The sequence below is a fragment of the Actinomyces faecalis genome, from assembly GCF_013184985.2.
GTDB classification, from domain to species: Bacteria; Actinomycetota; Actinomycetes; order Actinomycetales; family Actinomycetaceae; genus Actinomyces; species Actinomyces faecalis.
On sequence record NZ_CP063418.1, the window covers coordinates 1,611,848 to 1,669,285 of the forward strand.

Annotated in this window: 55 protein-coding genes, 1 tRNA gene and 3 rRNA genes (1 of these 59 running past the window's edge); 4 read left to right on the forward strand and 55 right to left on the reverse strand. The window is 67.8% G+C overall.

Going from position 1 to position 57,438, the window contains the following annotated elements; translation table 11 throughout:
• The 16 genes from HRL51_RS06880 to HRL51_RS06955 form a co-directional block, all read right to left on the reverse strand.
• Positions 1–176, reverse strand: partial view of a hypothetical protein gene (locus tag HRL51_RS06880; RefSeq protein WP_172121297.1) — the 5' portion only. It extends 34 nt beyond the left edge of the window; 176 of the gene's 210 nt are visible here — the first part of the coding sequence; it begins with the start codon at positions 174–176; its stop codon lies off the left edge, out of view.
• Positions 173–778 carry a single-stranded DNA-binding protein gene (locus tag HRL51_RS06885; RefSeq protein ID WP_172193440.1) on the reverse strand — a complete coding sequence of 202 codons (606 nt, stop codon included), beginning with the start codon at positions 776–778 and terminating at the stop codon, positions 173–175. The genes HRL51_RS06880 and HRL51_RS06885 overlap by 4 nt, the downstream gene beginning before the upstream one ends.
• A complete protein-coding gene (locus HRL51_RS06890; protein ID WP_172193438.1) occupies positions 778–1,077 on the reverse strand; it encodes a hypothetical protein in 300 nt (99 codons plus the stop codon). The genes HRL51_RS06885 and HRL51_RS06890 overlap by 1 nt, the downstream gene beginning before the upstream one ends.
• Positions 1,074–1,460, reverse strand: coding sequence for a hypothetical protein (locus HRL51_RS06895; RefSeq protein ID WP_172193437.1), 387 nt, complete (start codon positions 1,458–1,460; stop codon positions 1,074–1,076). Before HRL51_RS06895 ends, HRL51_RS06890 begins: the two co-directional genes overlap by 4 nt.
• 21 nt (positions 1,461–1,481) lie before the next feature.
• Complete coding sequence (locus HRL51_RS06900) at positions 1,482–1,802, reverse strand: hypothetical protein (protein WP_172193435.1); 321 nt, start codon at positions 1,800–1,802, stop codon at positions 1,482–1,484.
• A complete protein-coding gene (locus HRL51_RS06905; protein ID WP_172193434.1) occupies positions 1,799–2,218 on the reverse strand; it encodes a RusA family crossover junction endodeoxyribonuclease in 420 nt (139 codons plus the stop codon). Before HRL51_RS06905 ends, HRL51_RS06900 begins: the two co-directional genes overlap by 4 nt.
• Positions 2,215–2,556 carry a thioredoxin domain-containing protein gene (locus tag HRL51_RS06910; protein ID WP_172193432.1) on the reverse strand — a complete coding sequence of 114 codons (342 nt, stop codon included), beginning with the start codon at positions 2,554–2,556 and terminating at the stop codon, positions 2,215–2,217. Before HRL51_RS06910 ends, HRL51_RS06905 begins: the two co-directional genes overlap by 4 nt.
• Positions 2,553–2,768 carry a hypothetical protein gene (locus HRL51_RS06915; RefSeq protein ID WP_172193431.1) on the reverse strand — a complete coding sequence of 72 codons (216 nt, stop codon included), beginning with the start codon at positions 2,766–2,768 and terminating at the stop codon, positions 2,553–2,555. The genes HRL51_RS06910 and HRL51_RS06915 overlap by 4 nt, the downstream gene beginning before the upstream one ends.
• A gap of 312 nt (positions 2,769–3,080) precedes the next feature.
• A complete protein-coding gene (locus tag HRL51_RS06920) occupies positions 3,081–4,823 on the reverse strand; it encodes a ParB N-terminal domain-containing protein (RefSeq protein WP_172193429.1) in 1,743 nt (580 codons plus the stop codon).
• Positions 4,820–5,155 (reverse strand): hypothetical protein, encoded by a 336-nt coding sequence (locus HRL51_RS06925; RefSeq protein ID WP_172193427.1) that lies wholly within the window; start codon positions 5,153–5,155, stop codon positions 4,820–4,822. Before HRL51_RS06925 ends, HRL51_RS06920 begins: the two co-directional genes overlap by 4 nt.
• Positions 5,152–5,415, reverse strand: coding sequence for a WhiB family transcriptional regulator (locus HRL51_RS06930; protein ID WP_244960123.1), 264 nt, complete (start codon positions 5,413–5,415; stop codon positions 5,152–5,154). The genes HRL51_RS06925 and HRL51_RS06930 overlap by 4 nt, the downstream gene beginning before the upstream one ends.
• Positions 5,416–5,423: 8 nt before the next feature.
• The gene (locus tag HRL51_RS06935) at positions 5,424–5,645 is read right to left on the reverse strand and encodes a hypothetical protein (protein WP_172193426.1); all 222 of its coding nucleotides are present in this window, start codon (positions 5,643–5,645) and stop codon (positions 5,424–5,426) included.
• A gap of 10 nt (positions 5,646–5,655) precedes the next feature.
• Positions 5,656–5,823: a hypothetical protein gene (locus HRL51_RS06940; RefSeq protein ID WP_172193424.1), complete on the reverse strand. Its 168-nt coding sequence runs from the start codon at positions 5,821–5,823 to the stop codon at positions 5,656–5,658.
• 667 nt (positions 5,824–6,490) lie between these two features.
• Positions 6,491–6,703 carry a MerR family transcriptional regulator gene (locus tag HRL51_RS06945; RefSeq protein WP_172193422.1) on the reverse strand — a complete coding sequence of 71 codons (213 nt, stop codon included), beginning with the start codon at positions 6,701–6,703 and terminating at the stop codon, positions 6,491–6,493.
• A gap of 449 nt (positions 6,704–7,152) precedes the next feature.
• Positions 7,153–7,224, reverse strand: a tRNA-Asn gene (locus HRL51_RS06950).
• A 91-nt stretch (positions 7,225–7,315) separates the two neighbouring features.
• Positions 7,316–7,945, reverse strand: a complete 630-nt coding sequence (locus tag HRL51_RS06955; protein WP_172121283.1) for a hypothetical protein — start codon at positions 7,943–7,945, stop codon at positions 7,316–7,318.
• A 237-nt stretch (positions 7,946–8,182) separates the two neighbouring features.
• Between HRL51_RS06955 and HRL51_RS06960 the strand changes: the two genes are divergently transcribed.
• Positions 8,183–9,217 carry a LacI family DNA-binding transcriptional regulator gene (locus tag HRL51_RS06960; protein ID WP_172193421.1) on the forward strand — a complete coding sequence of 345 codons (1,035 nt, stop codon included), beginning with the start codon at positions 8,183–8,185 and terminating at the stop codon, positions 9,215–9,217.
• Here the strand turns inward: HRL51_RS06960 and HRL51_RS06965 are convergent.
• Both HRL51_RS06965 and HRL51_RS06970 read right to left on the reverse strand, forming a co-directional pair.
• Complete coding sequence (locus tag HRL51_RS06965) at positions 9,214–10,443, reverse strand: glycerate kinase (RefSeq protein WP_244960124.1); 1,230 nt, start codon at positions 10,441–10,443, stop codon at positions 9,214–9,216. The genes HRL51_RS06960 and HRL51_RS06965 overlap by 4 nt on opposite strands.
• A 4-nt stretch (positions 10,444–10,447) precedes the next feature.
• Positions 10,448–11,845 (reverse strand): dipeptidase, encoded by a 1,398-nt coding sequence (locus HRL51_RS06970; RefSeq protein ID WP_172193419.1) that lies wholly within the window; start codon positions 11,843–11,845, stop codon positions 10,448–10,450.
• A 40-nt stretch (positions 11,846–11,885) separates the two neighbouring features.
• Between HRL51_RS06970 and HRL51_RS06975 the strand changes: the two genes are divergently transcribed.
• The gene (locus tag HRL51_RS06975; protein WP_172193417.1) at positions 11,886–12,494 is read left to right on the forward strand and encodes a DUF3043 domain-containing protein; all 609 of its coding nucleotides are present in this window, start codon (positions 11,886–11,888) and stop codon (positions 12,492–12,494) included.
• 117 nt (positions 12,495–12,611) lie between these two features.
• Positions 12,612–13,631: an aldo/keto reductase family protein gene (locus HRL51_RS06980; RefSeq protein WP_172193416.1), complete on the forward strand. Its 1,020-nt coding sequence runs from the start codon at positions 12,612–12,614 to the stop codon at positions 13,629–13,631.
• Between the two features lie 51 nt (positions 13,632–13,682).
• Here HRL51_RS06980 and HRL51_RS06985 read toward each other — a convergent pair whose 3' ends face one another.
• Positions 13,683–14,969, reverse strand: a complete 1,287-nt coding sequence (locus HRL51_RS06985; RefSeq protein WP_244960125.1) for an MFS transporter — start codon at positions 14,967–14,969, stop codon at positions 13,683–13,685.
• Positions 14,970–15,069: 100 nt separating this feature from the next.
• Positions 15,070–16,116 (reverse strand): quinone-dependent dihydroorotate dehydrogenase, encoded by a 1,047-nt coding sequence (locus HRL51_RS06990; protein ID WP_172193414.1) that lies wholly within the window; start codon positions 16,114–16,116, stop codon positions 15,070–15,072.
• A gap of 89 nt (positions 16,117–16,205) precedes the next feature.
• On the opposite strand from HRL51_RS06990, the gene HRL51_RS06995 reads away from it, so the two are divergent.
• Entirely contained in the window at positions 16,206–16,568 is a 363-nt protein-coding gene (locus tag HRL51_RS06995; protein ID WP_172121277.1) for a DUF488 domain-containing protein, read from the forward strand.
• On the opposite strand, the gene HRL51_RS07000 is transcribed toward HRL51_RS06995, so the two are convergent.
• The 35 genes from HRL51_RS07000 to HRL51_RS07170 form a co-directional block, all read right to left on the reverse strand.
• Positions 16,558–16,992 carry a metal-sulfur cluster assembly factor gene (locus HRL51_RS07000; RefSeq protein WP_172121276.1) on the reverse strand — a complete coding sequence of 145 codons (435 nt, stop codon included), beginning with the start codon at positions 16,990–16,992 and terminating at the stop codon, positions 16,558–16,560. The genes HRL51_RS06995 and HRL51_RS07000 overlap by 11 nt on opposite strands.
• 62 nt (positions 16,993–17,054) lie before the next feature.
• The gene (gene sufU / locus HRL51_RS07005; protein ID WP_172193412.1) at positions 17,055–17,537 is read right to left on the reverse strand and encodes a Fe-S cluster assembly sulfur transfer protein SufU; all 483 of its coding nucleotides are present in this window, start codon (positions 17,535–17,537) and stop codon (positions 17,055–17,057) included.
• 2 nt (positions 17,538–17,539) lie between these two features.
• Entirely contained in the window at positions 17,540–18,901 is a 1,362-nt protein-coding gene (locus HRL51_RS07010; protein WP_172193411.1) for an aminotransferase class V-fold PLP-dependent enzyme, read from the reverse strand.
• A 9-nt stretch (positions 18,902–18,910) separates the two neighbouring features.
• Positions 18,911–19,660, reverse strand: a complete 750-nt coding sequence (gene sufC, locus HRL51_RS07015) for a Fe-S cluster assembly ATPase SufC (protein WP_172121273.1) — start codon at positions 19,658–19,660, stop codon at positions 18,911–18,913.
• A 45-nt stretch (positions 19,661–19,705) separates the two neighbouring features.
• A complete protein-coding gene (sufD, locus tag HRL51_RS07020) occupies positions 19,706–20,965 on the reverse strand; it encodes a Fe-S cluster assembly protein SufD (protein WP_172121272.1) in 1,260 nt (419 codons plus the stop codon).
• 74 nt (positions 20,966–21,039) lie between these two features.
• Entirely contained in the window at positions 21,040–22,479 is a 1,440-nt protein-coding gene (gene sufB / locus HRL51_RS07025) for a Fe-S cluster assembly protein SufB (RefSeq protein ID WP_172121271.1), read from the reverse strand.
• Positions 22,476–23,210 (reverse strand): helix-turn-helix transcriptional regulator, encoded by a 735-nt coding sequence (locus HRL51_RS07030; RefSeq protein ID WP_172193409.1) that lies wholly within the window; start codon positions 23,208–23,210, stop codon positions 22,476–22,478. The genes sufB and HRL51_RS07030 overlap by 4 nt, the downstream gene beginning before the upstream one ends.
• Positions 23,211–23,463: 253 nt before the next feature.
• The gene (locus tag HRL51_RS07035) at positions 23,464–24,387 is read right to left on the reverse strand and encodes a glycoside hydrolase family protein (protein WP_172121269.1); all 924 of its coding nucleotides are present in this window, start codon (positions 24,385–24,387) and stop codon (positions 23,464–23,466) included.
• 8 nt (positions 24,388–24,395) lie between these two features.
• Positions 24,396–25,073: a glycoside hydrolase family protein gene (locus HRL51_RS07040; protein ID WP_235954483.1), complete on the reverse strand. Its 678-nt coding sequence runs from the start codon at positions 25,071–25,073 to the stop codon at positions 24,396–24,398.
• A 197-nt stretch (positions 25,074–25,270) separates the two neighbouring features.
• Entirely contained in the window at positions 25,271–26,296 is a 1,026-nt protein-coding gene (locus tag HRL51_RS07045; RefSeq protein ID WP_235954482.1) for a LacI family DNA-binding transcriptional regulator, read from the reverse strand.
• 2 nt (positions 26,297–26,298) lie between these two features.
• Positions 26,299–27,195: a carbohydrate ABC transporter permease gene (locus HRL51_RS07050; RefSeq protein ID WP_172193408.1), complete on the reverse strand. Its 897-nt coding sequence runs from the start codon at positions 27,193–27,195 to the stop codon at positions 26,299–26,301.
• 2 nt (positions 27,196–27,197) lie between these two features.
• On the reverse strand, positions 27,198–28,079 hold the full coding sequence (locus HRL51_RS07055; protein ID WP_235954481.1) for a carbohydrate ABC transporter permease: 882 nt from the start codon (positions 28,077–28,079) through the stop codon (positions 27,198–27,200).
• A 65-nt stretch (positions 28,080–28,144) separates the two neighbouring features.
• Positions 28,145–29,500 carry an ABC transporter substrate-binding protein gene (locus tag HRL51_RS07060; protein WP_172193406.1) on the reverse strand — a complete coding sequence of 452 codons (1,356 nt, stop codon included), beginning with the start codon at positions 29,498–29,500 and terminating at the stop codon, positions 28,145–28,147.
• Positions 29,501–29,536: 36 nt separating this feature from the next.
• Positions 29,537–30,955: a glycoside hydrolase family protein gene (locus HRL51_RS07065; protein ID WP_172121264.1), complete on the reverse strand. Its 1,419-nt coding sequence runs from the start codon at positions 30,953–30,955 to the stop codon at positions 29,537–29,539.
• Between the two features lie 249 nt (positions 30,956–31,204).
• On the reverse strand, positions 31,205–32,128 hold the full coding sequence (locus tag HRL51_RS07070) for a glycoside hydrolase family protein (protein ID WP_172193404.1): 924 nt from the start codon (positions 32,126–32,128) through the stop codon (positions 31,205–31,207).
• A gap of 33 nt (positions 32,129–32,161) precedes the next feature.
• Entirely contained in the window at positions 32,162–33,124 is a 963-nt protein-coding gene (locus HRL51_RS07075; RefSeq protein WP_172193403.1) for a carbohydrate ABC transporter permease, read from the reverse strand.
• A gap of 1 nt (position 33,125) precedes the next feature.
• Positions 33,126–34,034 carry a carbohydrate ABC transporter permease gene (locus HRL51_RS07080; RefSeq protein ID WP_172121261.1) on the reverse strand — a complete coding sequence of 303 codons (909 nt, stop codon included), beginning with the start codon at positions 34,032–34,034 and terminating at the stop codon, positions 33,126–33,128.
• Between the two features lie 68 nt (positions 34,035–34,102).
• Complete coding sequence (locus HRL51_RS07085) at positions 34,103–35,407, reverse strand: sugar ABC transporter substrate-binding protein (protein WP_172121260.1); 1,305 nt, start codon at positions 35,405–35,407, stop codon at positions 34,103–34,105.
• Positions 35,404–36,528 (reverse strand): LacI family DNA-binding transcriptional regulator, encoded by a 1,125-nt coding sequence (locus tag HRL51_RS07090; RefSeq protein WP_172121259.1) that lies wholly within the window; start codon positions 36,526–36,528, stop codon positions 35,404–35,406. Before HRL51_RS07090 ends, HRL51_RS07085 begins: the two co-directional genes overlap by 4 nt.
• 207 nt (positions 36,529–36,735) lie before the next feature.
• A complete protein-coding gene (locus HRL51_RS07095; RefSeq protein WP_172193401.1) occupies positions 36,736–37,416 on the reverse strand; it encodes an NUDIX domain-containing protein in 681 nt (226 codons plus the stop codon).
• Positions 37,413–39,197, reverse strand: a complete 1,785-nt coding sequence (locus HRL51_RS07100) for a CTP synthase (RefSeq protein WP_172193400.1) — start codon at positions 39,195–39,197, stop codon at positions 37,413–37,415. The genes HRL51_RS07095 and HRL51_RS07100 overlap by 4 nt, the downstream gene beginning before the upstream one ends.
• A 61-nt stretch (positions 39,198–39,258) precedes the next feature.
• Positions 39,259–40,404, reverse strand: a complete 1,146-nt coding sequence (locus HRL51_RS07105; protein WP_218957617.1) for a glycosyltransferase family 4 protein — start codon at positions 40,402–40,404, stop codon at positions 39,259–39,261.
• Positions 40,401–42,074 (reverse strand): murein biosynthesis integral membrane protein MurJ, encoded by a 1,674-nt coding sequence (murJ, locus tag HRL51_RS07110; RefSeq protein WP_172193398.1) that lies wholly within the window; start codon positions 42,072–42,074, stop codon positions 40,401–40,403. The genes HRL51_RS07105 and murJ overlap by 4 nt, the downstream gene beginning before the upstream one ends.
• Before the next feature lies 1 nt (position 42,075).
• Entirely contained in the window at positions 42,076–42,975 is a 900-nt protein-coding gene (locus HRL51_RS07115; RefSeq protein ID WP_218957618.1) for a hypothetical protein, read from the reverse strand.
• Positions 42,972–43,946, reverse strand: a complete 975-nt coding sequence (locus tag HRL51_RS07120; RefSeq protein WP_172121255.1) for a copper transporter — start codon at positions 43,944–43,946, stop codon at positions 42,972–42,974. Before HRL51_RS07120 ends, HRL51_RS07115 begins: the two co-directional genes overlap by 4 nt.
• A 27-nt stretch (positions 43,947–43,973) precedes the next feature.
• The gene (gene steA, locus HRL51_RS07125) at positions 43,974–45,200 is read right to left on the reverse strand and encodes a putative cytokinetic ring protein SteA (RefSeq protein WP_172121254.1); all 1,227 of its coding nucleotides are present in this window, start codon (positions 45,198–45,200) and stop codon (positions 43,974–43,976) included.
• Positions 45,197–46,975, reverse strand: coding sequence for a DNA repair protein RecN (gene recN, locus HRL51_RS07130; RefSeq protein WP_172121253.1), 1,779 nt, complete (start codon positions 46,973–46,975; stop codon positions 45,197–45,199). Before recN ends, steA begins: the two co-directional genes overlap by 4 nt.
• Entirely contained in the window at positions 46,972–47,862 is an 891-nt protein-coding gene (locus HRL51_RS07135) for an NAD kinase (protein WP_172193447.1), read from the reverse strand. Before HRL51_RS07135 ends, recN begins: the two co-directional genes overlap by 4 nt.
• 20 nt (positions 47,863–47,882) lie before the next feature.
• Entirely contained in the window at positions 47,883–48,746 is an 864-nt protein-coding gene (locus tag HRL51_RS07140) for a TlyA family RNA methyltransferase (RefSeq protein ID WP_172193396.1), read from the reverse strand.
• A gap of 37 nt (positions 48,747–48,783) precedes the next feature.
• Complete coding sequence (locus HRL51_RS07145) at positions 48,784–48,987, reverse strand: hypothetical protein (RefSeq protein WP_218957619.1); 204 nt, start codon at positions 48,985–48,987, stop codon at positions 48,784–48,786.
• Positions 48,988–48,989: 2 nt separating this feature from the next.
• Positions 48,990–50,081 (reverse strand): HAD-IIA family hydrolase, encoded by a 1,092-nt coding sequence (locus tag HRL51_RS07150; protein ID WP_172193393.1) that lies wholly within the window; start codon positions 50,079–50,081, stop codon positions 48,990–48,992.
• Positions 50,078–51,397 (reverse strand): tetratricopeptide repeat protein, encoded by a 1,320-nt coding sequence (locus HRL51_RS11940; RefSeq protein WP_342355643.1) that lies wholly within the window; start codon positions 51,395–51,397, stop codon positions 50,078–50,080. Before HRL51_RS11940 ends, HRL51_RS07150 begins: the two co-directional genes overlap by 4 nt.
• Positions 51,398–51,689: 292 nt before the next feature.
• Positions 51,690–51,806 (reverse strand): 5S ribosomal RNA (gene rrf, locus HRL51_RS07160).
• Between the two features lie 138 nt (positions 51,807–51,944).
• Positions 51,945–55,097, reverse strand: a 23S ribosomal RNA gene (locus HRL51_RS07165).
• A 346-nt stretch (positions 55,098–55,443) separates the two neighbouring features.
• Positions 55,444–56,980 (reverse strand): 16S ribosomal RNA (locus HRL51_RS07170).
• Together the 16S, 23S and 5S rRNA genes form the textbook arrangement of a ribosomal RNA operon.
• Between the last annotated feature and the right edge of the window lie 458 nt (positions 56,981–57,438).

Genomic DNA, 57,438 nt, shown 5'->3' on the forward strand with positions numbered 1-57,438 from the left:
AGGACCCCCAGGGAGACGATGACGGAGCCGGCCACAGCCATCAGGAGGTAGCCGATGGCCGCACCCAGCACGGACCCGCCCGTACGGGTGGCGGGCTGCGGCGTCGGAGCGTCGTCGAGGGCGTCGAGGCGGTCGGCGATGGTGCGTAGGAGCTCGGCGTCGTCGTGCGTGCTCATGGGTGTGTCCTCTCGGGGTCTAGCAAGGGCGGCTCGTCGCCGAATGAGGTGGCTCCTGCGGTGGCCCAGGGGTCGTCCGGGGTGCCACCAGGCGGGGCCTGGTAGGAACCGGAACTCTGCTGCTGTGCTTGCGGCTGGCCGCCGGCACCTGGCTGAGTCGGCGGCTGTCCCCACGCCTGGGACGCGTCAGGACTGCGGTAGCCCTGGGTGGCGGCAGTGTGCCCGCCAGCCTGCGCACGGTCCGCCCGCTGGACCTCAGCCTTGGCGTACCGCAGTGAGGGACCAACCTCGTCAACCTGCATCTCCACCACCGTGCGGGACACCCCCTGACGGTCGGTGTAGGAACGCTGGGCCAGCCGCCCCTGCGCGATCACGCGCATACCCTTACGCAGCGACTCCGCCACGTGATCGGCAACGTCTCTCCATACCGTGCAGCGCATGAACAGCGCCTGCCCTTCCTGCCACTGGCCCGCCTGCCGGTCGAAGACCCGCGGCGTCGAGGCGATCGTGAACGCGGCCACCGCCACCCCAGACGCGGTGAAGCGCAGCTCAGGGTCCGCAGTCAGGTTCCCGATGATCGTGATAACGGTGTCCCCAGCCATCAGTCAGTCACCCCGATCGGGATGAGCTCGGCCCAGTGCGGCGAGCCCTGTCTCCTCCAGCGCAGGCCGTCACACGGCCTGCAGCGCGGGCAGAAGACCTCATAGGTGTGCCCGTAGCCGCTGCGGTGGCCCATACGCCGCCACCCCTCAGCCTCCAGGACCTGCCACCAGGCCTCCAGGTCCTCCCACCGGCGAACCGGGTCCACCCGCACCTCAACGCTGCTCGACGCGTCACAGGCCGCGCTACTGCAGTAGGCCGTGACAGTCGCGAGGGCCTCAACCAGGGCCATCTCCATCACGGCTGTCCCTCCGTCCCACCGATGACAGCGACAGGCACGCGCAGCGCGAGCAACTGGTTGATCAGTGCTGCCCCAAACAAAGGCTCGACATCCTTCATGGCTCCCGGGTGAGCCAGGACCTCCTGAAGCCGCCGGACGACGTCAACGGGCACCGCCACCACCTGCTCCCACTGGTCGATGCAGTCAGCGCCAGGTGCCATGTACAGCCCCATCGAGGGCACGTAGTAGCCGCCGTCGAGCTCGTCGCGGACCGCCAGCCTGTCGTGCACACAGGTCAGGGTGTTAGTCCACGCCCCGCAACGGATCACAATCATCTGCGCACCAGGCCACTGCTCGCGCGCAGTGGCCTCAGCGGGCATCTGCCCACACACATGCTCAGCCACAGTCATCTCCTTCGGTCATGGTTAGTCATTGCACCCGCAGGTCCCGTCCAGCGGGTCATAGCGCTTACCGCACGACTCGCAGATAGCCAGTGCCTCGGGCCGGTAGTCGAAGCGCCTGCGGGTCCGCCGCCGCGGCACCGGTGCCGGGGGTGGGGCTGGTTCCTGGGAACGTCCCTGCCCAGCCGGGTCAGGGTCCTGGCTGGCGGCGCACTGGACGCACTCACCCTCGGCCCCATAGACCACGGACCTTCTGGGCCAGCCGTCGATACGCTCAGTGGGCCGCATGAGCGCCCCGCAGGTACGGCAGCGCACCGGCCCGGCCCCGAACTTGATGGGCTTCACCGTCCATCACCACCGACCGGGTAGAGAGCGAGCTCGAAGCTGATCGTGGGCTGGCCCATCCACCGCCTGGAGCGCTCTGGCGACAGACGCCAGTCCGGGCCGGCCAGGTGGAAGGCGTCATCGTCAGGCAGCACCCCGGCGTCGACCAGACCGTCCACGATCGCCTTGATCGTGGGGGTGAAGTTGTGCAGGTCCCGGCGACGCCGGTCAGGCAGGGCCACCGTCACCACCAGGCGGGCGCGCTCCATCCTGGGTGCTCGCTGGAGCCTGGCCACAGCGCACGCCTGCTCACGCAGCTCACGCACCCGCCTCCACCGCCTCCGGTCCCGGGAGCAGCGACGGTCGTTCTCTCCCAGCACGTCGGCGGGCAGCATCCGAAACACCACCGAGTACACCGCCCCGCTCACCTCGCTCACGCGTCCACCTCCTGGAGGCCGTCGTGGACACCTGCCGGGCCTGCCCCGGCCGGATGGTCCTCAGCAGGCAGCACGGCAGGCACATGCCCCGCCTGGGGCTCCCACTGGGCGAGCAGTGGCGGGTTGAAACCTCCCCAGCAGTCGATAGTCAGGCCCAGGGAGGTGGTGACCACGACACCTGGTGCCCGCTCGTAGCCAGCCTCAGTGAGCATGGCCCGCACATCCTCGGTGAGCAGGTGGGTGGTGTAGCGGGCACGGCGCTTGTCCAGCCACCTCTTGGTGGCCCGGCACGCCTGGCACGGGCTGTCAGGCTCATAGATACTGATCCGCACACTCACCGCGTGCCACCTTTCATCACCTGTGGTCTGGTCATCTCATGCGCCAGCCTCCTCACAGCCCGCCAGGCGGTACGCCGGTCCCGCTCTATCGCGGCCACCACGTCGTCCCTCACCCCGGCGCCGTAGGTGCGTCCCAGACGCTCAGAGGGCACCCGGATGCTGTCCTCGACCACCCCGAGGGTGTCGCACTGGATACGGATCGTGACAATCACCAGAACCTCACCGCCGAGCGCCTGACCTGGCCCCTCATGCGTCGGTCCCCCAGCCCGCTCCGCTCCCGGTGACGCAGGAAGGCCAGAGCGCAGACATGCAGCAGGCACAGCCCCCACATGGCACCCGCGATACCCCACTCCCCCACAGTCGGCTGCGACTGCACGAACTTCACGACGAAGAGGCCGACAGCCACGCACGCCGCGCACAGGGACCACGCTGTCGACGCTCTGACACGGGTGATCGACTCATGACGCCACGCCTCAGTGATCCACATGCACGCCCAGGTAGCCGCGAACACGGCCAGGACCGCCTCACTCATCACCCTCACCACCCTGTGTGGCAGCGGCATCGATGACCTGACGCTCGATGTCGGAGGGCGTATACCCCCACGCCACCAGGTAGCGCAGGTGATGCCTGATGATCGACCTCAGCTGCGGCCCGTATGGCTTGTCCTGCCAGGAGTCCCGCTCGACCACGCCCTCCACGCACGCCAGGTGCAGACCGAGCAGGCCACGCTCGGCGGCCACAGTCGAGGCCGGAGCCAGCAGAGAGTCTGGCTCCACGCCCACACGCTCCATGCCCTTGCCTCTGGCGGAGGAGGAGACGTTGACAAGCGCCCACCGAGCCACACGAAGTTCATAGGCGGCAGCATCATTAGGCACCCGGCGCTGCTTGAGCAGCGTGTCCCTGACCCAGGCCCGCCGCACCGCGCACGCGGCGTCCCACTCGTCGTTGTTCTTACGGACCAGTGCCCGCTGGGCTGCCACCTCAGCAGGCTGAGGGCCAGAGGTCGCGCCGGAGGCGGGCGTGGCATACCGGTTGCGGTGCCCGTGGGCAGTCCAGTCCAGGCACACCGGGTAGCACTCCGCCACCTCCTGGTCGTCCCTCCAGGTGGTGTCGACGACGACGGCGTGCCCCGGGCACGTCACATGCTCCACCTCGTCCAGACGCTGGCCGTGCCTGTCCTCCAGGCTCGTTAGGTACCTCCACCTGCAGCCTGCGCCCGGGGCTGCCTTAGCGAGCGATATTGCCTTGATCCCACAGGCCTCCTGCTCACGGATCTTCTCAGCGATCAGCCGCTCACGACGCAGCACCCTGGCACGAGCCTCCAGGATGTGATCGATCTGGGCAGGGTCATCCTCGATCTCCTCAACCGCTCCAGCCAGGCTCATCTCGTCAGTAGCCTCGGCGGCCAGGTCCGCGACCTTGCCCAGGGCCAGCAGGTCCAGGCCCGGCACCCGCCGCCCCAGGTCCCGCACCACCTCCGGAGCCCCGGCGACCCTGCGCGCCGCCCTGATCTCCTCCAGGTGCGCGCCGGTACGGCGGTGGATGTCCTGACGGGGCACACCCATCAGCACCAGCTGCTCGATCGCCTCCGCACGCTCCACGCTCGTGACGTGCTCGGCCTCGTCATTCATCACCAGCTGCCGCTCAATCCGAGCCTGCTCGTCATCAACCGCCACCACCAGGCACGGCACCATCCCCAGCCCAGCCCTGAGCGCACCGACCAGGCGTCGGTGACCGTCATGGACCACCAGACCAGTCAGCGTCGGGTACACGTGCAGGTCACGCAGCACGCCCTGAGTCCGAATGGTCTCTACGAAGGCGTCAGACACCTTGAGGTTCCGGCGGATGTTCGACCCGCCGTCCAGCAGGGACGGGTCCACCAGGACACGCTCACCGGGGACGACCTCACCCAGCGGCGAGCGCGCCTCGGCCTCGGACAGCACCCGAGGGCCAGGAGAGTGCTGTGCGCCTGCGCCCATAACGGGGCTCCGACCGACGACACCAGCCTCCACCAGGAAGCCCACGTCATAGGTCGAGGGGCGGTTGTTGTCGCCCCGGTGGATAGTCACCCAGCCGGCTGCCTCCAGGCGCTCCAGCACACGCTGCAGCGTGCGAGACGACATCTCGGTGGCCGAGGCCAGCCGCGACAGGGACACACTCACCCGCGCGTCATCATCGGCCATTCCGGCGAGCACCTCAGCCACCAGCCGAGCCTGCTCATCATCCAGGCCGATCACCGTCACCGGCTCCGACGTCACTGTTGTCATGAGAACAGTCCTTCCTGCTCCTGTCCGGTCTCCTGCTGCTGGCGGCGCAGCCGTATGCCCTGTGTCAGGTAGCGGCTGATCTGCCGCTCCGGGTCCACCGTCAGCACCAGCTGCCCCGTCTGCTGGGCGGCAGCCCAGGTCACGTGCTCCTCCAGGCACGGGTTCACGCACCCCGCCTCAGCCAGTGCCGTGGCCACCGCTTGCGGCTGCGCGGCGGCAGCAGCGCTGAGAACATTGAGCACCAGCCGGGGAGCCTCACCGCGCTGGTGCTCGGTGAGCTGCATCCAGGCCTTTCGGCGCGGCCCTGCCGCCAAAATGTTGTCCGCGCTCACGACGCCACCACCCGGGCGCAGGCCAGACGCTCACGCTCATCCGGGGTCAGCCCACCCCACACGCCGAAGCGGCGCCGGTCGCGGGCCTCGCACTCCATGGCGTAGGACAGGCACTCATCGACCACCGGGCACCGGCAGCACACCGACACCGCAGCATCCGACGACCCACCACCCATACTCGACGGGAACCACAAATCCATGTCGATCTGCGCGCACAGCGCCTGCTCCTGCCACGACAGGGCACCACGCGACGCCCCCACCAGCCCCCTCAGCCCAGCCACGACACGACCCGCTCACCACTCACACGGCGCCCTGGCGTCGCACGGCACGCCGCGTGAGCCAGCCACACAGCCAGCACGGAGCAGGCCAGGGCAGCACGCTCCAGCGCCCAGCGGCGACGCGCCCACGCCCACGCAGCCGCCACAGCAAGCACCAGTACAGCGGCTACGACCAGCGCAAACTGCACCATGCCGTCAGTCACCACCATCACGTCACTACTCTCAGCGACCACTGGGCACCTCCTCGACCTCGCTGGGAACCAGCACATCCAGCACAGACACCACCTGTCCCCGCCCACGGGCCAGACCCAGGGCAGTGGCCACCACAGACAGCACACCCCTACGAGGGGCCCTGTGGCGGGGCACGTAGATAGACTTCACCCGAGGCATGTCTCGTTTTCCTTGTCTCACCGCCCGCCAGCCGTTACCCCCGGCTGGCGGGCACTTTTCTGTCAGTGGCCGGTGTTATGGGGTCGGCACTCTGCGATGCGTTTGTCGACGTCGGTATGTAGAGACGCAACCCTGCGTCGCATCTCGCACAGGCGTTGACGCAACTCATCGATCGAGCTGGCCGGCTCCGGGCCGGGTGCAGGTGATGGCACCGCACCTGCACCCGACCGGCAGCCCCCACCGCAGCCAGCACACCCCGAAGACACAGGCGCACCCACTGCGGGGACCTCCTCGGTAGGCTCCGAGGCACCACTACCTGTCGACGACGCCGGAGCACCCACGCCAGCGCCGTCACCGCCTACCGAGGAGGAGTCATTATGGAAACCGGCATCCTCGACGAGACGGAAGAGTGACGGCTCCACCACGAACCTCACGCGCTCAGCGTCAGCCTCTATGACGAGGTGGATACGGCGTTCCCTGCGTGCCGCCAGGCAGCCGCTGCACAAGACATCACCCCTGATGAGCCTGTCTAGGAGCTTGTCGGCATAGATGGGGACAGTCGTGCCGCACACCATGCAGGGCACACCCACACACCCGTCACCGAGCACCGGGTACGACGGACGAGAGACGGCCTGCCCTGCCTGATCGGCACATGAGCGTCGCTGCATCACGCCACCTCCCCGGCAGCCCGCGAGCGCATCTGAGGCCTCATACCGAGACTCTCAGTGACATCATCGGGGTCAAACCGGTAGTGGCCGCCAGGCGTGATGGCTGCGGGGACGAGCTGCTTCCTTTCGACCCAGCGGCGCACGGTCGAGGTGTCCACTCCTGCCAGGTCAGCCACCTCCGCAGTCGTGTATAGCGTGACTGATGTGCTCATGAGTGAGACTGAACCATACATGCATGATTCACGTCAAGCACGACTCGCGCGAATCTCACGCCTCCGACACCAAATCGATTCCCTCACCTCTTGCGCGTTTTCCACGTTATGCGCGATACTTCCTTCATGAGCACACAGCCTGTAGCCCACGGTTGGATCCCTAACGACCAAACCCTTGGCGCACGCCTTGCGCTTGTGCGCCAGCGTTTCGGCTGGAACATGAAGGAAGCGGCCCTGGCGTGCGCTATCCCACAAGGGTCGTGGCGTGAGTGGGAACTGAAGGACCGTGTACCGCGGGACTACCCCGGGATGATGGAGAAGATCTCTGCACGCACGAATGTCGATCTCATGTGGCTCATGACGGGCCGCACACCCTCCCCCGGGGACGACGGAGCCCCCACCGTTCCCGGCGGGGGCTCCCTGATCTTCTTCGACGACATCATCGAAAGCTCCTGCGGCTGGACTCGAACCAGCAACCGTCCGATTAACAGTCGGATGCTCTGCCATTGAGCTACGCAGGAATCGCGCTTGGCGCGGAAAGAACTTTAGCAACCGGCCACGGCCACGTCGAATCGACTTGGCGAATAACACCCGCGACATTCCACCGTTTTCTTAGTGTGTGGGCAGACCCACACCCTCACGGACTCGCCTGAGCAGGGCTCGAGCCTCCTCCTGCTGCCTAGCCAGCTCGGTGCTGTCCTCCGCAGGATCCAGTACGGAGTACAGGCCTCCGTCCGTCCGACGTCGGACCGAGGCCGTGACGCGTACACCGCTCGCCAGGGTCTGGCTGACGTAGTAGACGATGGCTCGCTCCACCTGCTGGCGCACGGCCAGGCTGAAGGCGGACTCGTCCACCCTCCGTTCCTCCGCGACCCCGTCACCCCGGTCCTGGCGCAGTGCCGCAGGCAGCACGACCACCCGCTCCTCATCCTCGTGCAAGATGTGAAAGACGAGGCTCCGTGTCTGGGCGTCCCACCGTGCGCGGGTCACGCGGTCCCAGCCCGTCACTCCCTGCCAGGCCGCCAGAGGCCCCGCACGGTCGTCTTCCCTCTCGCCTGCGCCCGCCCCCTCCCCTGGCAGCACACGAGCACCACGCACACCGTCCTCGCAGGCAAGCAGCCAGCAACGGCCGTCAGCGCACACGGGCACGGCCGCCAGCAGACGGGTCCCGTGCGGCACCTGCTCCACCACCTCGGGCGGAGGCGCGGCAAGCGGTGAACGAGAGCGACGCAACCACGACATGCCCGCAGGCTACAGGCCAGCCAGGCAGCCCGAGTGACGACGACAGCCTCTCATCCTGACATATCCGGACAACACATACCTTGCAAGCCTTGCATCAAAACGTTACATTCGTGACGCACACGGGTCCGCCCCTGCCTCGATTCAACGGCGAGTCACGGCGCCCCGCACGCAGCCCACCGGGCACCGTCACCGCGACGCCGCCCGGTGCGCTGTACCGACTCGAAGGAGACTGAAGCGGTGCCTCAACGCATTACCTTGGCTCACATCGCCGAGCAGGCGGGTGTCTCGACGGCCACCGTCTCCCGCGTGCTCAACGGCAAGTCCAACGTCGCCGAGGTCACCCGGCGCCAGGTGCTCGTCGCCCTCGACCTGCTGGGCTACGAGCGCCCCGAGGCACTGCACCAGGCCTCCCGCGGGCTGGTCGGGCTCATCGTGCCCGAGCTGTCCAACCCGATCTTCCCCATGTTCGCCCAGGAGATCGAGCAGCTGCTGGCCCCCAGCGGCCACACCCCGCTGCTGTGCACCCAGAACCCGGGCGGGACGACTGAGGACGAGTACATCGAGATGCTCGTCGACCGTGGGGTCTCCGGCATCATCTTCGTCTCCGGCCGCCACGCCGACACCTCCAGTGACGTCACCCGCTATCAGCGCCTGCGCGAGCGCGAGGTCCCTCTCGTCACGATCAACGGCAACGCCCCGACGATCAAGGCCCCCGGCTTCACCACTGACGACCGCGCGGCCGCGCGCATGGCAGTGGACTACCTCATCAGCCTGGGCCACCGTCGCATCGGCCTGTCCATGGGGCCGCTGCGCATGGTCCCTGCCCAGCGCAAGCGTGCCGGCTACGAGGACGCGATGCGAGCCGGCCTGCCCGGGGAGCCCCTGCGTACGGTCGAGGCCCTGTACAGCTACGAGGGCGGGGCGGCCGGTGCCACCCGCCTGCTGGAACAGGGGTGCACCGCGATCGTGTGCGGCTCGGACATCATGGCGCTCGGAGCGATCCAGGGCGTGCGCGCCGCCGGCCTGTCGGTCCCCGGTAACGTCTCGGTCATCGGCTACGACGACTCCCCGCTCATCCCTATGACCAACCCGCCGCTGACGACGGTGCGCCAGCCCGTGACCGCCATCGCCCGCTCGGCCGTCACCACGCTCCTGGCCGCGATCGCAGGCGAGGAGGTCCCGGACAGGGAGATGCTCTTCTCCCCCGACCTCATCGTCCGGGGATCCACCGGCCCGGCCCCGAAGGAACAGCCCGCGACGGCAGTGTCCTAGCGCGACCAGCTACGAGCCAGACGTGCCCCCATGTCCTCCAGGCGACGGCGCAGCGCCTGACGGTCCTCGCCGTCCCAGGCTCCGGCTGCACCCGCGCCGGCCTCTTCCAGGCTGTAGGTGGCGCTGACCCCGGCCGCCGCGAGCTCGCCACGCGGCACGAGCCCGCGGCCCGTGACCAGCACGACCGGCAGGGCGCGGTCTGAGGCAGCCTGCCCGACGACGGCGGTCAGCGAGTCCGCCAGCACGTCATAGACCTCTCCGGCCGCCGTGACGACGAGGTCGTTGTGGCTGACCGCAGCGTCCAGGCCGAGCAGGCTCGCCATGACGCGTGGCCCAGGCACGGCGCGTGCCCCCAGCACCTGCAGGACGAGGCCCGCCCCACCGCCGGCACCACTGCCCCAGGAGGTGACGCTGAGCGTGCCCGGCACGCTCCTGTCCGCTCCGACCACCGGCAGGACCCGGCGCCCCGGCCCGCCGCTCCCAGAGCGTTCCGTCAGCTGCGTGACCAGGGTGGCGGCGGCCGCGCAGGCGGCGCGGTCACGCTCCTGCGCCTGCTCGGCTCCCAGGGAGGTCACGGCGACCAGTCCCTGACCGACGCCGGACAGCCCACCGAGCGCGACGTCGTCAGCCAGGGCGAGCACCAGCTCGCGTCCTTCCACCGCCGTCGTGGCTCCTGCTGCTCCTCCGAGCCCGTCGATCAGGCCCGCCCCGCCATCGTGCACGGCGCTGCGCGCCAGCCCGACGACGAGGACGTCTCCGGGAGCCGTGTGCCCCAGTGCGGCTGCCAGGGCCTGGCCCAGACCGAAGGTCGTTCCCTCCAGGGCCTCACGGGCCGCCTCGTCCCTGTCCGCAGGCAGGGCCACGAGACGAGCCGCGTCCAGGAACCAGGTCGCCCTCGAGCCCGACGACGACTCCGCGGCGCCGTCCGTCTGCCCCTCCTCACGCTGGGCGAGCCTGATCAGGTCCGCCTCCCGCACCTGTCCCAGCGGTCCGCTTGCCTGCAGGACGACACGGCCAGCCACCATCGACGGCGGGAAGACAGCGGCGCTGCCGGCTGCGCCGTCGGCCACCGGCAGGAGCGTGAGGCGGTCCTCAGGCCGCTGGCTGCACCATCCGGCAGCCAGGGCCTGCGCCACCGCGCTGGCGTGCAGGCTGACGGCCGCCGTCGTCACGGGCACGCCCCCGGGCTCGGGGTACATCCCGCCCGGTGCGAGAAGGACGCGCACGCCCTCAGTCCTGCGCGTGCTCGGCCACGGCCCCGCCCAGGCGGGCCAGCAGCAGGGCCTCGGCGGTGACGATCTTCTCCAGGTCACCCAGGTGCATGGACTCGTCCTCGCTGTGGGCACGGGTGTCAGGGTCCTCGATGCCGGTGACCAGGACCTGGGCGCCGGGGAAGGTCTCCTGGAGCGTGGAGATGAAGGGGATGGAGCCGCCCTGGCCGATGTCGACGCAGTCCTCGTCGAAGGCCGTGGACAGCGCCCAGTGGGCCGCACGGCCAGCCGGTGTGTCCGAGGACCCGTCAAAGGCAGGTCCGGCCTCACCCTGGGAGACGGTCAGGCGAGCCCCGAAGGGCACGTGGTCCTCCAGGTAGGACACGAGCGCGGCCTGGGCGGCCTCAGGGTCCTGGCCGGGCGCCAGACGCATGGAGATGCGGGCGGTGCAGGAGGGGGCCAGGACGTTGCCGGCCAGGTCAAGGGGCGTGACGTCCATGCCGATGACCGTGATCGTCGGCTTGGTCCACAGCCGGGCGGTGAGGTCCCCGGTACCGGCCAGCTCGACGCCGTCGAGCACGCCGGCGTCAGCGCGGAAGGTCTCCTCGGGGTACTCAGGGAAGTCAGGAGCAGCCTGGGCTCGGGAGACCAGCCCCGGCACGGCGACGTCGCCCGCCTCGTCGTGCAAGGTGGCCACCAGGCGGCACATGGAGGTCACGGCGTCGAGCACCGGGCCGCCGTACTGTCCCGAGTGCAGGGCGTGGTCGAGGACGTCGAGGCGGGCGTCGACCTGGACCACGCCGCGCAGCGAGGTGGTCAGCGCGGGCACGCCGACCTTCCAGTTGGAGGAGTCGGCCACGACGATGACGTCGGCCTCCAGACGGTCGCGGTAGGCGGCCAGCAGGTTCCCGAAGGAGGGCGAGCCGACCTCCTCCTCTCCCTCGATGAAGACGGTGACCGAGCAGGGCAGACCACCGAGGAGCTCGTCCAGCACCCGCAGGGCGTGGACGTGGGAGACGACGCCGGCGCCGTCGTCGGCCGTACCGCGTCCGAACAGGCGGTCCCCACGACGCTCGGCGGTGAACGGGTCCTTCTGGGCCCAGGCACTGGGGTCGCCCACGGGCTGGACGTCGTGGTGGGAGTAGAGCAGCACGCGAGGGGAGCCTGCCGGCCCCTCACGGTGAGCGAGCACCGCCGGACGGCCGGGCACGCCGTCCGGCCCGTCGACGCTCACGACCTCAGCCTCAAGCCCCACGCCCCGCAGCAGGCCGGCCACGTGCTCGGCCGAGCGGGCCACCTCAACCTGGTCGTGGCTGGAGGCAGAGACCGAGGGGACGGCGACGAGGTCGACCAGGTCGGCCACGACGTGGTCGAAGGAGCGGTGGACGGATGCGCGTACGGCTTCGACTGAGATCATGGTTTTCAGCGTAGCGCGACCGAGCCGGTAACCTAGCGGCGTGAGTCTGTTCAAGAAGGAGAAGGCCGCCGAGCCTGCGCCGGAGGCCGAGAGCACCAAGCCCGGTGGCAAGGGACGCCCCACGCCCAGGCGCAAGGACGCGCAGGCCCGTGGCGTCCACCCGGTGGTCCCCACCGACCGCAAGGCTGCCAAGCGTGAGGCCCGTGCCAGGCGGGACGAGGCCTGGGAGCGCCAGCGCCGCGCCATGGTCACCGGGGACGACCGCTACCTGCCGGTGAGGGACAAGGGCCCGATCAAGCGCTACATCCGCGACTACGTGGACGCACGTTTCAGCCTGGGCGAGCTCTTCCTGCCCTCGACGATCATCCTGCTGCTCGTCGTCATCGGCTTCCAGGCGGTGTCGCGCTCGGCGCAGGCGGCCGTGGGCACCTTCTACCTCATGCTCTTCATCTACGCCCTCTTCCTCGTGGCGATCGTGGACGCGGTCATCTGCTGGCGCCTGGTCCGCAAGCGCCTGATCGCCAAGTTCGGCGAGGCCCGTGTCAAGGAGCAAGGCGTCATCTTCTGGTACGTCTTCTCCCGCTGCTTCAACCTGCGTCGCTGGCGTCAGCCGGTGCCCCAGGTGGGACGCCGGGAGTACCCCTCCTGAGCCCGCTCAGTCCCGTTCCCGGCCCGGTCCTCCGCCTGCAGCGGAAGCCGGGCCGACGACGTCCCCGTCCCTGTGACCGAGGTCTCGCCCCGGCGCCTGCTCCCCTAGGCTGGAGCCATGGTTGCTTACCGTCATCTTGGCAGCTCCGGCCTTCGCGTCACGGAGATCACCTACGGAAACTGGCTCACTCACGGCTCGCAGGTCGAGGCCGACACTGCGACGCAGTGCGTCCGCACGGCCCTGGACCTGGGCATCACGACCTTCGACACCGCTGACACCTACGCCAACACCAAGGCCGAGGAGGTGCTGGGCAAGGCGCTGGCCGGCACGCGCCGTGACGGCGTGGAGATCTTCACCAAGGTCTACTTCCCGATCCAGGACAAGGGCGCCAACGACTCCGGGCTGTCGCGCAAGCACATCCTGCGCGGCATCGAGGGATCGCTCAGGCGCCTGGGCACCGACTACGTGGACCTCCTCCAGGCCCACCGCTACGACGACGCCACGCCGCTGGAGGAGACGATGCAGGCCTTCGCCGACGTCGTGCGCTCGGGCAAGGCCCTGTACATCGGCGTCTCGGAGTGGACCGCCGAGCAGATCCGCGCCGGTCAGGAGCTGGCCACCCAGATGGGCTTCCGCCTGGTGTCCAACCAGCCGCAGTACTCGATGCTGTGGCGTGTCATCGAGGACAAGGTCGTGCCCGCCTCAGAGGAGCTCGGCATGGGGCAGGTCGTGTGGTCCCCGATGGCTGAGGGCGTGCTGTCCGGCAAGTACCTGCCCGGTCAGCAGCCTCCGGCCGGCTCGCGCGCCACGGACGAGCGCGGCGGCAAGGACATGATCGCAGGCTGGATGCGGGACGAGGTGCTCACCGCGGTCCAGCGCCTGCGTCCGATCGCGCAGGAGGCTGGCCTGACCATGCCGCAGCTGGCGATCGCGTGGGTCCTGCAGAACCCGAACGTCTCGGCTGCCCTGGTGGGTGCCTCCCGGCCCCAGCAGCTGGAGGAGAACGTCAAGGCCTCGGGCGTGCGGCTGGACGCGGACATGATGGCCGCGATCGACCAGGCCCTGGGCGACGTCGTCGAGCGTGACCCCTCCCTGACCCGGTCCCCCTCACGCAAGGCTGATGAGGAGCTGCGCTGACCTGTGACGCGAGCGGGTAGCTTTGCGCCCGAGCGAGGAGCCTGGCGTTCTTCACTCGGAGGCAAAGCTACCCGTTCGGCTCGTCAACGCCTGCGCTGCGGCCAGGGCGAGCACGACCGCGCCGGCGGCCACGGCTGGCAGGTTGGCGTGGTGGAGGTTGGCCCCGAGCGCACCCGTGACCACCGAGCCGAGGGAGACGCCCAGGACGTTGCAGGTCGCTGCCAGCGTCATCAGGCTCGTGACCCGTCCGGACACGGCCACGGCCTCGACGCGCGTGTAGGAAGTCGCCAGGACCGTACCCACACCCGCTCCCATGAGGAGGATCATCGCCAGGGTCAGCGCAGTGCCGGGAACCGTCGTGAGCACGGCGGAGCAGACGAGCACCAGGCCCCCACCCAGCGCGGTCCTGGCCAGGACGCCGCTGCGCAGGGAGGGCGCGACCATACCGGCCAGCGCCGAGGTGACCCCCATCGAGCCGTAGACCGGGCCGGTCAGTCCTGGGGTCCCGTGAGCCGTGTGCACGGCGGTCAGAGCCGTCTGGGTGGCACCAAAGACCACGCCCACCGCGGCGATCGTGGCCAGCACCGGGGCCAGCGCCGCCCACGGTGCACGCGCCTGCTCCTGCGTGGAGCCGGTACCGCCGTCGTCCTGGCGCGGACGAGACAGCGCCGGGCGGCGGGCGAGCCACAGGGCGAAGGCTCCTTCACCCATCACCGTGAGGACGAGCAGGGACAGGGCCGCCCCCTCGGCCCCGAGCAGCGTCACCAGCGCCCCAGCCGCGACCGGGCCGACGACGAAGCTCGTCTCGTCCGCGGCCGTCTCGAAGCCCAGACCGAGCCGGATCGTACGCAGTGCGCGAGCGGGTACGTCGTCGGCGCGAGCGATGGCCGACCAGCAGGCACGCGCGATCGAGCCTGCCTGAGGGTTGGCGAGTCCTAGGAGGGCAGCGAAGGCCAGGATCAGTGCGCCGGGCGGGTCCGCGTGCAGGCAGGCGAGAACCCCGGCCAGGGCCAGTGACTGCACCACGAGGGCGCAGGCGAGCACGCGCACCGCACCGACCCGGTCCACGAGGCGTCCGACGACCGGGGCCCCCGCGGCTGTTCCCAGGCCCACGGCGGCGACGGTCGAGCCGGCCAGGGCCAGGCCTCGGCCGGAGGCGGAGACGATGAGGAGCATGCCCAGCTGGTTCATGGCAGCGGGCAGACGGCCGAGGAAGCCCAGGACGAGGAAGGAGCCGCCGGCGGCCTGTGCCAGGGCGCGCAGGGGCGGCGGGGTCGGTTGGTCGGGTGCAGGCGGCTGCGCGCCAGGCACCTGAGCGGGGGTGGCTGAGCTGGTCACGTGTGCTCCCGGGGTCGACGACGTCGGACTACCAGCCCGACCCCACAGGTAGCCTCGTCTCCCGCTCACACGCTCTGTGGCGCGCCGCTATGGTACCCGCTCAGCGCGGACGACGCATGGTCGCCAGCGCCCGGTTGATACGGCCCGGCCACGCCGGGCCGTTGTAGATGAAGGCGGTGTAGGCCTGGAGCAGGTCCGCTCCGGCGTCGAGCATGAGCTCGGCGTCCATGATCGAGGAGATCCCGCCCACGCCGATGATAGTCGGGCCCTCGCCCAGGCGCGCGCGCAGCCGGCGTACGACCTCCAGGGACCGCGGCAGCAGAGGCGCCCCGGACAGACCTCCCTCCCCCAGGTCGTGGTCGATGGTGGTGTTGGTGGCGACCACGCCGTCCAGGCCCATGTCGGTCACGAGGTCGGCGACGGCGTCGACGTCCTCGTCGGCCAGGTCCGGGGCGATCTTGACCAGGAGGGGCACGTGACGGTGGGCGGCGGCGTCGCCGGCCTCCCGCACGGCCTCAAGGATCGGCCGCAGGGACTCCACGTTCTGCAGGTCACGCAGACCCGGGGTGTTGGGGCTGGAGACGTTGACCACGAGGTAGTCGGCCCAGCGAGCCACCGCGGCCGCGGAGTAGCGGTAGTCCTCGACGGCGTCCTGAAGCGGGACCACCTTGGTCTTGCCGATGTTGGCACCGACGACGATGCTGCGCCCGCGCACCGTCGAGCGCAGCTCGCGCAGGCGGCGAGCAGCCTCGTCCGCGCCGGAGTTGTTGAAGCCCATCCTGTTGCGCACGGCGCGCGTAGCCGGGTACCGCCACATGCGAGGCCTGTCGTTACCGGGTTGGGCCTGGGCCGTGAAGGTGCCGACCTCGATGAAGCCGAAGCCGAGGGCGTCCATACCCTCCACGGCCTCGCCCTCCTTGTCCATACCGGCGGCCAGCCCCAGCACGCCGGGAACCGGGCGGGCGAAGGGCCCTCCCTGACCGGCTGAGGGCACGGGGATCGCGGGCCGGCGTCCCCAGGCCTGGCGCACGACGTCCCGTACGAAGGGCAGGCGACCGGTAACCGCGACGCCCTTGACGCAGACGTCGTGGATGACCTCGGGGTCAATGCGTGTCAGGACGGTCTTGTACAGCAGGTCGTAGAGCACGGGCCCAGGATAGCGGGGGCCACGGCGCTCGTGCGCGACGCCGGTGGGATACTGGCACGGTCACGAGCGAGGAGAGGTGAGAGACCGTCATGATCCTGGACATCGGGCTCAAGTCCGTCCGAGAGGACCCCGCAGCCGAGGACGGGTACCGCGTGCTGGTGGACCGCCTGTGGCCGCGCGGGGTGTCCAAGGAGCGCGCAGCGCTGGACGAGTGGTGCCAGGAGATCGCTCCGTCTGCCGACCTGCGTCGCGGCTTTCACCACGGCGAGATCAGCTGGGAGGAGTTCCAGGCGCGTTACCGCGCTGAGCTGGCCCAGCCCGAGCGTGCCGAGGCTGTAGCGCACCTGCGCGCGCTGGCCGAGCGCGGGCGCCTCACCCTCCTGTACGGCACGAAGGACGGGGACCAGCGCTCCAACGCGCCGGTGCTGCGCGAGGCGCTCCTCAGACGTTGAAGCCCAGCGCCCGCAGCTGCTCGCGGCCCTCGGGCGTGATCTTGTCCGGGCCCCACGGCGGCAGCCACACCCACTGGATGCGGACCTTGTCCACGATGTAGGCCAGGGCCTGGGCCGCCTGCTCCTCGATGACGTCGGTCAGCGGGCAGGCCGCCGTCGTCAGCGTCATGTCCAGCACCACGGTGCCGTCGGGCTCGATGGCGACGCCGTAGAGCAGACCGAGGTCGACGACGTTGATGCCCAGCTCGGGGTCGATGACGTCGCGCAGGGCCTCCTCGATGGCAGCGACGTCGACGTCGGAGAGCTGGGCCGGGGTGTGCTGGGCCGCCATGGGGTTGTCGGCCGCGTCAGCAGGTGCGGTGGTGGCCGGGCTGCCGGCCGGGTTCTCGGCTCCGGGCGCCGGGGCGCCGGTGGGCTCGCTCATACGGTCTCCTTGGGGTCGTGAGGACCGAGCCGGTCCTCGGCAGTCAGTGGTGAGGGAATGCGTCAGCTGGCTGGTGCGGAGTCGGCACCTACCTGCGGCAGGACGACGCCGGAGCGCGCCAGGGCGTCCTTGAGCGCCATCCAGCCCAGCAGTGCGCACTTGACGCGGTTGGGGTACTTCGAGACCCCCTCGAAGGCTGCTCCGTCCTCCAGGGCGTCGAGCACGGCCGCGTCCACGCCCTTGCCGCGCGAGTGCATGAGGGCGTCGAAGTCCGCCTCCAGGCGGGCCACCGTGGCCAGGTCCGCGCCGTCGACCAGGTCGTGCATGACTGAGATCGAGGCCTGGGAGATGGAGCAGCCCTCCCCCTCCCATCCCACGGCCGCGACGGTGCCGTCCACGACCTTGACGTCGAGGGTCACCTCGTCCCCGCACGTCGGGTTGACCTGGTGGGACCGACCGTCAGGAGCGTCGAGCGCGCCGGCACCGTGGCGCTCACGCGAGTGGTCGAGGATGACCTGCTGGTAGAGCTGGTCGAGGTCGTTCATGCTCACCTGCCAAAGTAGGAACGGACGGAGGACACCGCCTCGAGGAAGCGGTCAACCTCCTCGGCGGTGCTAGTCGGCCCGAAGGACACGCGTGAGGAGGCGTGTACCCCGAAGTGGGCGTGGATGGGCTGGGCACAGTGGTGGCCGGTGCGCACAGCCACCCCGGCAGCATCAAGCACCTGGCCGACGTCATGAGGGTGGACGCCCCCGACGACGAAGGGCACCACACCAAGACGGTCGCGGGTGTCAGTCGGTCCGAGCACGCGCACGCCGGGGACGTCCGCCAGGCCGTCGAGGAGGCGCTGGGTGAGCACCCGCTCACCGGCGTGCAGACGGTCCAGGCCCAGCCGTGACAGGTAGCCCACCGCCGTCGTCCAGGCCGCGGCCTGAGCCAGCGGCTGGCTGCCGGCCTCGAATCGAGCGGGACCGGACATGTAGGTCGAGGACTCCATCGAGACGACCTCGATCATCGACCCCCCGGTGAGCACCGGCGGCATCGCCTCCAGCAGGTCCTCGGTAGCCACCAGCGCACCGATGCCGGTCGGGCCGAGCATCTTGTGGCTGGACAGGACCATCGCGTCCACACCCGTGGCGGACAGCACTGCGAAGTCCAGCGGGACGTGGGCCGCGGACTGGCAGGTGTCCAGCAGGACCAGGGCGCCCACCGCCCTGGCCGCCGGCAGGACCGCCTCCAGCGGGGTCAGCGCCCCGATGACGTTGGAGGCGTGGGCCACGGCCACCACGCGGGTGCGCTCGGTGATGACGTCCACCGTCCCCAGGTCGATCCGGCCCTCGGGGGTCAGGTCCAGCCACCGCACAGTGGCACCCGTGCGCGCCGCCAGCTCCTGCCAGGGCACGAGGTTGGCGTGGTGCTCCGCGCGTGAGACGACGATCTCGTCGCCCGGGCCCAGGCGGAGCCTGGCCGAGGGGTCGTGGGCGTGCGCTGCCGCTCCCCCGCGCCCGGCCGGGCGTCCCAGGCTCGCGTGACCGATCGCCAGGGCCACGAGGTTGACCGCCTCGGTGGCGTTCTTGGTCAGGACCACCTGGCTGGCCCGCGCTCCCACGAAGGCGCCGACCGCCTCATGGGCCTCCTCCCAGGCGGCGGTCGCCTCGTCCGCGATCTGGTAGGTCGAGCGGCCCGCGGCGCCGTTGGACATCCGCAGGAACTCGGCCTCTCGCTCGATGACGCATGCCGGCTTCTGGCTGGTGGCTGCCCAGTCCAGGTAGGCCAGCGGCTCGCCTGAGCGCGCGGGGCGCGCCAGGTACGGGAAGTCCGCACGGACGGCGGCGAGCTCGTCAGCGGTCAGCGGCTGCGCCGTCGTCGCCTCTGCGGCAGTCGGCTGGGCGGTTGCAGGGTCAGTCATCAAGGAGCCTCACTTGAGGAAGCGGTCGTAGCCCTCGTTCTCCAGGCGCTCGGCCAGGTCCGGGCCGCCCTCCTCGGCCACGTGCCCGTCGACGAAGACGTGGACGTGGCTGGGCTTGATGTAGCGCAGGATCCGCGTGTAGTGCGTGATGAGGAGGAAGCCGGCGTCGGAGGTCTCGTGCAGGCGGTTGACGCCCTCGGAGACGATGCGCAGCGCGTCCACGTCCAGGCCGGAGTCGGTCTCGTCCAGGACGGCGAACCGGGGCTTGAGGAGCTCCATCTGGAGGATCTCGAAGCGCTTCTTCTCACCACCGGAGAAGCCGGCGTTGACGTCACGCTCGTTGAAGGCGGGGTCCATACGCAGCTTCTCCATCGCGCCGGAGACCTCGCTGACCCACTGGCGGACCTTGGGGGCCTGGCCGTCGATGGCGGTCTTGGCGGTGCGCAGGAAGTTGGCCACCGACACGCCGGGGACCTCGACCGGGTACTGCATGGCCAGGAACAGGCCGGCGCGGGCGCGCTCGTCCACGCTCATGTCCAGCAGGTTGACGCCGTCGAGCAGGACCTCACCGTCAGTGACCTCGTAGTCGGGGTGACCGGCGATGGAGTAGGCCAGGGTGGACTTTCCCGAGCCGTTGGGGCCCATGATGGCGTGGACCTCACCGGAGTCGACCGTGAGGTCGACGCCCTTGAGGATCGGCTTGGGGCCGTCGTTGGTGGCGACCTGGACGTGGAGGTTCTTGATCTGCAGGGTGCTCATGCTCGTGTGCTCTTCTGTTGCGGGTACGGGGTGGTCAGGTGCGGCTCAGGCCGTGGGAGCCTGCTCGCGGGCGGCGATGACGCCGGTGAGCTCCAGCTCCTTCTCGATGGCGCCCATGAGGGTCTCCTCGACCTCAGGCACGCCGATCTCGGCGACGATCTCGTTGAAGAAACCGAGTACCACCAGGCGCCGGGCCTCAGACTCGGGGATGCCGCGGGCACGCAGGTAGAACAGCTGGTGGTCGTCGAAGCGCCCGGTGGCCGAGGCGTGGCCGGCGCCCTCGATGTTGCCGTTCTCGATCTCCAGGTTGGGGATCGAGTCGGCCTTGGCGCCCTCGGTGAGCACCAGGTTGCGGTTGAGCTCGTAGGTGTCCGTGCCGCGGGCGGCAGCACCGATGAGGCAGTCCCCCACCCACACGGCGTGGGCGCCCTCGCCCTGCAGCGCACCCTTGTAGGTCACGCGGGAGTAGCAGTGCGGCTCGGTGTGGGCCACGTAGGGGCGGTGCTCCTGGTGCTGGCCGGCGTCGGTGAAGTAGACGCCGTAGGCCTCGGTACGCCCGCCCTCGCCGGAGAAGCCGAGGTCGGAGGAGACGCGCACGTCTCCTCCCAGGCTCACGACCACGTGCTTGAGGGTGCCACGCCCCTCCACGCGCACGCGGTGGTTGGAGGCGTGGACGGCGTCGTCGTCCCAGCCCTGGATCGTCACCAGGGTCAGCTCGGCCTCAGGGGCGACCACGACCTCCACGCCCTGGGTGTAGGCGGCGGTACCGGTGTGGTCGAGGACGACCGTGCCACGGCTGCCCTTCTCAGCGGTGATGAGCAGGTGGCCGGCGGCGGGGCGGGCGAAGCCCTCCTCGCCAGGCACCTCGTGCCCCGTCACGCTCACGCGCGCTGCGCGACCGAGCCGGGCGCCTGCCTGGAGGGTGACGGCGGTGGCGGTCTCGAACGCTGCCCAGGCGACGACGCCGGTGCGGTCCACCGGGGCGCCGACGGTTCCCAACCGCTCGTCGGTGCGCTCCAGGCTCTCCACGAGCACACCCTCGGGGGCGTCGACGGCGACGCTCACTGAGTCCGTCGCGGTTCCGGCGCGCACGGCCGCCAGGTCGAACAGCGGGCGGAAACGCTTCATGGGCGTGAAGCGCCACTCCTCCTCGCGCCCACGCGGCACCGGGATGTCGGCAGGGTCGAAGGAGGTAGGACGGTCCGCGCGCGAGGCGACGTACCGTCCCTGGGGCGCCGCGGCGCGCCCGTGGGAGTGGGCGCCGTCCAGGCTCGCCTGGGAGTGGTCAGTGGACAGGTCGGGCATTGGGTGCTCCTGTGCCGGTCTTCCGGCAGATCGAGTGGAATATGGTGTGCGTGAGGCGGGCTGCGCCGTCGGCCTCAGCCGACGGAGTTCTCCATCTGCAGCTCGATGAGGCGGTTGAGCTCCAGGGCGTACTCCATCGGCAGCTCGCGGGCGATGGGCTCGACGAAGCCTCGCACGATGGTGGCCATCGCCTCGGTCTCGGTCAGGCCGCGCTGCATGAGGTAGAAGAGCTGGTCCGCGCTCACCTTGGACACGGTGGCCTCGTGACCCATCTCGACGTCGTCGGTCCGTACGTCCACGTACGGGTAGGTGTCCGAGCGTGAGATCTCGTCGACCAGGAGCGCGTCGCACAGCACGTTGGACTTGGAGTGCCGTGCGTTCTTCATGACCTGGACCAGGCCGCGGTAGCCCGAGCGGCCTCCGTGGCGGGCCACGGACTTGGAGACGATGTGGCTGGAGGTGTGGGGCGCCATGTGCACCATCTTGGCGCCGGTGTCCTGGTGCTGGCCCTCGCCGGCGAAGGCGATGGACAGGGCCTCACCGCGGGCGTGCGGGCCCATGAGGTAGACGGCCGGGTACTTCATGTTGCGCTTGGAGCCGATGTTGCCGTCGACCCACTCCATGGTGGCGCCCTCGGCGCAGGTGGCGCGCTGGGTCACCAGGTTCCACACGTTGTTGGACCAGTTCTGGATGGTCGTGTAGCGAACGCGGGCGTTCTTCTTGACCACGATCTCCACGATCGCCGAGTGCAGGGAGTCGGTGGAGTAGATCGGTGCCGTGCAGCCCTCGACGTAGTGGACGTAGGAGTCCTCGTCGGCGATGATCAGCGTGCGCTCGAACTGGCCCATGTTCTCGGTGTTGATCCGGAAGTAGGCCTGCAGCGGGATCTCGACGTGGACGCCCTTGGGCACGTAGATGAAGGAGCCGCCGGACCACACCGCGGTGTTGAGAGCGGCGAACTTGTTGTCGCCGGCCGGCACCACCGAGCCGAAGTACTCCTGGACGAGCTCGGGGTACTCGCGCACCGCCGTGTCGGTGTCGACGAAGATGACGCCCTGCTTCTCCAGGTCCTCGCGGATCTGGTGGTAGACGACCTCTGACTCGTACTGGGCGGCTACACCAGCCACCAGACGCTCACGCTCGGCCTCGGGGATGCCGATGCGGTCGTAGGTGGTACGGATGTCCTCGGGCAGGTCGTCCCAGGAGCTGGCCGGCTTGTCGGTGGAGCGCACGTAGTACTTCACCGAGTCCATGTCCAGCTCGGACAGGTCCACGCCCCAGGTCGGCATGGGCTTGCGCTCGAAGATCTCGTAGGCCTTGAGCCGCTTGGCCAGCATCCACTCGGGCTCGCCCTTGATGGCGGAGATCTCCCGAACAACCTGCTCGTCAAGGCCGCGTTTGGCGTTGGCACCGGCCTCGTCGGAGTCGTGCCAGCCGAAGTCGTACTGCGTCGAGATCGAGTCGATGATCTCGTCGTCGGAGACGCGAGGCTTGTCGGTCGTCGGTGATGTCATCGGGTTCCTTCCGTTCGCTTGGCCCGGGGGCCTCGCGTGTCTGCTGCTGCTCGTGCCGCGCGCTTGCGCAGGACGGGCATCGCGATGGGGACGTGCGTGGTGCACACGTGGTCGCCGCCGGCGAGGGTAGCCAGACGCTGCACCGGTACTCCAATCAGGCGGGCGATGGCCTGGGTCTCGGCCTCGCACAACTCGCCGAACTGTCCGGCGACCTCGCGCACCGGGCAGTGGCCCTGGCACAGCTGGACGGCGAAGGAGCCGTCTCCCACGTCGCGGACGGTGGCGGCGTAGCCGTCCAGGGTCAGGGCGTCAGCCAGGGCGCGCGCACGGTCTGAGGGGTCCTTGCCCGCTGCCTCGACCACGGGCATGTAGCGGCGTTCGAGGTCGCGTCCGCGCACGGCCGCGAAGGAGTCGATCGCCTTGTCCCCGGCGACCTGCTGGAGGTAGGTCAGGGCACGTGTGGCGATATCTGAGTAGCCCTCGGCAAAGCTGGTCCTGGCCTTCGGGGTCGCCACGTAGTGGCGGGCAGGACGACCACGGCCACGCTTGCCGGAGGCCGCGGCGGCGTGGACCTGGATCTCGCCGGTCTCCTCCAGGGCGGTGAGGTGGCGGCGTACGGCTGCCGGGGTCAGGTCGAGGAGCCTGGCCAGATGGGCAGCGGAGACCGGCCCCTTCTCCACGATGAGGTCAAGGACCCTGGCCCGGGTTGAGTCGTCGTCGACCGTGTTCATGACCGTTCCTCCCCTCCTCGGACGGTAGGCCTAGGCCGGACGGCCTACGCACTGCCCCACTTTAACCAAGATCTGTCTTCCGATATTCGCTCGACGCGGCGATCAGCAGGTCTCAGCGCGTGGGATCCAGCACGTATATCGCTCAGAGGAGGGCCCTATACCCGGCCCGGCACAGCGACGACGACGGCGTCTACGGCGCCGCTCAGACCGTCGCCGCAGGCTCGAGCTCAGCGGTCTGCCGGGCTCGCCATGCTCAGCCCAGCGGTCGGCTCAGCAGCTCAACGTCCTTCCACAAGCGTGGCGTCGTGATCCCACCGATGAATCCGCCCCGGTCATCGAACTCAAAACCACCCAGACACCACTGCCCAAGGCGATCCTGGAACAACTGACCGGCATAGACGGTGTCAGGCGAGACATAGCGAGCATGAGCAATGTCCCAGGGACCCAAGGCGCTTTCTCCCTGGGCCACCCACACTCCGCCCGCACCCGGCACCGCCTGCATGTCCTGCCCGCAGGAGAACACCAGGTAGTGCTGACCATCAACACACCTGGACTGCATCACCTCAATCTGGCCGAACGGAACATCAGGGTGGCTCAGGGGCGGCAGCACCTCCCAGTGATCAAGATCGTCCGAGACCGCGTGCCCTACGACACCGCTGCGACGGATCTCTGCACCCTTGCCCCGTGCGGTGATGAGCATGTGCCAGCGCCCCTCGTGGCGGAAGACGTAGGGGTCTCGCCAGGCCTCGTCATAGGGGTAGGCAGGGTTCCACTTCTGGTACCACCGAGCGTCAGCGACTAGGGGCTCACTGGTGGCACGCTCGAAGACAACGCCGTCACACGAGTCCACCCAACCAATCCGTTGCACAGCACCGGCCTCGGCCCTGCTGATACCGGTGTAGAAGACTCGAATGCCTCCCTCTGGCTTCATCACTGCAGAGCCGGTCCAGATCGCCTTGTCGTCAAATGCCGGACCATCTGTGTGGACCACCGCGTCTGGCAACAAGACCCACTGCTGCAGGTCCGTCGAGACGGCGTGTCCCATCGAGGCGTTCTGGTGCCGACGCTCAGGATCGTGCAGGGCACGCGACGCCCGCAGAAAGAAGGCGTGATAACGCTCCCCGTCATCGAGGAACCAGTGGTCCCAGACCCAGTGGTCACGAAGCTGAAGACTCATGCGAACTCCTAAATTCTCATGCCGGAAAAGAGTGCAGGTCCCCCGTAGGAGCACAGAGGCTGCAGCGTATCGGTCTGGAAGCGGGTGCCGTCCCACTGCCCAACCCAGTAGACGTATGTCATGGGCAGACCGGCGCCGACGGCATCCATGCTCGAGGTCCAGGTCCACTCCGTCAGATTCGTCGAGACGTACACCGTGGCGTACTTCCTCCGCCCGATGACGCAGACCCACTCAGAGCGCTCCTCGTCCCAGACCACTTTCGGATCACGGAACCACTCGGCGTTGTCGATCTCCTCAGCACTGCGAGCCGTGCGACCGTCGGGGTTCATGATGACTGGCGTCTGGCGTCGAGTGAAGGAGATCCCGTCAGTCGACCAGTACAGGTACTGCTCCTGATACCGTCTTACTCCCCCGGTCGGCTGAGTAGCCAGCACGATCACCGCTCCACGTCCGTACCCGGCCGTACCGTCGACGTCGACCACGGCAGACCCGCTCCATACCGGAAAGCCAGGCTCAACAGGTATGGCCACGCGGTGGTCGGTGAAGGTGACAAGGTCCGTCGTCGTCGCAACATCCCAGCCGCCGTCACCGACGTTGGTCTGCGAGTGCAGGTAGTAGAGCAAGTTCTTGTCACCCAGACGGATCGGCCGTTGGCAGTCGCAGAGCCAGCCACTCGGCGCAGCCATGTGAAAGACCGCCCTTAGCCTCTCGTCAGAGGCAGGAGTCATGGCCTGGCACGGGGGATGAGCGATGAGGCTCATACCGCCTACGCCCGAGGCGCGAATGAGTGACCGGCGCGACATCACGAGATTCGTCCGGACATGAAGTGCGTGAAAACACGCATAGCCTCCCCCTTGAGACATCGTGGTCAATCACGAACGGCCTAGTCCCGCTTGAGGACTGAATCCCGCCGAACCGGTGGGCAGGAGACTCGCCTGGTGCCGTCGTGTGGCAGCGGTTCCTCACCGAGAAGTGCTCGCACCCCCGCTGCACCCAGCTCGTAGTGAGGCAGGGCCACCGTCGACAGCGGCGGGTGAAGGTGCCCGGCAATGACCTCTTGGTTGTCGAAGCCGACGACGGAGACGTCACGCGGGACAACCAGGCCCCGCTCCCGGAGACGGTCATACATCCCCATGGCCACGCGATCGTTGTGGCAGCACACACCCGTGACACCTGAGCTGATGACCTGATCGGCGATGGCGAACCCACCCTCCTGGTCAGGCTCCGTCTGCCAGATCAGCGCCTCGTCAACCGGGATATCCACATCGGTCAGGGCGCGGCGAAATCCCGCCAGGCGGCAGCTCTGGGCCGGCGACGCTGAGGTCGTGTTGACAAAGGCAATGCGCTGGTGACCAGCCTCTAGCAAAAGCCTGGCTGCCTCAGCTCCACCTTGCTCCTCATCAGGAACGACTGCAGGCAGCTGCCCCCGCTCGTCGTAGCAGTTGACAAGTACGGTGGAGACCTCATCCAACAAGGACGGCGGCAGCACTCGATGGTGGTACCAGCGAGAGTAGAGGATCCCTCGCACGTTGTACTGCAGCATCATCGAGATCGCCTGTTCCTCGGCCACAGCGTTGCCTTCGGTGTTTGCCACCAGTAGCACGTAGCCGCGTTTCCAAGCCTCTTCCTGTGCTCCCCGCACAATCTGCCCGGCGAAGGGCGTCGAGGCGATCGAGTCAGCGACAATGCCGATGAATGGGCTCCTGCCCTTCACCAGGGTCTTCGCCAGTGCGTTAGGTCGATACCCCAGAGCCTCGACCGCTGCGAGGACCCGGTGCCGAGCATCCTCGCCGATGCGCGCGCCTGGCTTGCGGTTGACCACGTGCGAGACGGTGGTCACCGACACTCCTGCCGCCTCGGCCACCTGCCTCATCGTCACCCGGCTGTCGCCGTCAGAGTGGGTCGGCATCGTCATCCCTTCGTTGAACCGCTTTCCAGACCGTAGATCATCGCCTTGTTCAGTGCGAGGAAGACGAGCAGCAAAGGTGTCACGGTGACCGCGACCGCCGCGAAGGTAGCCGTCCAGTCCGTCTTGCCCATATTGCCGATGTAGTTCTGCAGTCCCAGCGGGATCGTCTTGAGGCCTTCGGTCAGCACGAAGGTGTTGGCAAAGACGAACTCGTTCCAGATGAAGATCGCATTGACCATCACCACTGTGATCACAGTGTTAAGAGACATCGGGACAGTGATCGCCATGAAGATTCGATACGGTCCAGCACCGTCAATCGACGCCGCCTCATAGATCTCACGTGGGATGTAGCTGAAAAAGGAGATGAAGAGGAACAAGGACATCGGCAGGGCAAAACCTGCCAGGGGAATGATGATCGCCAGGTGTGTGTCAAGCAGTCCGATATTCGAGTAGTCGATGAACAACGGCACGAGAGCGATCTGGACCGGCACCACGATCCCCATGAGAAAGACCGAACGAACGACCTTGGCACCCCGAAAACCAAGGACCTGGATGGCGTAGGCCCCCGTCATCCCGCACACGGTGATCAAGGCACAGGCTCCCGCCGTGACAATGGCACTGTTCGCGATGTAGGTCGGAATCTGTCCCTGCTCAAAAGCCCGGGTGAAGTTGTCAAGCGTGAAGGAACCAGGCAGACCAAACGGGCTGGAGGAGGCGAAGTCCTCTGGGCAGCGCACCGACGTCAGGATCAGCCAGATGAGGGGATAGACCTGGATCACGAGCACAGCGCCAAGTAGCACCCGGTAGATGATCTGGGCGGTACGAAGACGCCGATGACGCCGTGGGCCAGCCGAGGTCGCTCCAGGACGCAACCGGGAGGACGATACTGCGGTACTCATGATCAGGACTCCCTTCGACGAGCCAGCATGAAGATGAGGCCGACAGCGACCAGGCACTCAATCACGATGAAGACCGAGATGGCAGACGCGTAGCCGTAATTCGTACTGACGAATGCCGTCTTGTACATGTATGTCGTGACCAGCTCCGAGGCCTGCCCCGGGCCTCCGTTGGTCAGCAGGTAGGGGATGTCAAACCCTCGGAGGCCATATGTCACAACCATGACCATGGTCGTAACCCACACCGGGCGTATGTGCGGGAACCGGATCTTGATGAACACCTGCCATGGATTGGCCCCGTCCAGGGCCGCGGCCTCTTCCAGCTCCTTGGGAACAGACAGCAGCGCGGCGTACAGGATGATCGTGTAGAGACCAAGAAATCGCCATCCTTCTGGCACAGAGACCGCCGCCAGCACGGTATGGACGTCCGAGAGCCAGGGCCTGGCAAGACCGCCCAGGCCCACCACCTCCAGAAGCGAGTTGACCAGCCCAGTCGGGTCGTAGGAATAGATCCGTTGGAAAAGCAGGGCGATAGCCGTCGTCGAGATCACCGCAGGCATGAGGTAGAAGACCTTGAGCGTCTCCCGCCCTCGCGTGATCGTCAGGAGCAAGCAGGCAATTGCGAGGCCGGCACCCATCTGGATCACGACGCAGATCAGGAGATAGATCAGCTGATTGACGAAGGCTTTCCAGAAGGTCGGATCACCACCGAGCATCTTCGCATAGTTGTCGATCCCGACGAACTGCATCTCGGTGATTCCGTCCCAGCGGAAGAAGCTGAGGAACAGAGACTGGAAGATCGGCAGCAGCACGCCGCCGCCAAACAGCAGGACAGGTGGAAGCAGAAAGACAATGACAGACAGTCGTGAGCGATAAGGAAGCATCATGCCTTCTCAAGATTCATGGGGCTCAGTGGCCCGGCAGCCCGGAATCCGTCTGCCGGGCCACGTCGTCACTCACTGAAGTAGGCGGAGGCGTTCTCAGTGAGCGCCGCGTCCATCGTGGCGAGGAAGTCCTCGACGCTCAGGTCCCCCTGGACGAGCAGCACCTGCTCCTGGGAGATCTTGGTATTTGTCGTCGGATCAAGCTGGGTGTCCCACGGCATCAGGACCTGTCCATCGATCTTGCCCGCCTCATCGATCGCCTGCTGGTAGATCGGCAGCGCATTGTCCGGGATCACGGGCTCGACTGTTGTCGGACCGAGCAGGCCCGTCTGCGCATACATCTGGGGGTACTTCTCCAAGGCGAAACGGAGGAAGTCGTGAATGAGCGGGTCGTAGGTGGCAGCGTTGACAGCGAGACCGATTCCTGAGGGAGCGACGTACTCGTTCGGCCCTGTCTTGCCGTCCTTGACAGTCGGGAGCGTGAAGTAGCCGATCTGGTCCTGGAGATCCTCGGGCAGCTCCGTCGTAGCCAGACTGGGTAGCTCCCAGGTCCCCATGTTGTAGATCGCAGCCTTACCCGAGGTAAAGAGATTCTGCGCATCGGTATACCCCACCGAGGAGAAGCCTTCCTGGAAGGCCCCAGCAGCCCCCAAGTCATGGAGCCACTGAGCCGTGGCACGCCCGGGCTCGTCAGAGAACGTCGCCTCGCCCTTCTTCAGCTTCTTGATGTAGTCCGCTCCTTCCAGGCGGAAAGGCTGATAAGCCACGTATCGCTCCAGCGTCCAGCCATCGAGGCCGTCCAGCGCGATAGGTACCACTCCGGTCGCGGCAAGCTTGCGGCACAGCTCAGGGAACTCATCCAACGAGCCGGGAACCTCCACGCCTGCGGCCTCGAAGAGCGCCTTGTTGTACCAGAACACCTCGATCCCGTACTCCAGCGGCAGCATGTAGAGCGAGCCGTCGTCAAAGCGCTGGTAGTCAAGCGCTGCGGGCCGGTAGGTGTCCGCGATACCCAGGTTGTCGAGCAGGTCCTCGATATTGACCATCCGGTTCTGTCGAGCGAGCTTCTGGGCAAACGGCGTGGCGTCGGTATCGAAGAACTCGGGCAGCTGGTTGGCAGCGGCCAAGGTCTCATACTTCTGGATGTACGAGGGCCTGTCTGGCGTCGTGATAAAGGTCAGCTTGAAGCCCTCATGCTCTTTGGCGTACTCCTGAGCAATCGTCTGCATCGTGTTGATCACCGCACCATTGGCGGCACGCGACAACAGCCAGGACACCTCTCGCGGCTTGATCTCTCCCTCCGGATCGATCGCTACCGCCGAGGACGGGGCGGCGGCGCCCCGCTTTCCGCCACAGGCACCGAGCAGCGGTGCCGCCAGCGCGGCGGCACTGAGGACCAGAAACTGTGAACGCTTGATCTGCATGGTCTTTCTCCTTTGAAAGGTGTCTGAGAATCGTGGTCAAGAACAGGTCAGGACATCGAGGGAACGGATGACGAGGCTGCCATCGAGCACCGCCACACCGAGGCGACCGCTGGGATGGTCGTAGACGCTGGTCGACAGGCACACCTGGTCGTCCAGGCAGCACTGGAGCAGCTCGCCGTGCATAATGAGGTCGAGGTGCGCGCGGCCGGCGCTGAGGTCAACGGGGCGCTCCATCTCGATGAAGTGCGGCTGATCGCCTGCTACGTGCCACTGCTCGGTCCCAGGCTCGCGACGAGGCCAGCGGTCGAGCACCATACGTGACTGGGACGGCTCCAGGCGCAGTACGTACCCCTCCTCTCCACACTCATCAGTGCGTAGGAGGACTGAGACCTCACGAGCGCCCTCCTCCCAGGCAAGATCAAGAGACACACGCGCCGGATCAGGCAGACAGCCAGTCAGGATCCGTGCCGAGTAGCCCGTCCTCGATTCCAGCCGTACCGGTTCGTGATCGACGTCCAGAGGCCGAGCGAAAGCCCCAAGGACTTCCTCAGGTAGTCGTAGTGCCAGGCTGCCATCAGGATTCTGCACGGCCTCCAGCGCAGCCATCGTGCCCGCCCACAGCCACGGCCCGCTGTCGGTCTCCCCCTCTCGCGAGGCGATCCACCCGAAGAAGAGCCTTCGCCCGTGCCACTGGACGGACTTCGCAGCATAGAAGGCCCTGCCGTCAATCGTGTCGCGCTCAGGCGCCGACCACGGGCCCTCGGGCGATCTGGCAACGCGGTAGCGTGTCGTGAACCGGTCGGAGAACTCGGAGTAGACCAGGTACCACCACTGGCCGATCCGAAAGACCTCCGGGCACTCCTGTGTGATGAAACGGTGCGGATCCCACAAGGGCTCCTGGATCTGCCAGCACCTGAGGTCCTCGCTGGTCAGACGTGCCACGACCCCACGACGACGATCAGGTCCGTCCCGGTGCCGTGCAGCAAGGATCATCGTCCAGCCTTGCCCCCCTGGGGTGCGGTACACATAGGGGTCACGCCAGTCGGCAGGGTCGTAACCTTCTGGCGCACCGAAGGTGTCCTGAGGCTGCTTGTCCCATGAGCGTGCATCAGTACTCGTGGCGTGAGCAACAAGCTGGAGAGAACGCCCGCTGGGCGCTAGGGCCTGAGGGTTGTTCGCCGTATAGAAGAGGTGGAACACCCCTTCGTCATCCCTCACGATGCTGCCGGTGTAGGCGTTGAAGTCCTCATCCTCAACACCGCCAGCAGGCAGCGCCTCACCCCGGTCTTCGTAGTGGACAAGATCATGGGTTACAGCCAGGTTCCACGGTGTACCCGGCTTAGGGGTCATGCGGCGCTCGCACAGATAGTAAAGACGAATCTCGTCGCCGTCGGTGAAGGGGATGACGTCTCCCACCCAGTGGGGACTGGGACGGAAGTAGAGATCTGAAGTCATGTCACTTCCTCGTGATCAATCGCTTAACCAAAGAATAGAAGGTCTCTTGACTTCTGGTCAAGCGTTTAACCATGACCTACGCCACATCTATCGCCGAAGTACTGACCGTGCGACACGTCAGTACAACGCGTGATCGCGTGATCTGGGTGTGGACGGGCCTGTCAGGCCCGTCCACACCCAGATCACGCGATCACATCAGCCGCAGGCTCGAGCTCAGCGGTCTGCCGGGCTCGGCGACGGCACCCTGTCTCAGCGCTTGGCAGTCACCCGCGTGAGCCGTACCTCGTTCCATGGCAGCGGGTCAGGGATCACCCCACGGAAGATCCCGTCCTCCCCGTCGTCGAAGCCGGTGAAGGCCCACTGGCCCTCCGCCATCTCGAAGACCTGGCCGGCGTACAGGTGCGTGGGCTCGATGTAGCGGGCACCGTCCACGTCCCACGGCCCCAAGGGCCCCTCACCCTCGGCGACCCACACCGTTCCGTCACACGGAGCGGCCTGCATGTCACGCCCGCAGGAGAAGACCAGCAGGTGCTTACCGTCGACGAATCGTGACTGACTGACCTCTAGCTGACCGAACTGACTGGGCTCGGTCAACGGCTCGAGCACCTCCCAGTGGTCCAGGTCGTCAGACACCGCGTGACCGATCACACCAGCGTGAAGACGATCCACACCGGCACGACGCGCCGTGACCAGCATGTGCCACCGCCCCTCGTGACGGAAGACGTATGGGTCCCTCCACGGCTCGTCCCAGGGATAGGAGGGGTTCCACTTCTCGTACCAGCGGCTGTCGGCCTCAACAGGCTCGGCGCAGGTACGGGTAAAGGTCACTCCGTCCTCAGAGTCGGCCCAGCCAACTCGCTGAACCATCCCTCCTTCGCGACGGGAGATCCCGGTATAGAAGAGCCGAAGCGTGCCGTCATCCTTGGTGACCGCGGAACCTGTCCAGGTTGCCTGATCGTCGAAGGCCGGTCCGTCGGAGTGGACGAGGGAGTCTGGAAGCAGGGTCCAGGCACGCGCGTCCGTGGATACCGCGTGACCGATCGAGGCCCGCCAGTGACGCCGGTCGGGGTTGTGCAGCGCCTTGGAGGCACGCAGGAAGAACAGGTGGTGCTGCCCGCCGTGACGAACGATCCAGTGGTCCCACATCCAGTGGTCCGCAAGGGTAAGCGCCATATCACTCGCCTTATCTCAGGTACAGGGTCACTGTCAGCCCTTGACCGCGGTACCGGCCAGTGACTGGACGAAGGAACGTTGGAAGATGATGAACAGCACCAGCATCGGCACCGTGATGAGCGTGCCGTAGGCCATGATCTCGCCCCACACGGGGTTGAGCTGGAAGAAGTACTGCATTCCTACGCTGACCGGGCGCATGGCCTCCTCCTGCACCACCATGAGCGGCCAGAGGTAGGAGTTCCATGCCGGCAGCATCATGATGATGGCCACCGTAGCGAAAGTCGGTCCAGACAGCGGGACGACGATCTTGCGATAGATGGTGAACCAGCTCGCGCCGTCCATGCGCGCAGCCTCGTCGATCTCCTTGGGGATGTCCCCAAAGTGCTGTGAGAAGAGGAAGATCGCCAGCGCGTTGGCGATGTAGGGCAGGATCTGGACCTGGTAGGTGTTCAGCATCCCCTGCTTGACCAGGAACCCGTCCACGACCCACTGCAGCGACGGCAGCTTGGCGACCCAGAAGACCAGCGGCACCGCGATGGTCTCGAAAGGCACCATGAGGGTAGCCAGTACCAGCGAGAGGATGAGGCGCTTGCCCTTCCACCGCATCCTGGCGATGGCGAAGCCGATCATCGAGTTGACGACGAGACCGAGGACCACGATGCACACGGTCACGATCGCCGAGTTCAGGAGGAAGCGGCCGGCAGGCACACGCTGGAAGACGCCTTCGTAGTTGTCCAGCGACAGCTCCCCTACCGGCAGGAACGCCTTGACGCCGCCCAGGTCGGCAAAGATCTGCGAGTCGGACTTGAGCGAGGAGAAGATCATGAACAGGAGCGGGAAGACCGCGATGACGGACGCGATGACCAGACCGATGTAGGTCAGGACGCGCGAGCGCCGCTTGGTCGCCGCCCGGCCACGCCTTCCAGGCACGTGCTGAGCGGTGGGCTGCTGGGCGGAGTCCGCTTGCGAGCGAGACAGAGCAGTCTGTGTAGCCATGTCAGTCCTTCTCCCTGGTCAGCCAGCGCTGGATCAGGCTGATGGCAAGCACACAGACGAAGAAGATCAGCGAGATCGCGCTTCCGTAGCCCATGTCCTGCTCGCGGTAGCCCTTACGCACGGCGTGGTAGACGAGTGTCGAGGTGGCGTCCTGGGGTCCGCCAGAGGTCATGACGTCGACCTGGACGAACAGGCCCAGGGCCGCGATCGTGATCGTCACGAGGATGAAGACCATCGTCGAGCGCAGGCCCGGCCAGGTCACGTAGCGGAATCGCTGCCAGCCGTTGACGCCGTCAAGGTCCGCCGCCTCATACAGCGCAGGGTCGATACCCTGCAGGCCTGAGAGCCAGATGATCATGTGGAGCCCGACGGCCTGCCAGATCGACAGCACGATGATCGCCGGCATCGCCGTACCCGGGTTGTTGAGCCAGGCCACGGCAGTCCAGCCACCACCGGTCAGGGTGTTGAGCACCGAGTTGAACAGTCCGTCATCCTCGTAGAAGAAGCTCCACAGGATCGAGACCACCACCATGGAGGTCACGACCGGCATGAAGATCATGGTCCGGAAGGCCGTGACGCCCTTGACCTTCTGGTTCACCAGGATGGCCAGCGCCAGAGCGAGTCCGGACTGGCACGGGACGACGATGAGAGCGAAGAAGGCTGTGTTCGTCAGTGACCGGATGAAGGTGGGATCCGATCCCAGAGCCCGCTGAAAGTTCGCTAGTCCCACGAAGGAGGGCGGGTTGGGTGAGATGAGCCGGGCGTTGGTCAGGGACAGCGCGAAGGTCAGAAGGATCGGGATGCCCATGAAGAGCAGTAGCAGGATGAGAGCCGGTGAGCTCATCAGCCACGCCTGCAGCGCCTCTCGACGAGAGCTCGCGCTGCGCCGAGCGGCAACGGAGGTAGACACGTCATTCTCCCTTCCCGGCGGGAGGCTCTCGAGCCTCCCGCCGGATCAGTGAGTTCAGGCCGGGGCCGTCAGGAGGCCTTGTAGCCGTTGTTGGAGTTGATGTCAGCGTCGATGTCCTTGACTGCCTGGTCGAGGCTGGCCTGGACGTCAGCGCCGGAGGCGATGTCACGCAGCGCCTTGTCGAAGACCGAGGAGATCGTCTTGTAGCCCGGGGTCGCCGGTCGCAGCAGCGCGAAGGTCTTGCCGATCTCGTAGACCGGCTCCAGGGGCTTGCCCTCGCCGTAGTTGGCGGTGTCCGGGATCGCCGACCCGATCGAGGGGTAGGTGCCGATCGCGTCGGAGTACTTGACCAGGTACTTGTCCTGCATGAGGAACTCGATGTACTTGTTGGCCGCCTCCTGGTTCTTCGAGGTCGCGGACACGGCCCACTGCCAGGAGCCACCGCCGACCTTGGCACCCGCACCGAAGTCCACCGGAGGCAGGATGAGGACCTCGTCCAGGCCGTGCGTCTCCTGCGCCTGGAGCACCTTCCAGCCGCCGGTGTAGACCATCGGGACCTTGCCCTGCAGGAAGTCCTGGCCATCCGTAGCCGGGGTCTGGGAGGCCAGGCCGTCAGCGAACAGGTGACGGAACCACTCGCCGAAGGCCACTGCCTCAGGACCGTTGAGAACGCCGTCGGCGCTCGCCATGGTCTGACGATCGATCAGGTCGCCACCGAAGCTCTGCAGCATCGGAGCGTAGGCGTAGGGCCACCACTCCGCGGCGTCCCAGTTCGACAGGTCGATGGCGTGCTCGTAGTCCGGGAGGGCCTTGAGCTTGGTCAGGACCTCCTCAAGCTCGTCCTTGGTCCACGGAGAGTCAACCGTGGGGACGCGGGCCCCGATCTGCTCGATCGCGGACTTGCGGGCGAGGAAGCACAGAGAGGTGTCGTAGGGTCCGACGGAGTAGAGCGTGTCCCCGTAGTAGCCCTTGGTGGAGTCGACCATCTTGTCAGTCAGCGAGCTCGGCAGCGTCAGAGGAGCGAGGTAGCCCGACCACGCCCAGTTCGGCATGATCGGCCCGTCCAGGTCCAGGATGTCAGGCAGGTCGCCGGAGGCGGCCGCCGCCACGATCGCGTCGTTGTAGGAGGCCTGGGGGAAGGCCGTGATCGTGATCGGGGTGTCGGGGTTCTCGGCGTTGAAGTCGTTGACGATGCCCTCGATGACGGCGTACTCATCTGTTCCGCCGGCGCTGTGGGTCCACAGCGTCAGCCCGCCCTTGCCACCAGATCCTGAGCCCGAGGCGTTCTTGCCCTGCGAGGAGCAGGCCGCCAGGGTCAGGGCCGCCGCACTGGCAGCGCCCAGGCCGAGGAAGGTACGACGAGTCGTGATCATGGAACACTCCTTTGTGTCATCTGGGATGTGCTATCCGGGATGGAGTTCCCCCGGCTCCTGTGAGCCGGAAGCGTGTGTGTACGCCCGAGCCGCTCTGTCGAGGTCTCAGGGCTGGAGGGAGGGCCAGGTGGCGCCGTCGACCCTCGTTCAACGAGCTCACAGCGCATACGGGTCACCCCCGGCGGCAGGTCCTGCGCGCCTCCAGCGACCACCCCACGCGTCATCCACTCAGCCATCTCATAGTGAGGCAGCCGCATCGTGGTCAGCTGCGGATCCAGGTTGGTGGAGATGAGCACGAGGTCGTCAAAGCCGACCACCGACAGGTCCTGGGGGATCCTCAGCCCTCGACGCGCGGCCTGCCGGTACACCCCGGCAGCCATGGCGTCGTTGTAGCAGAAGACGGCCGTGGGCCGGGAAGAGAGGTCGAGCATCCGCCCAGCAGTCTCATCCGCACCGGCAGGATCGTTCTCACCAGACAGCAGCAGGCTCTCGTCCCACGGCAGACCGTGGCTGAGCAGGGCACGCCGGTACCCCTGGATACGCAAGGCCACGGCTACAGCATCAGAGCCGTGCGTGAGGTGCGCGATGCGCCGGTGCCCCAGCCCGATGAGGTGCGTCGTCGCCTCGAAGGCGGCACGTTCCTCGTCAGGAACGGCTCCTGGGACTCCCGCACGGTCGGCGAAGCCGTTGAGGACGAAGACGTCCTCCAGGCCCTCGTCGACAACTACCTCCTGGTGGTACATCGCCGCATAGATGATGGCGTCGACCTGGCGCGAGCGCAGCTCCTCCACCGCGCGACGACGCTCCGTGGCGTCTCCTCCGGTGTCAGCGAAGATGACCGACCAGCCGTGCGACCGAGCCGTCGTCAGGATGCCTTCGACCATCGAGACCGCGTAGGGCGTGGACAGCACGTCGTTGGCGACGACGCCAAGCGTCCGCGTGCGCTGGCTGCGCATCGAGGCGGCCAGGGCGTTCCGCACGTACCCGAGCTCGCGGGCGGCCCCACGCACGCGCTTCGCCGTCGTCGCCGAGACCCGGCCGTTGTCCTTGCCCGACAGCACCAAGGAGGCCGTGGCGGTCGAGACCGCGGCAGCCTGTGCCACATCCGCCAGAGTCGTCATCGCCCCTCCTCTCTTGCCGTCAGGTCACAGCAGACACCTGTGTCGCCTGCGAGACCATCATGCACCAACACTCCTCGCTCGTCAACCGTTTAACGTCGTTAATGTCAGTGCGTTAATCGCTTCACTGAAGAATGGGAGTCCTCGCAATGAAAAGTGGCCCGCGACACTCTCGTGTCACGAGCCACCGTGCGGGGCGCAGCCACCGGGTCACGACAGGCTCACCGGGCTCCTCAACCACGGTGCGTCCGCCTCCCGCAGCCCCTCCCAGCCGCGAGCGCGCAGCCGGTCAGCGGCCAGCACCGCCATGCAGGTAGCCGGGTTGTGGAGCCTTCCCCCGAGGACAGCGGCGACGACGTCGTCAAAACGGAACCACGTCGGCACGAGCTCAGCCTCCTCGGCCTCGCGGGGCACGCGCTGCTCGACAGGCAGGACGCTGAGCCCGCGGGCGAGGAAGGAGCGGCAGCCCTCAGTCGTGAAGCCGGGCGAGGCGTAGTAGTCGACGAGCGTGTGCCAGGTCCTCGCCTCGTGGTCGGTCTCCTCAGCCAGCTCCCGCGCCGCCGCGACGACCGGCGCCTCCCCGACGACGTCGAGCAGCCCGGCCGGGATCTCCCACAGACCAGCACGCACCGGGTGACGGTACTGACGCACCATGAGGACCTCGGGCGCGCCGTCGTCCTGGGAGGAGTCCTCCCCCTCACGCCAGGCCAGGACGCTGACGGCGTCGTGGTGGGTCACGGTCTGACGGCGTACCGCCTCAGTACCCGGCGCCAGGACGATGCGCTCGTCCTCCACCGTGAGGATCGGGCCGGCCCACACCTGCTCGCTGCTGCTGACCTGCCGTGAGTCGCGCACGTCGTGGAGCCGCTCGCTCCCTGGTTCCTGGCTCACTGTGCCTCCTGCGTCGTCGTCACGCTGCCAGGACCCACGGTACCGGTCGGCGCCTCGGAGTGGTCGTCCTCAGCGACGGGTACCTCCTGGCTGCGCGAGGCGAGGCGGTCGCGCTGGCGCTCCAGACCGGCCCGCACCAGCCCTGTGAACAGCGGGTGGGCACGGGTAGGCCGCGACCTGAACTCGGGGTGGGCCTGGGTCGCGACGTAGTACGGGTGCTGAGAGCGGTCGAGCTCGATGAACTCCGTGAGCTGACCGTCCGGCGAGGTACCGGACACGTGCAGGCCGGCTGCCTCCAGGCGCTCGCGGTAGGCGTTGTTGACCTCGAAGCGGTGGCGGTGGCGCTCGCTGACCTCGCAGACGCCGTAGGCCTCGGCTACGACCGACTCCTCGGCCAGCACCGCCGGGTAGGCGCCCAGTCTCATCGTCCCGCCCAGGTCTCCCCCGCCGATGACGAACTCGCGCTGGGCGTCCATCGTGGTGACCACGGGGTCCGGGGTCTCGGGGTCCATCTCGGTGGACGAGGCGCCTTGAAGCCCCAGCAGGTTACGGGCGGCCTCGATCACCATGCACTGCAGGCCCAGGCACAGGCCGAGCGTGGGTACCCGGTGCTCGCGGGCCCAGCGCAGCGCCCCGAGCTTGCCCTCGATCCCCCGCACCCCGAATCCTCCGGGGACCACGACGGCGTCCACCCCGGACAGGGCACGCTGGGCCCCCTCCGGGCTCTCGCAGGTGTCTGAGGCGACCCAGCGGATCTCCACCTTCGCCTCGCAGGCGAAGCCCGCGTGACGGATGGCCTCCGAGACGGACAGGTAGGCGTCGTGCAGGTCGACGTACTTGCCCACCAGTGCCACCTCGAGCCGCCGGGAGGGGTTGTGGACGCGGTCGAGCAGACCGTTCCACTCCGTCCAGTCCACATCACGGAAGGGCAGGCCCAGGCGCTGGACGAGGAACGCGTCCAGGCCCTCGCGGTGCAGGGTAGGAGGCACGTCGTAGATGCTCGCGGCGTCCTTGCACTCGATGACCGCCTCGCGGTCGACGTCGCACATGAGCGCCACCTTGCCCCTGACCCCGTCCGGCAGAGGACGGTCGGTGCGCAGCACCAGGGCGTCAGGCTGGATGCCGATCGAGCGCAGCGCCGCCACGGAGTGCTGGGTCGGCTTGGTCTTGAGCTCACCGGCCGCCGGCAGGAAGGGGACGAGGGAGACGTGGACGAAAGCCACGTGGGCCCGTCCCAGGTCAGCACGTACCTGCCTGGCCGCCTCCAGGAAGGGCTGGGACTCGATGTCACCGACGGTGCCACCGATCTCGGTGATGATGACGTCGGGCACCTCCCCGTCCGGCCCGGGCTCGGCCTGGGAGCGCATGACGCGCTTGATCTCGTCAGTGACGTGCGGGATGACCTGGACGGTGTCTCCCAGGTACTCGCCCCTGCGCTCCCTGGCGATGACGCGGGAGTAGACCTGACCGGTGGTGGCGTTGGCCTTGCCGGAGAGGTTGACGTCGAGGAAGCGCTCGTAGTGGCCGATGTCCAGGTCAGTCTCCGACCCGTCCTCGGTGACGAAGACCTCGCCGTGCTGGAAGGGGTTCATCGTGCCAGGGTCGACGTTGATGTAGGGGTCGAGCTTCTGCATCGCCACACTGATACCGCGTGAGCGCAGCAGCCTTCCCAGGCTCGAGGCCGTCAGCCCCTTGCCGAGGGAGGAGACGACACCACCGGTGACGAAGATGTGGGCAGGGACTTCACTCTTTTGACCGCTAGAGCGGCTGGACGTGCTCATCACGGGACTCCAGCGTATCCAGCAGGACGAAACCTCCGGGACACGGTGGGCTAGAGGCGACTCACACCCCGTCTCCCAGCACTGCCGCAAGCTGGGCGGCGAGCTCGGCCTCGCCAGGCAGCCGCTCAGCGGCCTGGCGGGCGCTCGCACGCGCGGCCTCACGGCGCGCCGGGTCCGCCAGCAGCCCTGCGACCGCGCTCGCTATCTGCTCAGGCTGCGGCGGCACGAGCCGGGCTCCACCGCGTGCGGTCACCCGGGTCCCTCCCACGTCGGTAGCGACGATCGCCGCCCCGGCGGCAAGCGCCTCCTGGACGGTGATGGGCTGTCCCTCCCACAACGAGGTCTGGACGACGACGTCAGCCGCCCTCATCAGCTCACTGACCTGCGTCCGCCGTCCCAGCAGACGCACCGGCAGCCGATCACGCTTGATCCTCGCCGCGAGCTCGTCGGCCAGGGGGCCGTCACCGGCCACCGCCCAGGTCACGTCGCTGCCCGGCACCGGGCTGCTGGACGCCTGGGCGAGGGCACCTGGCAGCAGACCCGCCGCCTCCAGCAGCAGGTCCAGTCCCTTCTGCGGCGCCAGGCGCGCCACCGTCAGCACGCGGTAGCCGGCGCTGGACCAGACCTCCTCCACGTCCGCAGCACTCAGTCCCGTGGCCTGGCCGCCGGGCTGAGGAGCCGTCACGGCAGGCACGACGGCGAGCTCGGCCTGCACCGCTCCCATGCTCAGGGCCTGCTCCACCAGGTCAGGGCTGACGCCCAGGACGTAGTCGGCACGGGAGGCGACCAGCCGAGCCAGAGCCTGTCCCGTCGCCCTGGTCAGGCGTCCTCCTACCGGCAGGTTGTGCTCGGTGACGACCAGGCGGGTACGCCGGGCACGGCGTCGTCCCAGAGCCAGTGCCGCCAGGGCCCCGGCGCGCAGGCCGTGAGCGTGGACGACGTCAGCGCTCCTGCCCAGGCGGCGTAGCCGCGCCAGGACCTGAAGGTCTCCCGGGCCAGGCCTCGGGCCTATCTCCAGCGCCTCACCACGAGCCGGCCCGAGCCGCGCACCGGCCAGCACCGAGGCCGGAGCCTCGACGATGACGTCATGGCCAGCGCTGGCCAGGACCCGGGCGCAGTGAGCCACGTGGACACGCACCCCTCCTGCGGCTGAGCCGCACACCTCCAGCACACGCATACGGTCCGGACTGCTCTCGCTCCTGGTCATCGGTCCTCCTGGGCACCGTCGCCGTCCAGGTCCATCGTGCCAGCCTGTCCAGCGTCCGCGTCAGTCTCAGCGGACCGACGGCGCAGCACACCGACGAGCCTGCGGTCAGCGGCCAGCGCGAGCCCCAGGCTCGCTGCCGCCACCGTCAGTGCCGCCACCAGGCACACCGCCAGGTAGACCGCCGTCGGCACCTGGCCGACCAGCGTCGTCGTCACCCGCAGGGCGGCCAGCCCGCCCAGTGCGGCCGCTGCACCGGCGACCACGAGCGCACGCAGCACGGGCCACAGGACCGCGGCTCCCAGCAGGCGGGCCAGGGCGACCAGCAGACCGAGCCCGGCCAGGCTCATCCCGGCCGTCAGCCCGACGGACAGCGCCACCAGCGTGGCGCGCGAGTCACCTCCCTGCGGCGCCATCACGTGCACGGCAAGGACCGAGACGACGATGACACCGACCCAGCCGAGGCAGGTCGCAGCCGCTCCCGAGCCCGCGCGGTCGGCCGCGAACAGGACGCGAGTGACCTGGAAGATGAGCGCGTAGCCGACCAGCCCCGGTGCGGCCACCGCCAGGGCCTGTCCCATGCCGTCAACGTCAGTGAGCAGGGAGAAGAAGACCTGTGCGCCGTGGCTCACGGCCACGAGCGCCCCTGCCCCAGCCGCTGCGACGGCGGCGACCAGCGCCGTCGAGCGCGCTGCCAGCTCGGTCACCGCGGCGCCGTCGGGTGAGCCCTGCCCCAGCGCCGCTGCCAGCCGCGGGTAGAGGACGGTGGACACGGGAACGGCGAGCACGGCGTAGGGCAGGACGTAGACCGCCTGGGTGTACTGGTAGACGGCGACGGTCCCGGCCTGTCCGCCGCTACGCGCCAGTGCCAGGACCACCAGCACGCTGGCCTGCTGCGCCAGGAGGGTCCACAGCCCGGCGCCGCCCAGACGACCGAGCCGTCGCAGCTCGCCGGCGCGCAGCCGCAGGCTGGGACGGATCCGTAGCCCCAGGCGTGCCACCGGCCAGACCAGCGGTAGGCTCAGCGCCGCCACACCGGCTGTCGTGCCCCACCCCAGCACCTCCAGGGCCTGGTGGGAAGGCGCCTGCGGACTGGCCGCGCTCATACGCCCGTAGACGGCATAGGTCGCCATGACCACCAGGCTGGAGGCCACAGGCGTGAGCGCGGGCCAGGTGAAGCGGCCGTGGGCCTGCAGGACGCCGGTGAGCACGACGCCGACACCGTACAGGGGCACCTGGAGAGCGAACATCCGCAGGAAGTCGGCGACGAGCTGGTGCTGGTAGCCCGGGTCCGCCCCCTGGGACAGGGGGAAGAGCGCAGCGATCGGGTCAGCGAGCACAGCCAGGAGCACGGCGAGGGGAACCAGCAGCACCAGGACGGTTCCCAGCAGGCCTGAGGCCGTGCGCTCGGCGTCCTGGCTGCGTCCCGTCCGCACCGCCGTGGCCAGCATCGGCACGATCGTGGCGGCCAGCGCTCCCCCGACCACGACCTCGTACAGGACATTGGGGACCTGGTTGGCTGTCGAGTAGGCCCCGGCTACCGCCCCGGCTCCCACCGTGGAGGCCTGGACGACCCAGCGCACGAACCCCAGAGCACGTGAGACGAGAGTCAGGCCTGCCACGGAGCCGGCGGCGCCGAGCAGTCCCGCACGCGCGCCAGGTGAGCGCCGCACCTCAGGCCTCCCGACGTCCCAGGACGTCCAGCGCGGAGAGAACAGGCGTCCGGGCGATGACGCGGGAGAAGGAGACCTTCTCGCTGGCCAGTACGAGTGCGGTTCCGGTGAGGGCGCCGGCGGCCCGCAGCCACCGGCTGGGGTGGGCAGCCAGGGTCGCGCCGACCAGCGCGCCCACGGCGTTGGCGCCGGTGTCACCGAGCATGGTGCGCTCCGCCAGGTCGTCGGCGGCACCCGCGGCCACGCAGGCCAGGGCTCCACGAGCCAGGGCAGCAGGCACCGGCCCTGAGGACGCCGGAGTCAGGGCGACCGGCGTGGCCAGGAGCCCTGCGACCTTGAGCGCGCGACCAGGCCGCAGGTCGAGAAGGTTGTGGACGTTGGCCCACGAGGCGATGGCGACGGCGCGCACCACCGCGTCCCCCACCGCCCGGAGCCTGTGACCGTGGCTCGCCGCGCTCGCAGCCATGACCCCGCCGGCGAGCGCGGCGCCGGAACCGATCACCGCGATCTTGAGCGCGCCCGTCGTGACCCGTCCCTCGGCGAGCGCCCCGAGGTGACCCGCAAGGCCCTTGGCCGGCGTCTGACCGTCATGGGCTCCCTGGTCCAGGTCGTCAGCCAGGCCAGCCGCGCCTGCTGCTGCCGTAGCCAGGCCAGCCGCGCCAGCGGCTCGCCGCCCTGGCAGGTCGCCGGGCGCAACCACGGCGCTCGTCAGGCCGACGGCGGTGGCACCGGCCGCCACCGCCACACCTCCTCGCAGGCTCACGGTGCGGCTGTGGAAGTTCGTCCGCTCCAGTGGCGCGTCCAGGCGCGGCTGGGCAGCCACGAGCCGGTTGACGGCTGCGACGACGCCAGCCCCCGCGATGGCGGGGGCCAGGCGCAGGACGCGCGACGAGGTCGTCACTGGTCCGTGTTCCCCGCGTCCGTCGGCGCAGGCTCAGCAGAGGCGGCTGCTTGCGCAAGCGCGGGCATCACTGCCTCGGCACCCTCGTCAAACCCGTAGGCAGCCGAGCTGCCCGCCTGGGCGTGCGCCAGCGCGAGAGGCACCGACACCGCGGCCGCGACCTGGCCGACCGAGTCGACGGTCGTCACCTTGGTCTGGGAGGAGCGCAGCTGGGTGACGAGGTCGGTCTTGACGTCCGCAGCACCGATGACGACACAGGGGGTGACGGAGGCGAGCCCGCCCAGGGCCTCGTTCCAGGCCACCAGGCTCATGCCCTCGGTCGGCGCCGGGGTCGGGGCCTCCCCCGTGGTCATGGTGGTACGCGGCCCGACGACGACGACGCTGTCAGCCGGCTCGCTCGGCTCCGCGTCCACGGTCATCAGCGGGCTGTCGGAGGCCTTGAGCAGGTCGGTCAGCGCCGCGGCGCTCGCCTCCTTGGAGGAGGTCAGCGCGGTCGCCAGGCCGGCGCCGAGCACGGTGTTGCCGGTGCCCGTCACGCCTTCCATGTAGCCGGCGAACTGGCCGGAGTAGGTCGAGCGGAAGGTCTCACGGGAGGTGTCGACCCAGGCGGTGGTCAGGCTCACACGAGCCACGACTGTGGCACCGGCAGCCTCAAGCTGGGCGGTGACCGTCTCAAGGTCAGAGCTGTCAGCCTCGGGCAGGGCGACCAGGGCGACCTTGCGGTCCGTCAGGGAGCTGGGGAGGTAGGCAGCAGCCACGGCGGTGATGTACTCGTCGCGTTCGTTGACTGCCGTCTCAGTCTGCTCCAGCTTGCCCTGGGTGGCGTTGCGGTCCTCACGCAGCGAGGTGACCTGGTCGTTGAGCGTGTTGCCCAGCGAGTTCTGCAGCGGTCCCGCGCCCAGGACGACGCCGACCGCCAGGGCGAGGAAGACGGAGATCAGGGAGACCAGGTGGTAACGGAAGTCGATCATGAGGTGTGCCGGTCCTGTTCCAAGTCGTCAGACGGTCGGGGCGGCCGGTGCCAGCCCCACCAACGAGCGTATGAAGTTCACGAGGTCGTCCCACACCGCGCCGGACAGACCGAGGAAGGTCTGCCCGGCCGGCGTGGCCGCCAGCGCCACGCCCAGGGCGATGAGCCCAGCCAGTGCCAGCAGGACGAGCTGCCAGGTCGAGATACGGGTGCGGTACAGACGCGAGACGCCCTTGGCGTCGATAAGGCGGCTACCGACCTTGAGCCGGGTCAGGAAGGTCGAGGACATCCCGGCACGGCCCTTGTCCAGGAACTCCAGCAGAGTGGCGTGCGTCCCCACGGCCACGATGAGCTCGGCTCCCGCAGCGTCAGCGAGCAGCATCGCGATGTCCTCGCTGGTGCCGGTCGCGGCGAAGACGAGGTGCTCCACACCTAGGTCCTCGACCCGTGACCGGCCCGGTGCCCGGCCGTCGCGGTAGGCGTGGACGATGATCTCCGCACCGCACTGCAGCGCCTTGTCAGAGACGGAGTCCATGTCGCCGACGATCATGTCCGGCTTGAAGCCGGCCTTGAGGACGGCGTCAGCGCCGCCGTCCACACCGATGATGACCGGCTTGTACTCGCGGATGTAGGGCTTGAGCGCCTGGAGGTCCTCCTTGTAGGAGTAGCCGCGTACCACGACCAGGACGTGGCGGCCGCTCATCTGGGTGCGGACGTCAGGCATGCCGACGCCGTTGAGCAGCAGGTCCCGCTCTCCACGCATGTACTCCATGGTGTTAGCGGCGAAGGCCTCCAGCTGGACGGCAAGGCCCTCCTTGGCAGCCTCCATCGCCTGGGCGACGGACTGCTCGGTCTGGACCTGCCCGTGAGCCAGCGGCTGCTGGGTCCCTTCCACGGCGATGCTGCCGTGCTCAGGCGAGCCCTCTGCCAGGTCCACCACGACCCGCTGCCCCTCACGCAGGCGCATGACGTCGGGGCCCAGGTCGTCGACGAGGGGGATGCCGGCCTCCAGGAGGATGCCCGGGCCCAGGTTCGGGTAGCGTCCGGACACCGAGGGCGCGGCGTTGAGGACCGCCGCAGGCTGGCACTCAACAAGTGCCTCAGCAGCCACACGGTCCAGGTCACTGTGGTCGATGACGGCGATGTCACCGGGCCGCAGGCGCTTGGTGAGCGTCTTGGTCCGGGCGTCAACGCGCACGACGCCGCTGGGACGGTCAGGCTCCGACGGTAGCTGCTTGCGGAAGGGGTTCCTCACGCCTGGGATTCTGCCACGTGGGCCTCTTCCAGCAGCTCAGCGGCGTGGCGCAACGCCGAGTCAGAGTCGTCATGGCCCGCGAGCATACGGGCCAGCTCACGCACACGCTGGCTGCCCTCGACAGCCAGGACCGTGGTCCGGGTGAGGCCCGCCACGACGCCGTTGCTGACCTCGCCCTCCCCGCCACGCCCGGGCTGAGGCTGCTCCTTGCGCACGACGAGCTGGGTGTCGGCCCACGCAGCCACCTGCGCCAGGTGCGTGACCACCACCACCTGGTGGGTCCTTGCAAGCCTGGCCAGCCGGCGGCCGATCTCGCCAGCAGCTCGTCCGCCGACGCCCGCGTCGATCTCGTCGAAGACGAGGGTCCGCCGGTCGCCGGCCTGGCTGGACTCAGCCAGGACTACCTCCAGGGCGAGCATGATGCGGCTGAGCTCACCGCCAGAGGCCCCCTTGCCCAGAGCCAGCGCCGGGGCACCGGGGTGGGAGACAAGCTGCAGCGTCACGCTCTCGGCACCGGTAGGCCCGGGCTCCTCCAGCGCCTCCAGGGCCACGACCAGACGCGATCCCCTCATCTGCAGCCCCTCCAGCTCGGCGGTCACCCGTTCCTGGAGCAGCTGCGCGAGCCGCTCGCGAGCGGCACTGAGCCCACGGGCGCAGGATCTGAGGGACTCCTGGGCACGCTCGACCTCCTCAGCCAGGCTGGCGCCGGCGTCGGTGGGGCCGTCAAGCGTCGCCAGGCGCTCAGCAGCGCGCTGGCTGAAGGCGAGCAGGGCGTCAGCGTCCTCGATCTCCTCCTCCGGGCCGCCGATCTCACGGAAGGCCCGCGCCAGCTCTCCACGACGGTCCTGGACCCAGGCCAGTCGCGCGGGGTCGGCGTCGAGCCCTGCCAGGTACTCCCCGAGCTCAGCCGCGACGTCCGCGGCCTCGATGGACAGGTGGTGGACTCGCGCGCCGAGCTCCTCCAAGGACCTGTCCATCCCGGTCGCCGGGGAGATCGCCCGGTCAGCCTCGGACAGCAGAGCCAGGACGTCCTCGCCCGTCCTCATGGCCTCGTCGTCGCCAGCCAGCGCCGTGCGGGCCACAGTCGCTGCACGCCGAAGGTCCTCGGCGTGGTCGAGACGGACGGCCTCCTCCGTCAGGGCAGCGTCCTCGCCCGGTGCCGGGTCCAGCTGCTCGATCGCCTCCAGCCACCCCCGCAGGAGCGCCACCTCCTGCGCACGAGCGGCCGCGCCCTCGCGCCACTGGCGCTGGCGAGCCACCGCCTCCTGGTACGCGCGGTAGGACCGGGCGTAGGCACGGCAACGGTCCAGATGCTCCTCGCCCCCGAGGGAGTCCAGAGCGGCGCGCTGCGCGCTGGCGCTGCGCAGCCGGAGCTGGTCCGCCTGCCCGTGGACGGAGACGAGATCGGTCCCGACCTCGGCAAGAACCGTGGAAGGGACCGTCCGGCCCCCGAGGTAGGCACGTGAGCGCCCCTGAGCAGGGACGGTCCGTGAGGCAATAAGGACGTCCTCGTCGAGCTCAGCACCCGCCTCCTGCGCACGCGCACCGGCCCGGGACGTAGGGTCGAGGACGAAGCTGCCCTCAACCACGGCACGCTGGGCGCCAGCGCGCACCACGGTGGACTCGGCACGCTGGCCTAGCAGCAGGCCGAGGGAGGTGAGCACCATGGTCTTGCCCGCGCCAGTCTCTCCGGTCAGCGCCGTGAGCCCTGGGCTCAGGGTGAGCTCGGCCTCCTCGATGACACCGAGGTCCTCGATGTGCAGGGACTCGATCACGACGCCTCCTCACGCTGCGAGGCGGCGCGTGGCGCCGGTCGCTCGGCAGCAGCGCGCCACCCGTCAACCGGCAGGTCGAACTTTCGTACCAGGCGGGACGCAAAGGGCGCCTGGTTCAGACGTGCGACGCGGACCGGTCGCTCAGCGCGGCTCGCTCGGATCCGGCTACCGGGTGGGGCGGCCAGGCTGCGGCGCCCGTCGCACCACACCTCCGCGCCTCCGAGGCCGGCGTGCTGGACGACGACCTCCAGGCACGAGCGCGGACCGAGGACGAGGGGGCGTGTGAACAGGGCGTGGGCAGCCAGCGGGACGAGCAGCAGCGCCTCGACCTCAGGCCAGATGACAGGCCCCCCTCCCGAGAAGGCGTAGGCCGTCGAGCCGGTCGGAGTCGACACCACCAGCCCGTCGCAGCCGAAGGAGGACACGGCCTGCCCGTCAACCCCGACGGCGACCTCCAGCATGCGTGCCCGGTCGCGCTTCTCCAGGGCGGCCTCGTTCAGCGCCCAGCTGCGTGTGACGGTACCGTCCGGGGCCGTGACCTCGACGTCCAGGGTCATGCGGTTGTCCACCGTGTAGCGTCCGGCGACGATGTCTCCGACGACCTGCTCCAGGTCGTCCGGGTCCGCCTCGGCGAGGAAGCCCACGTGCCCGGTGTTGACGCCTGCCAGAGGGACGTCCCGCTCGCGGGCGATCTCGCTGGCTCGCAGGATGGTGCCGTCACCTCCCAGGACCAGCACGAAGTCGACCTCGTGCGTCGAGTCCTGGTCGACCGCCTCGACACCGTGGGCTCGTAGTGCAGCCTCCGCACGCTCGACGGCCCGCGCCGTCGGAGCGGTCTTGCGGTGGGGAGGAACAGGACTGTCTCCTCGGTCGCGCTGGATGATCATGACGCGTCGCACGCTCATCGTCATCGCCCTCCCTGGGAACGCCGGCCGGCGCCGGCAGGGCCCGCCTCGACGGCACGACGCGCCTCCTCGACGAGCTCCTGCCCGGTCAGGTCGTCCTCCGCCCCGGCTCGTCCCGCATGCATGGACACAAAGTACTCGACGTTACCGGCCGGCCCGGGCAGAGGCGAGGCGGTCACGGCGTCGACGCCGAGTCCTAGTCCGTGAGCGGCCTCGACGACGGTCAGGACGGTCTCGACGTGCAGCGCCGGGTCACGTACCACTCCCCCGTGCCCGAGCCGTTCCTTACCGACCTCGAACTGCGGCTTGACCATGAGCAGCAGGTCGGCGTCCGGCGCCGCCGCGGCCACGAGGGCAGGCAGGACGAGGGTCAGGGAGATGAAGGACAGGTCACCGACGACGAGCCCCGGCGCGGGGGCCACGGCCTGGGGATCGAGTGTGCGCACGTTGGTGCGGTCCAGCACGCTCACGCGGGGGTCAGACTGCAGGGACCAGGCCAGCTGTCCGTAACCGACGTCGACCGCGACCACGTGCGCAGCCCCCCGACGCAGCAGCACGTCGGTGAAGCCGCCGGTCGAGGCGCCGGCGTCCAGGCAGCGCTGCCCCTCGACCCGTGGAGCCAGCCCACGCTCGCCCAAGGAGTCCAGGGCACCAGCAAGCTTGTGGGCACCGCGCGAGACGTAGTCCTCGCCGCTGGGTGTCACGACCTCAATGGCCTGGGCAGGGTTGACCTGGCGTGCGGGCTTGGTGACCACGACGCCGTCGAGGGTGACGTGGCCGTCCGTCACCAGCTGGGCGGCCTGGGTACGCGAACGAGCGAGCCCGCGACGTACGAGCTCAGAGTCGATACGAATCAGTCTGGCCATGTCGTCCTCCCTTGTCCGCCTCGCGTGTGCCACCTGCCTAGCCCTCGGCCTCCCGCAGCAGGGAGGTCAGCTCCTCGTGGAGGGCAGCCAGCCCTGCCGACCGCTCCGGAAGCGGCAGCGTCCCGATCTGCTCCAGACGTTCGGTACAGTCGGTCAGGTTGCGCACCTGCTCGTTGAGCATCACCTCTCGTGGCGGAGCGGGCACCGGCCGGGTCGGGCCGGGCCCAGGTCCTGCCCCCACTGTCAGCGCTCCTCAGGAGCCGTGACGCTCAGCACGGGGAGCGCAGGAGCTCCCGCCGGACCGTGGAGGTCACGCTGCTCCCAGACCGCGCAGGCCAGAGCGCGATAGGCGTCCAGGGGCAGCGACGTCGTCTCCGCCGCGCGCAGCTCCAGACCGCCCTGCGGGCCGTGCAGGAACGCCGTCCCCTGATCCACGCGAGCGGTCCAGTCGCGTACCCGCCACCAGCCGTCGTGCTGCGCCTGCGGTGCGGGGTGAGGCTCGAGCAGCCCGCGCAGGTCGGTGTGCAGGTAGGTCGGGCGCTGCTCAGCCGGTGCTAGGACGACGTCGCGCGCCGTCGAGACACCGGTGAGCACGTGCATCCCCGCGATACCAGCGGCGCGTGCTCCGACCAGGTCGGTGTCCAGCCGGTCGCCGACGGCGAGCGGGCGGGATCCTCCCGCCCTGGCCAGCGCACGCCGGTAGATGCCCGGGAAGGGCTTGCCGCCTGCCAGGTACTCCTTGCCTGAGGCGTTAGCCACTGCGACCACCAGGCTGCCGTTGCCCAGAGCGAAGCCGCGCTCGGTCGGCAGGGTGGCGTCCGTGTTGGTGGCGACGTGGATCGCGCCGTCGCGGATGGCGTAGACGCCCTCCGACATCATGGCCCAGTCGACCTCGGGCGCCCAGCCCTGGACGACCGCGACCGGATGGTCCTCAGCACTGTCCACCAGGCGGTACCCCTCATCGAGCAGTGCCTGGCGCAGGCCGTCCCCGCCGATGACGAGGACGGGGCTGCCTGGGTCGACGTGCTCGCCCAGCAGGGCCGCGGCGTCCATAGCCGCGGAGAAGACCTCGTTCGGGTAGGCCTCGATCGAGTTGACACCCAGCTTGTCGGCCACCGTGCGCGGCGCCCGAGAGGCGTTGTTGGTCACGAAGGACAGGCGCATACCGGCCGCGCGCGCGCCGTTGACCCCCTGCGCCGCGTGGTCGATACGGGCCTGGCCGGCAAAGCACACCCCGTCGAGGTCCAGCAGGGCGACGTCGTAGGCCTGCGCCAGGGCCTGCTCAGACCCCAGCAGGCCTAAGGAGGGCTGGTGTGAGCCAGCAGTCGCCGTCACGCCTGGTCCTCCTGCGTGGAGGTGCCTGGCTCCGGGGTCTCACCCAGGAGCTCGGCCATCTCCGCCTCGACACGCTCCGCGAAGGAGGACGACCAGTCAGCGTCCGACTCGTCGTCAACGACGTCCGCCTCGTCGTCTCCTCCCGAGGCCACCGTGCTCGCAGCGTCGTCGTCCTCGGCGAGGCTCGGCTCAGCCGATGAGTCCGAGGCCTCCTGCTCTGCCTGGGCAAGCTCCTCCTCCGACTCCTCCTCAATGTCATAGACCTCGACGTCGTCGGTCTCGGAACGCTCAGGGCCCTCACCGATCCGCTCTCGGACCGCCTGAGCCTCCTCCACACGCCCGAGATCCTCAAGCCGGTCCGCGCGCACCGAGTGCAGGCGCCGCAGGGTCTCCCGGTCACCGCGGAACATCATGAGGGCCTCCTCGATGACGATCAGGCCGAGCTCGGTCTGCCCCATCTCATGACGCACGCCCGAGACGACCATAGCGATCTCGGCCTCCTCGACGTCGTCGAGCTGGCGAGGATCCGCCGCCTCAGCAGCCTTGAGCGCACGCCCCAGGTGCCCCAGCGCACGCTCGCAGTCCGCCTCGATAGCGCGGTGCAGGTCAAGACCGGACAGGCGCCGTGCGGCACGGATGTCCCGCAGTGCGTCCTGGTAGTGGCCGGACAGGTACGCCGCTACCCCGGCAGCCTCGCGGACGACGGCGATACGACCGGCGTGAGAGGCCGCGTAGCGAGCGTGCTGGAACGCAAGCTCGGGGTCCGAGTCCAGCAGCCGCTGCACCATGACGAGGTGACGCGAGACGTTCTCGGCGTTGGCCCGACCCAGGCCGCGCAGCTCGCGCCGGGCCGAGGCCTCAAGGTCAGCGGCCTGCACGTCCTCAGGGACGGCCGGCTCCGGCACACGGTGGCGCTGCGGGGGACGCGAGTCACGCCGAGGGCCCCCGGAACGAGAGTCGCGACCTGCGGAGCCGCCACGGCCGCCGCGACTGGCGCCGCCCGAGCGGGAGAAGCCACCCTGGCCGTGAGAGTCCGAGCCACGACGGCCCTGACCACGGCGGTCACCATCACCGTAGGACCGCCCTCGCTCCTCACCGTCGCGAGCTGGACGACGGCGCTCGCCGTCGCCGTAGGGACATCCCTGGTCTGCGTCGCGACGCCTGTACCCTCCCTGGCCGCGGGAACCGTCCGCTCCACGGTAGGAGGAGCCAGAGCCACGGCGCGACTCACCAGCGTGCCCGCGACCGAAACCGTGCCTCTCCCCTCCTGAGCTGCGGCGGGGTCCGCGGGAACCGTGGGAAGAACGCTCAGCCATGCTGTCTCTCATTTCGTTTTCAGGATGACGGCCCGCCAAGGCCGCATATGCGCTGCTGGCATCCTATCGAACGCGTTGGGGAGGGCCTAGGTGAGAGCGCGTGAGGAGGCCAAGGTCATGTCGGTCTGGCCTGTGGTGTCCCGGCTGGTGGTGCTGGTCCTGGCCGGTCCCGTCCACGGTGGTGCCCGTGTGTGTGTTGTGGGGGTGTGGGTTGGCCCCGCGCCCCCGGGGGCCGCCCGTGTGTTGCGGGGGTGGGGGTGCGGGGCCTGTGTCCCGATCTGTGTGGTTGTGTGCTCGGCGGTGTCCTACTCTCCCACACCCTGGCGGGTGCAGTACCATCGGCGCTGGGGGTCTTAGCTTCCGGGTTCGGAATGGGACCGGGCGTGGCTCCCCCGCTATGACCACCGAGACAGTCTGCTCGGGCAGTGCCCACCACGAGGTGTGGTGTGGTGAGCCTGGTGTGGTGGTTGGGTTGGTCCTGGACCGTATAGTGGACGCGCAGCAGCCGTGGCCTGCCCCCACCCCCAGCAATGGGGGGTGGGTGTTTGGTGTTTGTGTCGGCCCATTAGTACCGGTCAGCTCCAACCCTTACAGGTCTTCCACGTCCGGCCTATCAACCCAGTAGTCTGCTGGGGGCCTGCCACCACCCGAAGGTGGTGCGGATACCTCATCTTGAAGATGGTTTCCCGCTTAGATGCTTTCAGCGGTTACCCTTCCCGAACGTAGCCAACCAGCCGTGCCCCGGGCGGGACAACTGGCACACCAGAGGTTCGTCCGTCCCGGTCCTCTCGTACTAGGGACAGGCCTTCTCAAGTATCCTGCGCGCGCAGAGGATAGGGACCGAACTGTCTCACGACGTTCTAAACCCAGCTCGCGTACCGCTTTAATGGGCGAACAGCCCAACCCTTGGGACCTGCTCCAGCCCCAGGATGCGACGAGCCGACATCGAGGTGCCAAACCATGCCGTCGATATGGACTCTTGGGCAGGATCAGCCTGTTATCCCCGGGGTACCTTTTATCCGTTGAGCGACGACCCACCCACTCGGGATCGCCGGATCACTAGTTCCTACTTTCGTACCTGCTCGACCCGTCGGTCTCGCAGTCAAGCTCCCTTGTGCACTTGCACTCAACACCTGGTTGCCGACCAGGCTGAGGGAACCTTTGAGCGCCTCCGTTACTCTTTAGGAGGCAACCGCCCCAGTTAAACTACCCACCAGGCACTGTCCCTGACCCGGATCACGGGCCGAGGTTCAGGCGCACGCCATAGCCAGAGTGGTATTTCAACGACGACTCCGCAGCCACTGGCGTGGCTGCCTCACGGTCTCCCACCTATCCTGCACAAGCCATAGCGGGCGCCAATACCAAGCTGTAGTAAAGGTCCCGGGGTCTTTCCGTCCTTCTGCGCGTAACGAGCATCTTTACTCGTAGTGCAATTTCGCCGAGCTCATGGTGGAGACAGCGGAGAAGTCGTTACGCCATTCGTGCAGGTCGGAACTTACCCGACAAGGAATTTCGCTACCTTAGGATGGTTATAGTTACCACCGCCGTTTACTGGGGCTTAAATTCACCGCTTCACCCCCAAAGGGGGCTGACGGTTCCTCTTAACCTTCCAGCACCGGGCAGGCGTCAGTCCGTATACATCGCCTTGCGGCTTCGCACGGACCTGTGTTTTTAGTAAACAGTCGCTTCTCCCTGGTCTCTGCGACCCTCACCCCCAGCCCGCAGACGGGGCCTCAGGGCTCGGGCCCCCCTTCTCCCGAAGTTACGGGGGCATTTTGCCGAGTTCCTTCACCATGATTCACTCGTGCGCCTAGGCATACTCTGCCCGACCACCTGTGTCGGTTTAGGGTACGGGCGGCTGGCACCATCGCGTCGAGGCTTTTCTCGGCACCCCAGGATCACCCTGCTATCCCCACCCGAAGGCGGGTCACCATCACGTCTCACCCTCACCATCAAAGGGAAGACAACCGGGATTTACCTGGCTGTCGGGCTGCTCGCTTGAACGGGCCAAGCCATCAGGCCCGCGGAGGCTACCACTGTGCGTCACCCCTGTTAACACGCTTGCCTACCTGCACGGAGGGTCCCCAGACCCCGCACCACCACACCAACCAGCAGCCGAAGCCACCAGGAGGCGCGATCGTGGTGCCGGGCGTGGGTCAGCACCCGCGCGTCAGCATGGGCGGTGCTTCGCCGGTACGGGAATATCAACCCGTCATCCATCGACTACGCCTGTCGGCCTCGCCTTAGGTCCCGACTCACCCAGGGCGGACTAGCCTGGCCCTGGAACCCTTGGTCATTCGGCGCTAGGGTTTCCCACCCTAGTATCGCTACTCATGCCTGCATTCTCACTCCCGCACCGTCCACCGCTGGATCACTCCACGGCTTCACCCGGTGCAGGACGCTCCCCTACCACCCACCACCCCTGACCAGGCACAACACCCGGTAGGGAACACGTGGCAGGTCCGCGGCTTCGGCGGTGTGCTTGAGCCCCCTACATTGTCGCGCACGATCACTTGACCAGTGAGCTATTACGCACTCTTTCAAGGATGGCTGCTTCTGAGCCAACCTCCTGGTTGTCTGCGCGACCGCACATCCTTTCCCACTTAGCACACGCTTAGGGGCCTTAGCCGGCGATCTGGGCTGTTTCCCTCTCGACAACGGAGCTTATCCCCCGCTGTCTCACTGCCCCGCTGCACCCGGACGGCATTCGGAGTTTGGTTGACGTCAGTAACCCTGTGGGGCCCATCAGCCACCCAGTAGCTCTACCTCCGCCGGGGACCACGAGACGCTGCACCTAAATGCATTTCGGGGAGAACCAGCTATCACGGAGTTTGATTGGCCTTTCACCCCTACCCACAGCTCATCCCCCCAGTTTTCAACCTAGGTGGGTTCGGTCCTCCACACGCTCTTACACGTGCTTCAACCTGGCCATGGGTAGATCACCCCGCTTCGGGTCTAGACCGTGCCACTACAGACGCCCTTTCAGACTCGCTCTCGCTACGGCTACCCCCCAAGGGTTAACCTCGCGACACGGCGCTAACTCGCAGGCTCATTCTTCAATAGGCACGCCATCACCCCCAAGGAGAGGCTCTGACGGCTTGCAAGCGCCCGGTTTCAGGTACTGTTTCACTCCCCTCCCGGGTACTTTTCACCATTCCCTCACGGTACTCATCCGCTATCGGTCATCAGGAGGTATTCAGGCAGCCAAGTGGTCTTGGCAGATTCACACAGGATTCCACGAGCCCCGTGCTACTAGGGAACACGCCCACGCAGCCAGCACGGTTTCGCCTACGGGCTGTCACCCGCTCCGGCCCCCCTTCCCAGGAGGTTCAGCTACCACACCAGTTTCTTACTGCGCCCACCCCCGGCAGAAGGTGGAAGAGCACGCCCCACAACACCGCCCACGCAACCCCTGCCGGGTATCACACGCACACGGTTTCACCATCCTCCGCTTTCGCTCGCCACTACTCACGGAATATCTTCTCCTACGGTACTGAGATGTTTCACTTCCCCGCGTCACCCCCCGCACCCTATGAATTCAGGCACGAGTGACACGACATAGCTCGTGCCGGGTCCCCCCATTCGGACACCCTCGGATCACAGCCCGTCAGCCGGCTCCCCGAGGCTTATCGCAGGCCACCACGTCCTTCATCGGCCCCTGATGCCAAGGCATCCACCGAACGCTCAAAAAAAACAAACAAAACAACACACACGCAACACGCGTGCGTGCGCAAAGATCAAAGATGCTCGCGTCCACTATACAGTTCACAACCAACCCACCCACACCACAGGCCCCAGCCACGCACCACGCGCAACCGGACCCGCAGCCAGGCCCCCTAGGGCGCACTGCCCCAGACCCCGACAGCGTGCCACCCCCGGACCAGCCCCCAACAGGGCCGGCCAGGACGCCCAGGCACCCCCCAAGAGGAAGGCACCCCGACGGTCCCCTACACCACAGCGCTCCGAGACAGGCACGACCACCAGCCGCCCCCCACCACAAAAGGGGGACCGTCACCAGCACCACGCACCTGCCACACTCCCCTTAGAAAGGAGGTGATCCAGCCGCACCTTCCGGTACGGCTACCTTGTTACGACTTCGTCCCAATCACCAGCCCCACCTTCGACCGCTCCCCGTAGGGCCACGGGCTTCGGGTGTCGCCGACTTTCATGACGTGACGGGCGGTGTGTACAAGGCCCGAGAACGTATTCACCGCAGCGTTGCTGATCTGCGATTACTAGCGACTCCAGCTTCACGGTGTCGAGTTGCAGACACCGATCCGAACTGAGACCGGCTTTAAGGGATTCGCTCCGCCTCACGACATCGCAACCCACTGTACCGGCCATTGTAGCATGCGTGAAGCCCAAGACATAAGGGGCATGATGATTTGACGTCATCCCCACCTTCCTCCGAGTTGACCCCGGCAGTCTCCCGCGAGTCCCCACCACGACGTGCTGGCAACACGGGACAAGGGTTGCGCTCGTTGCGGGACTTAACCCAACATCTCACGACACGAGCTGACGACAACCATGCACCACCTGTGAGAGCGCCCCACAAGGAGGAAGCCCCATCTCTGAGGCAGACGCTCACATGTCAAGCCTTGGTAAGGTTCTTCGCGTTGCATCGAATTAATCCGCATGCTCCGCCGCTTGTGCGGGCCCCCGTCAATTCCTTTGAGTTTTAGCCTTGCGGCCGTACTCCCCAGGCGGGGCACTTAATGCGTTAGCTACGGCGCGGACACCCCGGAAAGAGCCCCCACACCTAGTGCCCAACGTTTACGGCGTGGACTACCAGGGTATCTAATCCTGTTCGCTCCCCACGCTTTCGCTCCTCAGCGTCAGTAACGGCCCAGAGACCCGCCTTCGCCACCGGTGTTCCTCCTGATATCTGCGCATTCCACCGCTACACCAGGAATTCCAGTCTCCCCTACCGCACTCAAGCCGGCCCGTACCCACCGCAAGCCCCCAGTTAAGCCAGAGGATTTCACGACAGACGCGACCAGCCGCCTACGAGCTCTTTACGCCCAATAATTCCGGACAACGCTCGCGCCCTACGTATTACCGCGGCTGCTGGCACGTAGTTAGCCGGCGCTTCTTATCCAGCTACCGTCAACCACCCCCCAAGGAGATGGCCTGCTTCACTGGCGAAAGAGGTTCACAACCCGAAGGCCTCCATCCCTCACGCGGCGTCGCTGCATCAGGCTTGCGCCCATTGTGCAATATTCCCCACTGCTGCCTCCCGTAGGAGTCTGGGCCGTGTCTCAGTCCCAGTGTGGCCGTCCACCCTCTCAGGCCGGCTACCCGTCACCGCCTTGGTAGGCCATCACCCCACCAACAAGCTGATAGGCCGCGAGCCCATCCCCCACCAGAAAACCCTTTCCAAACCCACCCATGCGAGCAGGCCAGAATATCCCGTATTAGCTACCCTTTCAAGCAGTTATCCAGAAGAAGGGGGCAGGTTACTCACGTGTTACTCACCCGTTCGCCACTCATCACCCCAAGCAAGCTTGAGGATCACCGTTCGACTTGCATGTGTTAAGCACGCCGCCAGCGTTCGTCCTGAGCCAGGATCAAACTCTCCAAACAAAAACACAAACCATAAACCAACCCCAACCACAACAGCCAGGACCAGCCCACAGAAAGCACAAAAGCCCAGAAAACCAGACCAGGCCCAACCCACCCCAGACCCCAAAAACAGGACCAAAGGCAGGCAAACCAAAAACAAAACAAGAACAACCAGACCCCAAAACAAGAGCCCAGCCATCCCACTATGGCATAAAAAACATGACACACTATCGAGTTCTCAAACAACACACCCACCGGAGTTCCACCGCCCACATCCGTGGGCCGCTTCTCTCCGGAAGCGCCCGATAAACTTTAGTGAGTCATTTTCATGAAGTCAAACCCGGGATCCGTGATCCCGCTCTCCTCCCATGACTCTCTTCAGTTCTCGGCTCCCGAACGCCTTGGAATCTCTTCCTCGCCGCCCGGGCCGGAGAGAACATTACGCACCCTCTACCCGACGGTCAAATGAAATAGCGGTG

Excerpts from the sequence above, each read along its gene's own strand:
- HRL51_RS06885 (WP_172193440.1), bottom strand. The coding sequence starts at position 778 with ATGGCTGGGGACACCGTTATCACGATCATCGGGAACCTGACTGCGGAC.
- HRL51_RS06920 (WP_172193429.1), bottom strand. The coding sequence starts at position 4,823 with ATGACAACAGTGACGTCGGAGCCGGTGACGGTGATCGGCCTGGATGAT.
- HRL51_RS06940 (WP_172193424.1), bottom strand. The coding sequence starts at position 5,823 with ATGCCTCGGGTGAAGTCTATCTACGTGCCCCGCCACAGGGCCCCTCGT.
- HRL51_RS06945 (WP_172193422.1), bottom strand. The coding sequence starts at position 6,703 with ATGAGCACATCAGTCACGCTATACACGACTGCGGAGGTGGCTGACCTG.
- HRL51_RS06955 (WP_172121283.1), bottom strand. The coding sequence starts at position 7,945 with ATGTCGTGGTTGCGTCGCTCTCGTTCACCGCTTGCCGCGCCTCCGCCC.
- HRL51_RS06970 (WP_172193419.1), bottom strand. The coding sequence starts at position 11,845 with ATGATCTCAGTCGAAGCCGTACGCGCATCCGTCCACCGCTCCTTCGAC.
- HRL51_RS06980 (WP_172193416.1), top strand. The coding sequence starts at position 12,612 with ATGGTTGCTTACCGTCATCTTGGCAGCTCCGGCCTTCGCGTCACGGAG.
- HRL51_RS06995 (WP_172121277.1), top strand. The coding sequence starts at position 16,206 with ATGATCCTGGACATCGGGCTCAAGTCCGTCCGAGAGGACCCCGCAGCC.
- HRL51_RS07000 (WP_172121276.1), bottom strand. The coding sequence starts at position 16,992 with ATGAGCGAGCCCACCGGCGCCCCGGCGCCCGGAGCCGAGAACCCGGCC.
- sufU (WP_172193412.1), bottom strand. The coding sequence starts at position 17,537 with ATGAACGACCTCGACCAGCTCTACCAGCAGGTCATCCTCGACCACTCG.
- HRL51_RS07010 (WP_172193411.1), bottom strand. The coding sequence starts at position 18,901 with ATGACTGACCCTGCAACCGCCCAGCCGACTGCCGCAGAGGCGACGACG.
- sufC (WP_172121273.1), bottom strand. The coding sequence starts at position 19,660 with ATGAGCACCCTGCAGATCAAGAACCTCCACGTCCAGGTCGCCACCAAC.
- sufD (WP_172121272.1), bottom strand. The coding sequence starts at position 20,965 with ATGCCCGACCTGTCCACTGACCACTCCCAGGCGAGCCTGGACGGCGCC.
- sufB (WP_172121271.1), bottom strand. The coding sequence starts at position 22,479 with ATGACATCACCGACGACCGACAAGCCTCGCGTCTCCGACGACGAGATC.
- HRL51_RS07030 (WP_172193409.1), bottom strand. The coding sequence starts at position 23,210 with ATGAACACGGTCGACGACGACTCAACCCGGGCCAGGGTCCTTGACCTC.
- HRL51_RS07035 (WP_172121269.1), bottom strand. The coding sequence starts at position 24,387 with ATGAGTCTTCAGCTTCGTGACCACTGGGTCTGGGACCACTGGTTCCTC.
- HRL51_RS07040 (WP_235954483.1), bottom strand. The coding sequence starts at position 25,073 with ATGGCTGCGCCGAGTGGCTGGCTCTGCGACTGCCAACGGCCGATCCGT.
- HRL51_RS07045 (WP_235954482.1), bottom strand. The coding sequence starts at position 26,296 with ATGCCGACCCACTCTGACGGCGACAGCCGGGTGACGATGAGGCAGGTG.
- HRL51_RS07050 (WP_172193408.1), bottom strand. The coding sequence starts at position 27,195 with ATGAGTACCGCAGTATCGTCCTCCCGGTTGCGTCCTGGAGCGACCTCG.
- HRL51_RS07055 (WP_235954481.1), bottom strand. The coding sequence starts at position 28,079 with ATGATGCTTCCTTATCGCTCACGACTGTCTGTCATTGTCTTTCTGCTT.
- HRL51_RS07060 (WP_172193406.1), bottom strand. The coding sequence starts at position 29,500 with ATGCAGATCAAGCGTTCACAGTTTCTGGTCCTCAGTGCCGCCGCGCTG.
- HRL51_RS07065 (WP_172121264.1), bottom strand. The coding sequence starts at position 30,955 with ATGACTTCAGATCTCTACTTCCGTCCCAGTCCCCACTGGGTGGGAGAC.
- HRL51_RS07070 (WP_172193404.1), bottom strand. The coding sequence starts at position 32,128 with ATGGCGCTTACCCTTGCGGACCACTGGATGTGGGACCACTGGATCGTT.
- HRL51_RS07075 (WP_172193403.1), bottom strand. The coding sequence starts at position 33,124 with ATGGCTACACAGACTGCTCTGTCTCGCTCGCAAGCGGACTCCGCCCAG.
- HRL51_RS07085 (WP_172121260.1), bottom strand. The coding sequence starts at position 35,407 with ATGATCACGACTCGTCGTACCTTCCTCGGCCTGGGCGCTGCCAGTGCG.
- HRL51_RS07090 (WP_172121259.1), bottom strand. The coding sequence starts at position 36,528 with ATGACGACTCTGGCGGATGTGGCACAGGCTGCCGCGGTCTCGACCGCC.
- HRL51_RS07100 (WP_172193400.1), bottom strand. The coding sequence starts at position 39,197 with ATGAGCACGTCCAGCCGCTCTAGCGGTCAAAAGAGTGAAGTCCCTGCC.
- HRL51_RS07105 (WP_218957617.1), bottom strand. The coding sequence starts at position 40,404 with ATGACCAGGAGCGAGAGCAGTCCGGACCGTATGCGTGTGCTGGAGGTG.
- HRL51_RS07120 (WP_172121255.1), bottom strand. The coding sequence starts at position 43,946 with ATGATCGACTTCCGTTACCACCTGGTCTCCCTGATCTCCGTCTTCCTC.
- HRL51_RS07135 (WP_172193447.1), bottom strand. The coding sequence starts at position 47,862 with ATGATCATCCAGCGCGACCGAGGAGACAGTCCTGTTCCTCCCCACCGC.
- HRL51_RS07140 (WP_172193396.1), bottom strand. The coding sequence starts at position 48,746 with ATGGCCAGACTGATTCGTATCGACTCTGAGCTCGTACGTCGCGGGCTC.
- HRL51_RS11940 (WP_342355643.1), bottom strand. The coding sequence starts at position 51,397 with ATGGCTGAGCGTTCTTCCCACGGTTCCCGCGGACCCCGCCGCAGCTCA.